Below are 53174 nucleotides of genomic sequence, written 5' to 3'. Positions count from 1 at the left end.
CCAAGTTCGATACCTACCTGCCCTATCTGCCCTACGAGATCGCCGATCCGACCGGGCAGGCACCGGGCACGATCTATATCGATACCAACGAAAAGTTCCTCTACCTCGTCCTGCCGAACAGGAAGGCGATCCGCTACGGCGTCGCCACCGGCGAGGAAGCCTATGGCTGGACCGGCGAGGCCGTGGTGCAGCGCAAGGCGGAATGGCCGCGCTGGACGCCGCCGGCCGAGATGGTCAAGCGCTGGCCGCATCTGAAGCCGGTTGCCGGCGGCATGAAAGGCGGCCCGGACAATCCGCTCGGGGCGCGTGCGCTCTATCTCTACCAGAACGGCCGGGACACGCTTTATCGCATCCACGGCACCAACGAGCCCGAGACGATCGGCCGCTCGGCGTCGTCGGGCTGCATCCGCATGCGCAATGTCGACGTGATCGACCTGTTCAACCGCGTGCCCGCGGGTGCGAAGGTCATCGTCGTCTGATCGGATCGAACGACGATGAGAATTCGGCGGGCGGCCTTCGGGCTGCCCGTTCTTGTTTGCGGGCTCAAGCTCCGGTGAAACCACCCTTGTCATTCCGGGGCTTCGCGTTAGCGAAGAACCCGGAACCCACGACTGGGTGAGCCCTTGCCCGATCAGTGAAGGCGAGCGCGGCACCCAGTCGTGGGTTCCGGGTTCATGCCTGCGGCATGCCCCGGAATGACAACGGGTCTCGTGAAAGTCGCATGATTTGGGCAGGTCAGCCGCACCGCCCAAGAAAAAGGCCGGTGGGAGCGAGCTCCGCACCGGCCAAGTCATGGGGTCTCGAAGGGGAGGTTTCAGTCGTTGAAACCGTGGCGGAGGACGCCGGGCAGATCGGCCCTGCGCGCTTCGCCGTGCTGCTTCAACGCAGGCGACATCTGTCGGGTTCCCGCGGCGACCGCCTGAATCGCGATCGGGCGGAAGAGGGTCGCATAGGTCGCCCGCGCCGTGGCGTCGTGGAAACCCTTGCGGACCGGTGTCGTGGGCTGGGCGTTGCGTTGAAGCATGGCTCCTGACTCTGCTGTGGACCTCGCGCCGGCGGCTCGCGCCAGCCGACCTCTCCATCTCTGGCGCCTGATCGGGACGGCGCCGGGGCGCCTCTGTGATCTGTTCGTGGCGTTTTCGGGCGGAATCTCCCGATTTCGCCTTATTGCTGAATCGAAAAATGGCCGGGCGTCGCCGCCCGGCCTTCTGTCTTCTTGCGCTATCGCAGCGCTCAGGCCAGCAGGCCTTCGGCCTTGGCCCAGTTCAGGGTCTTGTCGAGGGCGCGTTCGCAGCGGTTGAACATTTCCTCGATCTCGGCCTCGTTGATAACGAGCGGCGGGCAGAAGGCGAGGCGGTCGCCCATGGCGCGGGTGATGAAGCCCTCTTCCAGGGCATAGGCCACGGCCTTGGCGCCGACGCCCTTCTTGCCCTCGAAAGAGGCCTTGGTCTGCTTGTCCTTGACCAGCTCGGCGCCGCCGATCAGGCCGACGCCCTTGGCCTCGCCGACGAGCGGATGCTCGTTCAGCTTGCTCAGGCGGCGCAGGAAGGTCGGCGAGACCTTCTCGACGTGATCGACGATCTTGTCTCGCTGGTAGATCTCCAGCGTCTTCACCGCGACGGCGCAGCCGACCGGATGGCCGGCATAGGTGTTGCCATGGCCGAAGGTGCCGATCTTGCGGCTCTGGTCGACGAGAACGTCATAGATCTTGTCGTTCATCATCACGGCGCTGAGCGGGAAATAGGCCGAGGTGATCTGCTTGGCGAGCGAGATCGAGTCGGCGTTGAGCCCGTAGGTCTCGGTGCCGAACATCTTGCCGGTGCGGCCGAAGCCGGTGATGACCTCGTCCGAGATGAACAGCACGTCGTACTTGGCGAGCACGGCGTTGATCTTCTCGAAATAGCCCTCCGGCGGGATGATCGCGCCGCCGGCGCCCATCACTGGCTCGGCGATGAAGGCGGCGACCGTGTCCGGGCCCTCGCGCAGGATCATTTCTTCCAGCTCGGCAGCGAGGCGCGAGGAGAAGTCCTGCTCGCTCTCGCCGGGCTCGGCGAAGCGATAGTGATGCGGGCAGGAGGTATGCAGGATGCCCGGCAGCGGCAGGTCGAAATCGATATGGTTGTTCGGCAGGCCGGTCAGCGAGGCCGAGGCGACGGTGACGCCGTGATAGCCCTTCAGCCGCGAGATGATCTTCTTCTTCTGCGGCCGGCCGAGCGCGTTGTTGAGATACCAGACGATCTTGACCTGGGTGTCGTTGGCGTCGGAGCCGGAGGCGCCGTAGAACACTTTCGAGATCGGAACCGGAGCGATCTCCTTCAGCTTCTCGGCGAGTTCGATTGCCGGATCATGGCTGCGCCCGCCGAAGATATGGGTGAAGGGCAGCTTCTTCATCTGCTCATAGGCGGTCTCGACCAGCTCCTGGTTCGAGTAGCCGAGCGAGGTACACCAGAGCCCGGCCATGCCCTCGATATATTCCTTGCCGGCGGAATCGTAGACATAGATGCCCTTGCCGCTCTCCAGCACGAGCGGGCCCGTCTGCCGATGCGTGGCGAGGTTGGTATAGGGATGGACGAGGGTCTCGATATCCCTGACGGCGACATTCGACAGCATGATGGGCTCCCGGCTCTGTTTAATATTCTTTCCAGCATACGCCGATATGACCGCAAATGTTGAGCGATTTTGGCGCAGGGGACGGTAGACTCTGCCGCAGGGCGAGCGAAACGGAAAGGGTGCGCGCCAAACGGGCGAAAGCGCCTTCCGAAGGGCTCAGCGAGCGACAGGCGGCGGAGCGAAACGGCCGCCCAGTTCCTCCAGCATCGCACCGATGGCGATGGCGGTCCGATCTTCGCCGAAGGGGGCGATGATCTGGACGCCGAGCGGCAGGCCCTCGCGCGAGCGTGTCACCGGCGCAGACAGCGCCGGCAGGTCGGCACCGGTCGCGAGCGAAGCCCAGAGCAGGAAATCGAGATAGGGCCGCGGCTCGCCGTTCACCATCAGGCGCCGGGCATGGATATCCGCGCCATGGTCGTGCGGGATCGCGGCGACCGGCGCGGGCGGGCAGAGCACCACGTCGTAGCGCGAGAAGAAGCTGGCCCATTGCCGCTTCTGGGCGCGGCGGCGCTGGTCGATCTGCTGGTAGAAGCCGGGCGTCATCCGGGCGCCCCGCGCCTGCAGGGCCTGATGCGACAGGTCGTTCGGGCTGAAGCGCGCGGCTTGCGCTTGGATGCGGGCGCGCACCTTCGGCGGCAGGCCATAGGCGACGACGGCATGATTCAGCAGCGCATAGACCTCGAAGGCATCGGCGAAACGGATGGAGGGCCGCGCCGTCTCGTCGACGACCGCGCCGGCCTCGGCCAGACGGCGCGCGGATTCGCGCACGGCAGCAGACACCTCCCGGTCCACAGGTGCGAAGGGATCGTCGGCCCAGACAGCGACCCGCAGGGCTTTCGCGCTGGTCCGGCGCGGTTCCGGCAAGAGCGCGGCAGGCTGGGCGGTATCGCGCGGCCCTGCGATCACCGGCAGGATCAGCTCGAGATCCTCGGCTGCGCGGGTGATCGGCCCGGCGACCATCAGGTCGACATTGCGCAAGGTGCGCCGCTCGGGTGGCGGCGGGATCGCACCCCAGGTCGAGACCACTCCCCAGCTCGTCTTGAACCCGAACACGCCGCAGGCATGGGCCGGCCAGCGGATCGAGCTGCCGAGATCGGAGCCGAGCTCGAAGGCGCTCATGCCGGTCGCGACCGCGACCGCAGCCCCGCCAGAGGATCCGCCGGGCGAGCGCGTCTCGTCCCACGGGTTGTTGGTCACGCCATGGGCAGGGTTGTAGCTCTGGAAATCGCCGGAGAAGACCGGAACGTTCGTCTTGCCGATGATGACGGCACCGGCCGCACGCAGCCTTGCGACGGCGGCAGCATCCTCGACCGGCACGCGCTCGCGATAGGCCGGCAGGCCGCCGGAGGAGGGCAGGCCGGCGACGTCGAAAGCGTCCTTGATCGTGATCGGCAGACCTTCGAGGGGGCGGGCTGTGCCATCGGCAATCCGCGCGTCCGAAGCCTTCGCCATCGTACGGGCGGCGTCGCGATCCTGCGCCACGATGGCGTTGAGGCGCGGGTTCAGCGCATCGATGCGGGCGAAGGTCGCTTCGAGCAGGTCGGTGGCGCTGAAGCGGCGCGCGAGCATCGCCTCGCGCAAAGCAGTGGCGGAGGCGGTCAGGTCGATGCCGTCAGCCATCGCCGCTCACTCGGCATCGGCGGCGCGCGCGAGATCGCGCCAGAGCAGCACGAGCCGGTCGAGCTCGGCGAGGTCGTCCGGCTTGAGCTTGCCGAGCGTGCTGGCGACGAACTCGCGCTGGGCGGCGATGCCGGCCTCGGCGAGGCGGCGGCCTTCCGGCGTCAGGTGCATCGCATAGGAGCGCCGGTCGCCGGCGATGGCGCGGCGCTCGACGAGCCCGGCCTGCACCAGCCGGTCGACGAGGCCGGAGACATTGCCCTTGGTGACGTAGAGGCGCTCGGCGAGCTCGCTCTGGCTGATGCCCTCCTGCTCGGTCAGGGTCGAGAGCAGATCGAATTGCGGGATCGAGAGGCCGAGCGTGCGGATGCGCCCGGTCATCTGCATCAGCATGCGCTGGTGCAGCCGCATGAAGCGGAACCAGACCCGGTCCGGTTCCGTCGTTGCGTGCGGCACGATCTTCGGTGCGGACATGGCGCTTCCCCCCGCTCTTGAAGGATCAGGCCTAAACCATCTCGTGCGCGCAGGCGAGCCTTCGATGGGATGACTTCCCTTTCGCGGGAGCCCGTCGCTATCCTCACCAACACACGATCTCGGAGGACAAGCGCATGCTCGGCCTGATGCAAGATTGGCCCCTTCTGCTCCACCGCATCATCGACCACGCCGCCGTCCAGCACGGCAGTCGCGAGGTGGTGAGTCGCGCCGTCGAGGATGGGGCGCTCCGACGACGCAGCTATGTCGAGATTCGTAGCCGGGCCCTGAAGGTGGCGAAGCGCCTGCAGCGCGAGGGCATCGCGCTGGGGGACAGGATCGCGACGCTCGCCTGGAACACCGACCGCCATCTCGAGCTCTGGTACGGCATCAGCGGCATCGGTGCGATCACGCATACGGTCAATCCGCGCCTGTTCCCGGAGCAGATCGCCTGGATCGTCGGTCATGCGGAAGACCGCATGCTCTTCCTCGACCTGACCTTCGTGCCGATGATCGAGGCGATCCAGGACAAGCTGCCGACGATCGAGCGCTATGTCGTGCTCACCGACACCGCGCATATGCCGCAGACGAGCCTGAAGGGCGCCATAGCCTATGAGGACTGGCTGGCCGAAGTCGACGATGATTTCGCCTGGGGCCGCTTCGACGAGAACACCGCGGCCGGGCTCTGCTACACCTCGGGCACGACCGGCGGGCCGAAGGGCGTGCTCTATTCGCATCGCTCGAACGTGCTGCATGCGCTGGCCTGCGCCGCGCCGGATTTCATGGGCCTGTCGGCGCGCGACACGGTGCTGCCGGTCGTGCCGCTGTTCCACGCCAATAGCTGGTCGCTGGCCTATTCCGCCCCGATGACCGGCGCCAAGCTGGTCATGCCGGGCGCCAAGCTCGACGGTCCCTCGCTGCATCAATTGCTGGAGGAGGAGGGCGTGACCATGACGGCGGCCGTGCCGACGGTCTGGCTCGGCCTTCTGCAGCATCTGGAAGCGACGGACGGCAAGCTCTCGACCCTGAAGCGCGTCGTCATCGGCGGCTCGGCCTGCCCGCGCGCGATGACCGAGATCTTCGAGCGCAAATACGGCGTCGACGTCGCCCATGCCTGGGGCATGACCGAGATGAGCCCGCTCGGCTCCTTCTGCTCGCTGAAGCCCGTCTATCAGGGGCTGGAAGGCGACGCGCTTTACGATCTCAAGGTCAAGCAGGGTCACCCGCCCTTTACGGTCGAGTTCCGCTTGACCGACGATGCCGGCGCCGACCTGCCCTGGGACGGCAGGACCTTTGGCCGGCTCAAGGTGCGTGGGCCTGCCGTCGCGGGCGCCTATTACCGCAATGAGGACGGGATCCTCGACGACCACGGCTTCTTCGATACCGGCGATGTCGCGACCATCGATCCCGCCGGCTACATGCAGGTCACCGACCGCTCGAAGGACGTGATCAAGTCCGGCGGCGAATGGATTTCCTCGATCGATCTGGAGAACCTCGCGGTCGGTCATCCCGATGTCGCGGAAGCGGCGGTGATCGGCGTCACCCATCCGAAATGGGACGAGCGGCCGTTGCTGGTCATCGTGCCGAAGCCCGGTCGCACGCCGGGCAAGGACGAGATGCTCGCCTTCATGACCGGAAAGATCGCGAAATGGTGGCTGCCGGACGATGTCGTGCTGGTCGAGGCGATCCCGCATACGGCGACGGGCAAGATCCAGAAGACGAAGCTGCGCGAGATGTTCAGGGACTACCGGCTGCCGGGGTGAGGGGCTGAACAGCTCCAGTGGCTGGAAGCGCAAACGGCGCCCGAGAGGGCGCCGTTTCGATATTCAGGCCATGTCATTCCTGACGCAATTGCCTCAGAACTCTTCCCAGCCGGCGTCCTGCACGCGGCCATTGGCGACCTTGCGCGGGGCGGGTGCAGAGCGGGATTGGACGAAGGCCGCCTCGGCGAGGCGTCGCAGGCGTGCGGGTTCGTCGGATGCCGTAGCCGCCTGGCTTGCCGCCGCCCGCAGCGGCGCCTTGACCGCGCGGGGCGCCGTTGCCGGCTGGGCGTAAGCCGTCTGGCCGATGGCCTCGCGATGGAAGAGAAGCTGCGCTTCGCCATCCGCGAAGGCGGTCGCACCGTCGGCGCCGGCGTCGTCGCCTCGATCATCGCGTAACGCGTTTGCGTGAGGGGCAAGGGCCCTTCGGGGCCTTTGCCTTTTCTCACGTCACGGAGAACTAAGACCATGAACGGTCAGAACATTCGGATCCGCCTCAAGGCGTTCGACCACCGCATCCTCGACGCTTCGACGCGCGAGATCGTGTCGACCGCGAAGCGGACGGGCGCCCAGGTCCGCGGACCGATTCCGCTGCCCACGCTCATCGAGAAGTTCACCGTCAACCGCTCGCCCCACATCGACAAGAAGTCGCGCGAGCAGTTCGAGATGCGGACCCACAAGCGGGTTCTCGACATCGTCGACCCGACCCCCCAGACGGTCGACGCCCTCATGAAGCTCGATCTCGCCGCCGGCGTCGACGTCGAAATCAAGCTCTGATCCGATTAAACGGGTCCTCTGTTTCCGGCGAACCCGGATGGACATGACCCCAAAGGAAGGTATGCACCGATGCGTTCCGGTGTGATTGCACAGAAAGTCGGGATGACCCGCATCTTCACGGATGCCGGCGAGCACATCCCGGTCACCGTGCTGAAGCTCGACAACTGCCAGGTCGTCGCGCATCGCACGATCGAGAAGAACGGCTATGTGGCCGTGCAGCTCGGCTCTGGCCAGGCGAAGGTGAAGAATGTCTCGAAGGCTGAGCGCGGTCATTTCGCGGTCGCCAAGGTCGAGCCGAAGCGCAAGGTGGTCGAGTTCCGCGTCAGCAACGACGCGCTGATCCCCGTTGGCGCCGAGCTGACCGCGGACCACTTCGTCGTCGGCCAGTTCGTCGATGTCTCCGGCACCACCACCGGTAAGGGTTTCGCCGGCGGTATGAAGCGCTGGAACTTCGGCGGTCTGCGCGCCACGCACGGCGTGTCGGTCTCGCATCGCTCGATCGGTTCGACCGGTGGCCGTCAGGACCCGGGCAAGACCTTCAAGAACAAGAAGATGCCGGGCCATCTCGGCGCCGAGCGCGTCACCACGCAGAACCTGCGCGTCGTCCAGACGGATGCCGAGCGCGGCCTGATCCTCGTCGAGGGCGCCGTCCCCGGCGTCGCCGGCGGCTGGATCCACGTCCGTGACGCCGTCAAGCGCGCCCTGCCGAAGGATGCGCCGCTGCCGGGCAAGTTCAAGGTTTCCGGCGAGGGCAAGGCGGAAGAGGCTCCTGCGGCCCAGGCTGAGGAGAACGCGTGATGAAGTTTGATATCACCACTCTTGAAGGCAAGTCGGCCGGTTCGGTCGAGCTGTCGGACGAGGTGTTCGGCCTCGAGCCGCGCGCCGATCTACTCGCCCGCATGGTCCGCTATCAGCTCGCCAAGCGCCGCGCCGGGACCCACAAGTCCAAGGGCCGCTCGGAAGTCGATCGCACCCGCAAGAAGATCTACAAGCAGAAGGGCACCGGCGGCGCTCGCCACGGCGCGGCTTCGGCTCCGCAGTTCCGCGGCGGCGGCAAGGCCTTCGGCCCGGTCCTGCGCGACCACGGCCATGATCTTCCCAAGAAGGTCCGTGCGCTGGCTCTGCGCCACGCTCTCTCGGCCAAGGCGAAGGATGCCGGCATCATCGTGATCGACGATGCCAAGCTCTCCGAGCCGAAGACCAAGGTGCTGCTCGGCCATTTCGGCAAGCTCGACCTGTCGAGCGCGCTGATCATCGGCGGCGCCGAGATCGATACCAACTTCGGCCTGGCCGCTCGCTCGATCCCGAATGTCGACGTGCTGCCGGTCCAGGGCATCAACGTTTACGACATCCTGCGTCGCGACAAGCTCGTCCTGACGCGCGCGGCCGTCGATGCGCTGGAGGCGCGCTTCAAATGAGCCAGTCCGCCAAGAACCTCGACCCGCGCCACTACGATGTGATCGTGGCGCCGGTCATCACCGAGAAGGCGACGATGCTCTCCGAGCACAACAAGGTCGTCTTCAAGGTTGCCAAGACCGCAACGAAGCCGCAGATCAAGGCGGCGATCGAGAAGCTCTTCGACGTCAAGGTGAAGAGCGTCAACACGATCGTCACCGAGGGCAAGGTCAAGATGTTCCGTGGCCGTCCCGGCCAGCGTTCGGACGTCAAGAAGGCGGTCGTGACCCTCGAAGAGGGCCACTCCATCGACGTGACCACGGGCCTGTGAGGAAATCATCATGGCTTTGAAGAACTTCAAGCCGATCACGCCGAGCCTTCGCCAGCTCGTGATCGTCGACCGCAGCGAGCTCTACAAGGGCAAGCCGGTCAAGACCCTGACCGAGGGCAAGTCGTCATCGGGCGGTCGCAACAACCTCGGTCGCATCACCGTCCGCTTCCGCGGCGGTGGCCACAAGCGCACGCTGCGTCTCATCGACTTCAAGCGTCGCGGCAAGGCCGGCATCCCGGCGACCGTCGAGCGGATCGAGTACGATCCGAACCGCACGGCCTTCATCGCCCTGATCAAGTATCAGGACGGCGAGCTCTCCTACATCCTGGCGCCGCAGCGCCTGGCTGTCGGCGACACGGTCCTCGCGGGTGACTCGGTCGACGTGAAGCCCGGCAACGCGGCCCCGATGGGCGCGCTGCCGATCGGCACGATCGTCCACAATGTCGAGCTGAAGATCGGCAAGGGCGGCGCACTCGCCCGTTCGGCCGGCAACTACGCCCAGATCGTCGGTCGCGACCAGGGTTACGTCATCGTCCGCCTGAACTCGGGCGAGCAGCGCCTGATCTCGGGCCTGTGCTATGCCACCGTCGGCGCCGTCTCGAACCCGGATCACATGAACCGGAACGACGGCAAGGCTGGTCGTTCGCGCTGGCTCGGCCGCCGTCCGCATAACCGCGGCGTCTCGATGAACCCGGTCGACCATCCGCACGGCGGTGGTGAAGGCCGGACCTCGGGTGGCCGTCATCCGGTCACGCCCTGGGGTCTGCCGACCAAGGGTAAGAAGACCCGCTCGAACAAGCGGACCGATACGTTCATCGTGTCGAGCCGTCACGCCCGCAAGAAGAAGAACTGAGGTCCGTCATGGCGCGTTCGCTTTGGAAAGGTCCGTTCGTCGACGGATACCTCCTGAAGAAGGCCGAGGTCGCCAGGACCTCTGCCCGTAATGAAGTTATCAAGATCTGGAGCCGTCGCTCCACGATCCTGCCGCAGTTCGTCGGTCTGACGTTCGGCGTCTACAACGGCCATAAGCATGTGCCGGTGTCCGTGTCCGAAGAGATGGTGGGCCACAAGTTCGGCGAGTTCTCGCCGACGCGCACCTTCCACGGCCACGCTGCCGACAAGAAGGCGAAGAGGAAGTAAGCCATGGGTAAAGCATCCGCCCCCCGTGCGCTGCCCGAGAACGAAGCCACTGCGATCGCTCGCAACCTTCGCGTCTCGCCGCAGAAGCTGAACCTCGTCGCTCAGCTCATCCGTGGCAAGAAGGTCGCGACCGCGCTCGCCGATCTCGAGTTCTCGCGCAAGCGGATCTCGCTCGACGTGCGCAAGTGCCTGCAGAGCGCGATCGCCAACGCCGAGAACAATCATGATCTCGACGTCGACGATCTCGTCGTGGCACAGGCCTTCGTCGGCAAGGCGCTCGTCATGAAGCGCTTCCACGCCCGCGCCCGCGGCCGTGGCGCCCGTATCCTGAAGCCGTTCTCGAACATCACGATCGTGGTGCGCGAAGTGCAGGCTGCGAAGGCCTGAGGAGAGAACGATGGGTCAGAAAATCAATCCGATCGGCCTTCGCCTCGGCATCAACCGTACCTGGGACTCGCGTTGGTTCGCCAACAAGGGCGAGTACGGCAAGCTGCTGCATGAAGACATGGCCATCCGCGCCGCGCTCATGAAGCTGCTGAAGCAGGCCGCTGTCTCGAAGATCATCATCGAGCGTCCGCACAGGAAGTGCCGCGTCACCATCCACTCGGCTCGTCCGGGCGTGGTGATCGGCAAGAAGGGTGCCGACATCGAGAAGCTCCGCAAGGAAGTCTCGAAGCTCACCAAGGCCGATGTGACGATCAACATCGTCGAGGTGCGCAAGCCCGAGATCGACGCGACGCTGGTCGCCGACTCGATCGCCCAGCAGCTCGAGCGCCGCGTCGCCTTCCGTCGCGCCATGAAGCGCGCCGTGCAGTCGGCGATGCGCCTGGGCGCCGAGGGCATCCGCATCAACTGCTCGGGCCGTCTCGGCGGCGCCGAGATCGCCCGCCTCGAATGGTACCGTGAGGGCCGCGTGCCGCTGCATACGCTGCGCGCCGACGTCGATTACGGCGTCGCCACCGCTTTCACGACCTACGGGACGTGCGGCATCAAGGTCTGGATCTTCAAGGGCGAGATCCTGGAACACGACCCGATGGCCCAGGACAAGCGCCTCTCCGACGAGGGCGGCCGCTCCGGCGGTCGTGACCGTGATCACCGCGATCGCGATCGTCGCGAGCAGGCTGCGTAAGGCTGATCGAGAAGAGCCATGCTGCAACCAAAACGCACCAAGTTCCGCAAGCAGTTCAAGGGACGCATCTCCGGCGTCGCCAAGGGCGGCACGGACCTCAACTTCGGCCAGTTCGGCCTGAAGGCCCAGGAGCCCGAGCGCGTCACCGCCCGGCAGATCGAGGCGGCCCGCCGCGCGATCACCCGCGCCATGAAGCGCGTCGGCCGTGTCTGGATCCGCGTGTTCCCCGACGTGCCGGTTTCCAAGAAGCCGACCGAAGTCCGCATGGGTAAGGGCAAGGGTTCGCCCGAGTTCTGGGCGGCCAAGGTCAAGCCGGGCCGGATCATGTTCGAGCTCGACGGCGTGTCCGAGGAGATCGCCCGCGAGGCGCTCCGTCTCGGCGCCGCCAAGCTGCCGATCAAGACCCGCTTCATCCAGCGCATTGCCGAGTAAGGGAGGCCGACATGAAAATCACTCAGCGTCAGTCCGACCTGAAGTCCATGAGCACGGACCAGCTCCAGGACGAGCTCCTGAAGCTCAAGAAGGAGCAGTTCAACCTGCGCTTCCAGAAGGCCACCGGGCAGCTCGAGAACACCGCGCGCGTCACCGAAGTGCGCAAGGACATCGCCCGCATCAAGACGCTGCAGCGGTCGAAGACCGTCGCGGCGAGCGCGTGAGGAGAGAATAATGCCTAAGCGCGTACTGCAGGGCGTCGTCGTCAGCGACAAGCAGAACAAAACTGTTGTGGTCAAGGTCGAGCGGCGTTATACGCACCCGCTGCTCAAGAAGACGGTGCGCCGCACGAAGAACTATCACGCCCATGACGAGGCGGGTTCGTTCAAGGTCGGCGACACGGTTTGGATCGAGGAGTCCAAGCCGATTTCCAAGCTGAAAAGCTGGGTTGTGCTCGAAGACGCCCCCAAGGCGTGATTCGAGACGGCTTCGCCCGGCCCCGAATCAGGGGCAGGGCGGGGCAGGAAAGAAGCCGGACATGTTTCTCCGCAAAGGTGGAAACCACTTTTGCGGATCGTGTTTTGTTTGAGGCCAGGGGGCGATCGACCCCCGTCAGTCGTAGTCCCGGATGGCACTGATGCGGTCCGGGAAACCGCGCTGATACACAGATTGGAAGGATCAAGGCCATGATCCAGGTGCAGACGAATCTCGACGTCGCCGACAATTCCGGCGCGCGTCGCGTGATGTGCATCAAGGTTCTCGGCGGGTCGAAGCGCAAGTACGCCGGTGTCGGCGACATCATCGTCGTTTCGATCAAGGAAGCCATTCCGCGCGGTCGCGTGAAGAAGGGCGACGTCATGAAGGCGGTCGTCGTTCGCACCGCCAAGGACGTCAAGCGCCAGGACGGTTCGGTGATCCGCTTCGACCGCAATGCGGCCGTGCTGATCAACAACCAGAAGGAGCCGGTCGGCACGCGTATCTTCGGACCGGTTCCGCGCGAGCTGCGCGCCAAGAACCACATGAAGATCATCTCGCTGGCGCCGGAGGTGCTGTGATGGCTGCTAAGATCAAGAAGGGCGACAAGGTCGTCGTGCTTGCCGGCCGCGACAAGGGCAAGGCGGGTGAAGTGCTCCAGGTTCTGCCGAAGGATGGCCGTGCGGTCGTTCGTGGCGTCAACCTGGTGAAGCGCCACACCAAGCAGTCCGCGCAGTCCGAGGGCGGCATCATCAGCAAGGAAGCGACGATCGACCTGTCGAACATCGCCATTGCCGATCCGAAGGATGGCAAGGCCACCCGCGTCGGTTTCAAGGTGCTCGATGACGGCCGCAAGGTTCGTTTCGCCAAGCGTTCGGGGGATCTGATCGATGGCTGAGGCTCAGCAGGCGGCTCTCTCGCCGCGCATGAAGAAGCATTACGAGGACGTCGTTCGTCCCGCGATGATCGCCGAATTCGGCTACAAGAACGTCATGGAAGTGCCGACGATCGAGAAGATCGTCATCAACATGGGCGTTGGCGAAGCGACTGCCGACCGCAAGAAGGTCGACAACGCCGCCGGCGACCTCGCCATGATCGCCGGTCAGAAGCCGGTCATCACCAAGTCCCGCCTCGCCATCGCCGGCTTCAAGCTGCGCGAGAACATGGCGGTTGGCTGCAAGGTCACGCTGCGCAAGACCAAGATGTTCGAGTTCGTCGACCGGCTCGTCACCATCGCCTTGCCGCGTGTGCGCGACTTCCGGGGCCTCAACCCCAAGTCGTTCGACGGGCGCGGCAATTTCGCGCTCGGGATCAAGGAGCACATCGTGTTCCCCGAGATCAACTACGACAAGGTCGACCAGGTCTGGGGCATGGACGTGATCGTCTGCACGACTGCGAAGTCGGACGACGAGGCACGCGCTCTGCTCAAGCACTTCAACTTCCCGTTCCGGCAGTGAACCTCAGCGTTCATACGCGGAAACCAGGAGAGATCGATGGCTAAGAAAAGCTCCGTCGAGAACAACGAGCGTCGCAGGAAGCTGGTGAAGAAATTCGCCGGCCGCCGGGCTCGCCTTCTCGCGATCGCCAATGACGACAACCAGCCCATGGACGAGCGTTTCCTCGCCCGCCTGAAGCTGGCCGAACTGCCGCGCAACTCGGCGAAGATCCGCATTCGCAACCGCTGCGAAGTGACGGGCCGTCCGCGCGCGTTCTATCGCAAGCTCAAGATGTCGCGTGTCGCGCTGCGTGAGCTCGGTAACAAGGGGCTGGTTCCCGGCCTCGTGAAATCGAGCTGGTAAGGAGGACTGGAACAATGGCAATCATTGATCCGCTCGGCGATATGCTGACCCGCATCCGCAATGCGCAGATGCGTCGCAAGTCCCGCGTTTCCACCCCCGGCTCGAAGCTGCGCGCCCGCGTGCTCGACGTGCTGCAGTCCGAGGGCTACATCCGCGGCTACAGCCAGACCGAGTTCGGCAACGGCCGGACCGAGTTCGACATCGAGCTCAAGTATCACGAGGGCCAGCCGGTCATCCGGTCGATCTCGCGTGTTTCGAAGCCCGGCCGCCGCGTTTACTCGTCGGTCGAGACCATGCCGCGCGTGGCCGATGGCCTTGGCGTGACGATCGTCTCGACCCCGCGTGGCGTGATGGCCGATCATGTGGCCCGCGAGCAGAACGTGGGCGGCGAAGTGCTCTGCAAGGTCTTCTGACCTTACAGGCGCCCCGCTCATTTTCAGGAGAAATCCAAATGTCTCGTATCGGTAAGAAGCCGGTTTCGGTTCCTGCGGGCGTCACTGCCTCGGTCACCGGCCAGCTCGTCAAGATCAAGGGCTCCAAGGGCGAGCTCTCCTTCGAGGTTCCCGAGGACGTCTCGGTCGCCATGGAGGACGGTGCGATCGCGGTCCAGCCGCGTTCGCAGTCGAAGCGCGCCCGTGCGCTCTGGGGCACCTCGCGCGCCCGCATCAACAACCTCGTGATCGGCACCACCGCCGGCTTCGAGAAGCGCCTCGAGATCAACGGCGTCGGCTACAAGGCCGCCGTCGCTGGCAAGGTGCTGAAGCTGTCGCTCGGCTACAGCCACGACATCGACTACGAAATCCCGGCCGGTGTCGCGATCGTGACGCCGAAGCCGACGGAGATCGTCGTCAGCGGCATCGACAAGCAGGTCGTCGGCCAGACCGCCGCGGAGATCCGCGACTATCGTGGCCCCGAGCCCTACAAGGGCAAGGGCGTCAAGTACGCCGGCGAATTCATCTTCCGCAAGGAAGGCAAGAAGAAGTAAGGACGCCAGCCATGAGCAAGCAGAACGATGTGACTGCGCGCCGCAAGGCCCGCGTCCGCCGCGCGATCAAGGCGGTTGCCAATGGTCGCCCGCGTCTGTCGGTGCATCGCACCGGCAAGCAGATCTACGCCCAGGTCATCGACGACGTGAAGGGGGTCACCCTGGCCTCTGCCTCGTCGCTCGACAAGGACGTGCGCGAGCAGATCAAGTCCGGCGCCAATGTCGAGGCGGCCGGCCAGATCGGCAAGATCGTCGCCGAGCGCGCGGTCAAGGCCGGTGTGACGGAAGTGGTCTTCGACCGCGGCCCGTACATGTACCATGGCCGCGTCAAGGCGCTGGCCGATGCGGCCCGCGAAGCTGGTCTCAGCTTCTGAGGTTATCGGGTTTCGCCCGGCCAGCGTTTGCGCGCTGCCCGGGCGCGATCCGTTTCTCGATCATCGCGCGCCCGATTGGGCGCGGCCACGATGATCGATGCGTCAAGGCATCGGGTTCTTCCGAAAAGTGGTTCCCACTTTTCGGCCCGATGCACAGCTTCCCCGCGCAATGACGCGCGGGGTTGGGCTCGAGCGAGCGGCGGGGCTTCGATCCTCGTCCGCGCAAGTAAGAGGACAGACACATGGCTAGAGAGCCGCGTGAGCGTAAAGATCGGGAAACGGAAGTTTCCGAATTCGTGGACAAGCTCGTCCACATCAACCGCGTCGCCAAGGTGGTGAAGGGTGGTCGTCGCTTCGGCTTCGCCGCGCTCGTCGTCGTCGGCGACCAGAAGGGCCGCGTCGGCTTCGGCCACGGCAAGGCTCGTGAAGTTCCCGAGGCGATCCGCAAGGCGACTGAAGCCGCCAAGCGCGGTCTCGTTCGCATCCCGCTGCGCGAGGGCCGTACCCTCCACCACGACGTGCAGGGCCGCCATGGCGCCGGCAAGGTCGTGCTGCGCGCGGCTCCGGCCGGTACCGGCATCATCGCCGGCGGCCCGATGCGCGCCGTCTTCGAGGCGGTCGGCATGCAGGACGTCGTTTCGAAATCTCTCGGCTCCTCCAACCCGTACAACCTCGTGCGCGCCACCTTCGACGCGCTGAAGAACGAGGACAGCCCGCGCTCGGTTGCGGCCCGTCGCTCGCTCAAGGTTTCGGCTCTGCAGACCCGTCGCCGCGATGCCGGCACGGATGCGGCCGCGGAAGCGTGAGGGGGACATCATGGCAAAGGCTGAGAAGACCTTCACCATCGAGCAGATCGGTTCGCCGATCCGCCGCGAGGCCACCCAGCGCCAGACCCTCATCGGTCTCGGCCTGAACAAGATCCGCCGCCGCTCGACCCTCCAGGACACCCCCGCGGTGCGTGGCATGGTCGAGAAGGTCAAGCACCTCGTGCGCGTCGTCGACGCGAAGTGAGGAGGGCGTCACATGAAACTCAATGAAATCCGTGACAACGAAGGCGCTCTGAAGCAGCGCATCCGCGTCGGCCGTGGTATCGGCTCGGGCAAGGGCAAGACTGGTGGTCGCGGCGTGAAGGGTCAGACCTCGCGCGCCGGCGTCGCCATCAAGGGCTTCGAAGGCGGCCAAATGCCGCTGTATCGTCGCCTGCCGAAGCGCGGCTTCAACAACCTGTTCGCGAAGGACCTGAACGAGGTGAACCTCGGCCGGATTCAGCAGGCGGTGGAAGCCGGCAAGCTCGATGCCAAGGGCACCGTGACCATCGAGGCGCTCGTCGCTGCCGGTGTCATCACCCGCCAGGCCAAGGACGGCGTCAAGATCCTCGGCGTCGGCGAGCTCAAGACCAAGCTTGCTTTCGAAGTCGCGGGCGCGTCCAAGTCGGCCGTCGCTGCGATCGAGAAGGCTGGTGGCTCGGTCAAGATTCTGGCTGCCGCTTCACAGGCGTGATCCTAACGCCTACATGACGTTTGCGAACGGCGGCCGGGCCCAGCGCCTTGGCCGCCGTTTGACTGTTTGACGCAAGGCACGAATCCGCCGACAGCACGTCGCGTGCGTCGAGGGATGTGCTTCCAAAGCATCGGACCGAAAAGTGGAATCCGCTTTTCGGAACAATCCGATGCTCCGACTATGAGATAGATCATCGTTCCCGCGTCCGGCAGGACGCGCGATGATCTGGGACCAGTTTGAGACCCGGGGACCGGACGCATGGCATCGGCGGCTGAACAGCTTGCGGCAAACCTCAATTTCGGGGCTTTCGCCAAGGCGGATGAACTCAAGAAGCGAATCTGGTTCACGCTGGGCGCGCTCGTCATCTACCGGCTCGGCACCTATATCCCGCTGCCGGGCATGAACCCGGACGCGGTGGCCGACCTGTTCCGCCAGACCCAGTCCGGCATGCTCGGCATGTTCAACATGTTTTCGGGCGGTGCCGTCGGGCGCCTCGCGATCTTCGCGCTGGCGATCATGCCGTACATCTCGGCCTCGATCATCGTGCAGCTCCTGTCGAGCGTCGTGCCGAGCTTCGAGGCGCTGAAGAAGGAAGGCGAGCAGGGCCGCAAGACCCTGAACCAGTACACCCGCTACCTGACCCTCGTGCTGGCCGTGTTCCAGGCCTATGCGATCGGCGTGGGTCTGCAGGGCTCGGGCAACCTCGTGCTGGAGCCCGGGCCGTTCTTCCTGCTTTCGACCACGATCACGCTGGTCGGCGGCACGATGTTCCTGCTCTGGCTGGGCGAGCAGATCACCAGCCGCGGCATCGGCAACGGCACCTCGATGATCATCTTCGCGGGCATCATCGCCGAATTCCCCTCGCAGCTCGCCCAGACCTTCGAGCTCGGCCGCCAGGGCGCGATCTCGACCGGCCTGCTGCTCGGCGTGCTCGTCATGGCGATCTGCGTCATCGCCTTCTGCGTGTTCATGGAGCGCGCCCAGCGCCGCCTGCTGATCAACTATCCGAAGCGCCAGGTCGGCAACCGCATGTATGAGGGCCAGACCTCGTTCCTGCCGCTGAAGCTCAACACGGCCGGCGTCATTCCGCCGATCTTCGCCTCGTCGCTGCTGCTGCTGCCGACGACCGTCGCGAGCTTCCAGCAGGCCTCGGGCGGCACCGGCTTCCTGTCGACCATGGTGACCTACCTGACGCATGGCCGCCCGGCGTTCATGATCCTCTACGCGGCGCTGATCATCTTCTTCTGCTTCTTCTACACCGCGATCGTGTTCAATCCGGTCGAGACGGCCGACAATCTCAAGAAGCATGGCGGCTTCATGCCGGGCATCCGCCCGGGCGAGCGGACCGCCGAGCATATCGATCGCATCCTCACGCGCATCACCGTTCTCGGCGCAGGATATTTGACGATTGTCTGCCTTATCCCCGAGTTCATGATCTCCTATGCTCAGATTCCGATCATCCTGCTGGGCGGCACCTCGCTGCTCATCGTGGTGACGACGACGATGGACACCGTGGCGCAAGTTCACGGGCACCTGCTGGCCCATCAGTACGAAGGGCTGGTCAAGAAGGCCAAGTTGCGAGGAGCGCGGAGGTAAGATGCGACTGATTTTCCTGGGGCCGCCGGGGGCGGGTAAGGGCACTCAGGCGGCGCGCATCGTCGCGAAGCACGGCATTCCGCAACTCTCCACCGGCGACATGCTGCGTGCGGCCGTTGCCGCCGGCACGCCGGTCGGCCAGAAGGCCAAGGCGGTGATGGACGCGGGCGGGCTGGTCTCGGACGAGATCGTCATCGGCATTGTCGCCGACCGCATCGAAGAGGCGGATGCCAGGAAGGGCTTCATCCTCGACGGCTTCCCGCGGACGCTGGCTCAGGCCGAGGCGCTAGACCGGATGCTCGAAGGCAAGGGGCTGAAGCTCGATGCCGTACTCGAGCTCAAGGTCGACCAGACCAAGCTCGTCGACCGCATCGTCCGCCGCGCCGAGGAGGCGAGGGCGGCCGGGCAGCCGGTGCGCAAGGACGATGATCCGGAGGTCTTCAAGACCCGGCTCGAAGCCTATAACCGCGATACCGCTGTCGTCGCGCCCTATTACGGGAAGCGCGGCCAACTCACTGCCATCGACGGCATGCAGCCGATCGACAGCGTCTCGCAGGCGATCACCGACGCGCTTTCTGTCGCCGCTCAGGGCTGATCAGCGCTCCAGCGTGTCAAGTTCGAACCCGGTCGGGCCCGACGGTCCGGCCGGGTTTCTCGTTTTGGTGGTGCGCTTTTGCGGGATCGCCTTTGCCGTTTCTCGCCCTGCCTGTGCGTTGACAGGCTCATGTCCGGCGGATGTGCTGAGGCCTAATCCGCGCGAAGCGGTGGCAAGCATCCGTCGACCGGAAGGCGAAGCGATTTCCGGTCCGGATGCAGGACAGGGAGCAGGCGCATGACGAGGTTTGGAGCGTTGCTGGTCGCGAGCACGCTGGCGTTGATGCCGGCGGCGGCGCGGGCGCAGGATGCGGTGAAGATCGGCATCCTCAACGACCAGTCTGGCAACTATGCCGAATTCGGTGGGCTGGGGTCGGTCGAGGCGGCGAAGCTCGCGATCGAGGATTTCGGCGGCTCCGTGCTGGGCAAGCCGATCGAGATCGTCTCGGGCGACCATCAGAACAAGCCGGACATCGCCGTCGGGCTGGCCCGGCGCTGGTACGATGTGGATGGCGTCACCGCGATCGCGGATCTCACCAATTCCGCCGTTGCGCTGGGCGTGGCGGGGATCGCCAAGGAAAAACAGAAGATCGCGCTCTATAACGGCCCGGCGACGACGCGTCTCTTCAACGAGGATTGTTCGCCGACCGGCTTTATGTGGACCTTCGACACGGCGACCTCGGCCAAGGGCACGGCTCTGTCGGTCCTGCGCGAGGGCGGCGATAGCTGGTACATCATCGCCGCCGACTATGCCTTCGGCCATCAGCTCACCGCCGACATCGAATCGATCGTGAAGACCAGTGGCGGCAAGACGCTGGGTACGGTGCGCGCGCCGCTGGGCACGCCGGATTTCTCGTCCTTCCTGCTGCAGGCGCAGGCCTCCAAGGCCAAGATCGTCGCCTTCGCCAATGCGGGCACCGACACGATCAACTCGATCAAGCAGGCGGGCGAGTTCGGACTGGTCGATGGCGGCCAGAAGCTCGCGGCGATGGTCGTGGTGCTGAGCGATGTCCACGGGCTCGGCCTCGACAAGGCCAAGGGGCTGATCACCACCACCGCCTATTACCACGATGCCGACAAGCCGAGCCGGGACTTCGCCGATCGCTACATGGCGCGGACCAAGAAGATGCCCGGCATGATCCAGGCCAGCGTCTATTCCTCGGTGCTGCATTATCTCAAGGCGGTGAAGGCTGCCGGCACGGCGGCCGGCCCTGCGGTCGCGGCGAAGATGAAGGAGATGCCGGTCGAGGATTTCTACGCGCCGGGCGCGAAGATTCGCGAGGATGGCCGGTTGATGAACGACATGCTGCTGGTCGAGGTGAAGAAGCCGGCCGATTCGAAGGCGCCGTGGGATTACTTCAAGGTCGTCCGCAAGATCCCGGCGGCCGAGATCATCGCGCCGCTCGCCGAGAGCAAGTGCAGCCTGGTGAAGAAATAGGGCAGGGTGCCTGCGCCGGCAGACCGTCATTCCGGGTCGATGCGGCTTCGCCGCTTGTCTGGAGTGACGGACTCCCTATATGGCAGTCGCGGCTACCGCCTTGACCTCGCAGCGCTTCGGCCGGCTTATCGGCCTTGGCATGTTTCTTGGTTGCGGCGGGGTTGACTCGTTGCGCCCAACCCGTTAACGAGCCGCCATCCGGTTTCATGGGAGCGATGCCGTTGCCTTCGCGAGAAGGGACGACGTCGCATTACCGCGTGGAGCCGTTCAACGTCCTGCATGAGCCGGCCTCCACCGGACGCAGGATTTTTCCCACCGCCGGGGTGCCATCGGGTGCTTCGGCCGACATGGAGATGAGACCATGGCTCGTATCGCGGGCGTCAACATTCCCACCGGCAAGCGCGTCGTCATCGGCCTGCAGTACATCCACGGCATTGGCGCGGCCAAGGCCCAGGAGATCATCGAGAAGGTCGGCATCGCGCCGGAGCGCCGCGTCAACCAGCTGACCGACGCCGAAGTCCTGCAGATCCGCGAGACGATCGACCGCGACTATCTCGTCGAGGGCGATCTGCGCCGCGAAGTCTCGATGAACATCAAGCGTCTGATGGACCTCGGCTGCTATCGCGGTCTGCGTCATCGCCGCTCGCTGCCGGTCCGCGGCCAGCGCACGCACACCAACGCCCGTACCCGCAAGGGCAAGGCGAAGCCGATCGCCGGCAAGAAGAAGTAATTTCGGCGGGCCGTTAGTCGGCCCGCTGTCTATACGCCGGCCGGTCCGCTTACGGGCCGCCGGCATCCCCAGCGCCTGGCATGACGGGCGCGCCTGAAGGATGGAAGAAGAGATATGGCCAAGGAAGCCCAGCGCGTCCGTCGTCGCGAACGCAAGAACATCGTCTCCGGCGTCGCGCATGTGAACGCCTCGTTCAACAACACCATGATCACCATCACCGACGCGCAGGGCAACACGATCTCGTGGTCGTCGGCCGGCACGATGGGCTTCAAGGGCTCGCGCAAGTCGACCCCCTACGCCGCCCAGGTCGCGGCCGAGGACGCCGCCCGCAAGGCTGCCGAGCACGGCATGCGCACCCTCGAGGTCGAGGTGACCGGTCCGGGTTCGGGCCGCGAGTCGGCTCTTCGCGCTCTCCAGGCCGCGGGCTTCACCGTGACCTCGATCCGCGACGTGACGCCGATCCCGCACAATGGCTGCCGTCCGCGCAAGCGCCGTCGCGTCTGACGCCTGACGTGGTTAGCCCAAGGCGCCCGCAGGGGCGGGCGCCTGTCCGGGGCGGCGGTGGCCGCCAGAAGAATTCAGCACCAGGAGTGCGGTCGTGATCAGCAAGAACTGGCAGGATCTTTCCAAGCCGAACAAGCTCGAAGTGAAGGTCGGAGACGACCCGAAGCGTCAGGCGACCGTGGTTGCGCGTCCGCTCGAGCGCGGCTTCGGCATGACGCTCGGCAATGCGCTCCGTCGCGTGCTGCTGTCGTCGCTCCAGGGCGCGGCCGTGACCGCCGTCCAGATCGACGGCGTTCTCCACGAGTTCTCCTCGATCCCGGGCGTCCGTGAGGACGTCACCGACATCGTCCTCAACATCAAGGCCATCGCGGTCAAGATGCAGGGAGACGGTCCGAAGCGCATGACGCTGCGCAAGTCCGGCCCGGGCACCGTCACCGCCGGCGACATCAACACCATCGGCGACGTGTCGATCCTGAACCCCGACCTCGTGCTCTGCACGTTGGACGACGGGGCCGAGATCCGCATGGAGTTCACGGTCAACACCGGCAAGGGCTATGTCCCGGCCGAGCAGAACCGTCCCGAGGACGCGCCGATCGGCCTGATCCCGGTCGACAGCCTGTACTCGCCGGTCAAGAAGGTCTCCTACCGCGTCGAGAACACCCGCGAGGGCCAGAACCTCGACAAGGACTCGCTGACGCTGGCGATCGAGACCAACGGCTCGGTCACCCCCGAGGACGCGCTGGCGCTCGCCGCCCGCATCCTGCAGGACCAGCTCGCGGTGTTCATCACCTTCGAGGAGCCGCGCAAGGAAGAGGCCGTCTCGACCGCGCCGCAGCTGCCCTTCAACCCGGCGCTGCTCAAGAAGGTCGACGAACTCGAGCTTTCGGTGCGTTCGGCGAACTGCCTCAAGAACGACAACATCGTCTATATCGGCGACCTCATCCAGAAGTCCGAGGGCGAGATGCTGCGCACCCCGAACTTCGGCCGCAAGTCGCTGAACGAGATCAAGGAAGTGCTCGCCACCATGGGTCTGCACCTGGGCATGGACGTCCAGGGCTGGCCGCCGGAGAACATCGAAGAGCTCGCGAAGCGCTTCGAAGAGCACTACTGAGTTCGGTTCAGTAGTTCATGGGCGCGGGAGGCATCCCGCGCCGACCCCGCCCGGCTCACAAGAGCCGGAGCATAACGAACGGCCGTACCGTGGCACGGCGGCCGTAAGCAACGAAGGAGCCAAACAATGCGTCACGGTTTCCGCGGTCGTCGTTTCAACCGCTCGGCCGAGCATCGCCAGGCGATGTTCGCCAACATGGCCCAGGCCCTGATCAAGCACGAGCAGATCACCACCACGCTGCCGAAGGCCAAGGACCTGCGTCCGGTCGTCGAGAAGCTCATCACGCTCGGCAAGCGCGGCGACCTGCACGCCCGCCGTCAGGCGATCGCGCAGATCAAGGATGTCGAGCTCGTCGGCAAGCTCTTCGCGGTCCTCGGCCCGCGCTACAAGGAGCGCAACGGCGGCTATCTCCGCATCATGAAGGCGGGCTTCCGCTTCGGCGACAACGCCCCGATGGCGATCATCGAGTTCGTCGACCGCGACGTCGAGGCCAAGGGCAAGGATTCCGGCCCGGTCTTCACGGCGGAAGACGAAGCCGCCTGATCGGCTTCGCTCAAGCGAATCGCAAAGGGGCGGCCTTCGGGCCGCCCCTTTTTTATTGTCTGCGTTCGCGGGCAGGCGTTTTGCCGCAACCGCGCCCCGATCTTGTCTCCTTCATGTCGAAGGCAGGTTGGCCCTTGCCGCCGGCGCACGATTGCACGACATGTCGGTACGGAACCGGAGCGTCGTCGTGCGGTATAGCTTCGGAAGATTGCAGCGCGGATGCCCCGCGGATGCGGGCCGTCAGGACGAGGATGAGCATGACCCATCGCTTTGCAGGTAGGCGGACGGTATTGGCCGCGGCGGCTCTCGCCGGCGCCTTGATGAGCGGTGCGGCATCGCTGCCGGCCATCGCGCAGCAGCGGCAGGTGCCCGAGACGCGCGAGCAGGTGACGCTTTCCTTCGCGCCGCTGGTCAAGCAGGCGCAGGCCGCGGTCGTGAATGTCTATGGCGCGCGCGTCGAGAAGCGCCCGCAGAACCCCTTCATGGACGATCCGTTCTTCCGCCGCTTCTTCGGCGATCGCGGCTTCGGCGTGCCGCGCGAGCGGGTGCAGCGCTCGCTGGGCTCCGGCGTGGTCGTCGATGCCGGCGCCGGCCTCGTGGTGACCAACAACCACGTCATCGAGAACATGAGCGAGGTGAAGGTCGCTTTCGCCGACAAGCGCGAGGTCGAGGCCACGATCCTGCTGCGCGATCCACGCACCGATCTCGCCGTGCTCAAGCTTGCCGACGCGAAGAACCTGACCGCGATCGAGCTCGCCGATACCGACGAGCTCCAGGTCGGCGACATCGTGCTCGCCATGGGCAACCCCTTCGGCGTCGGCCAGACGGTGACGCAAGGCATCGTCTCGGCGCTGGCGCGCACGCAGATCGGCGTCGGCGACGCGCAGTCCTTCATCCAGACCGACGCCGCGATCAATCCCGGCAATTCCGGCGGCGCGCTGATCGACATGAAGGGCCGGGTCGTCGGCATCAACACCGCGATCTATTCGCGCTCGGGCGGCAGCGTCGGCATCGGCTTCGCCATTCCCTCGGCGATGGTGCGCCTCGTCGTCGACAGCGCCAAGGCCGGCGTCAAGACGGTCAAGCGCCCCTGGTTCGGCGCGCGCCTGCAGAGCCTGACGGCCGAGGTCGCGGACGGGCTCGGGCTCGATCGCCCGGCCGGCTCGGTCGTCGCCAGCGTCGTCGAGAAGGGCCCGGCCGACCAGGCGGGCCTGAAGCGCTCGGACGTCATTCTCTCGGTCGACGGCGTCAATGTCGACGATCCCGAATCCTTCGGCTACCGCTTCGCGACGCGGCCGATCGGCGGGACGACGATGCTCAGCGTGCTGCGTGGCGGCAAGCGCATCTCGATTCCCGTGAAGCTCGTCGCAGCGCCGGAGACGCGGCCGCGCGACATGGTGAAGCTCACCAGCCGCTCGCCGCTCGCAGGGCTGACCGTCGGGAACATGTCGCCGGCGCTGGCCGAGGAGCTCTCGGTCGAGACCGGCAATGACGGTGTCGTCGTCAGCGAGGTCGAGGAGGGCAGCACCGCCGCCAATGTCGGTTTCCAGAAGGGCGACATGATCATGGCGCTGAACGGCGAGCGCATGACCAGTTCGCGCGAGGTCGAGACGGCCCTCAAGGACCGCAAGCGCGCCTGGGAGGTGACGATCTCCCGCGGCGGCCAGACGATCACCTCGGTCTTCCCGGGGTGAGCGACCTGTTTGCAGCCTCCGGGCTGGACAAGTCCGGCCCGCGGCCGCTCGCCGACCGGCTGCGGCCGACGACGCTCGCCGAGGTCGCCGGCCAGGAGCACCTGACCGGGCCGGACGGGGCGCTGACGCGGCTGGTCGCCTCCGGCACGATCGGCAGCCTGATCTTCTGGGGTCCGCCCGGCACCGGCAAGACCACGGTGGCGCGGCTGCTGGCGGGGCTGGTCGATCTCGGCTTCGAACAGATCAGCGCGATCTTCTCCGGCGTCGCCGATCTCAAGAAGGTGTTCGAGGCGGCGCGGGGACGCAGGCTCGGCGGCCGGGGCACGCTGCTTTTCGTCGACGAGATCCATCGCTTCAACCGCGCCCAGCTCGACGCGTTCCTGCCGGTCATGGAAGACGGCACGATCACGCTGATCGGGGCGACGACCGAGAACCCGTCCTTCGCGCTGAATGCCGCTCTGCTGTCGCGGGCGCGGGTTCTGACCTTCAAGTCGCTGGACGAGGGCTCGCTGCTCTTCCTGCTCGGCCGGGCCGAGGTTCTGGAGGGGCGGGAATTGCCGTTGACGCCGGAGGCGCGGCTGGCTCTGGCGCGTTTCGCCGATGGTGATGGGCGCGCGGTGCTGACGCTGGCCGAGGAGATCTGGCGGGCGGCGAAGCCCAGCGAGGTGCTCGACGAGCACGGCCTGTCCGAGGTTATCCAGCGCCGCGCGCCAATCTACGACAAGGCGCAGGACGGCCACTACAACCTGATCTCCGCCCTGCACAAGACGATCCGCGGTTCCGATCCGGATGCTGCGCTCTATTACTTCGCGCGCATGCTCGATGCCGGCGAGGACCCGCGTTTCCTGGCGCGGCGGTTGGTCCGCATGGCGGTCGAGGACATCGGGCTCGCCGACCCGCAGGCGTTGATGCATGCCCGCGCCGCGGCGCAGACCTACGAGCAGCTCGGCACGCCCGAGGGCGAGCTCGCGCTCGCCAATTGCGTGATCTATCTGGCGACCGCGCCGAAATCGAACGCCGCCTATACCGCCTACAAGGCGGCGGTGCGGGTGGCGAAGGAGCGGGGCTCGCTGACGCCGCCCAAGACCATCCTCAACGCGCCGACCAAATTGATGCGCGAGGAGGGCTACGGCGCCGACTATGCCTATGACCATGACCAGCCCGATGCCTTCTCCGGGCAGAACTACTGGCCGGATGCGCTCGGCCGACAGCGCTTCTACGATCCGCCCGAGCGCGGCTTCGAGCGCGAGATCCGCAAGCGGCTGGAATACTGGGAACGGCTGCGGCAGGAGCGGGGGGAGTAGGGATGTTCCTGCTGGCGCGCCTGTTCATGATCGTGCCCTCGGTGATCGCGGGCTGGTTCGTCGCGAAGGACGATGTCTCCTATTGGGTCGTGGCCTTCGCCATCGCGCTGGTCTTCATCGTGCTGACCATCGCCTTCGAGCTCTATGTGCATCCGCGGTTGCGGCGCCGGCGCGAGCCCTGAGGCCCTCTCAGCTTCGGCAAGTGAACGGCAGGAAGGTGCCGGACATGCCGCTGTTCATCGCCATCAGCACGAGCCGGTTGGCGAGTTCCAGCTCTTCCTTGCTGCGGGCGCAGACCTCGGCGCGGGCCTGGCAGTTCGCGGCGAGAAAGGCGTCGTGGCTGGCGAGGAATTCGGCTCCCAGGCCCTTCTTGCCGAGCCGCGCGATCGACTGGTCATAGGCCTTCTTGTAGCGGTTGCATTTCTCCGTCGGCCAATCCGTGCCGCCGCTCTGCTGCGCAGCCGCCATCGTGCTGACGAATGCCAGCATGACGGCCAGCAATCCCATGCGCCCGAACCCAGCCTGAAGAGCCATCGCGTTCATTCCCGTCGCTGCGACCGGTCGATTCCCGAGACCGATCTTCCTGCCCGGCCGCACGGAGCCGTGCAATTGCGGCGGATTTCGTTTGTGCAAGGCGGCAGTGCGCTCTATTCCACAGCGATGATCTCCACCGTTTTCGTTTTTCTAGGCGCCGGCATCGGCGGCGCCCTGCGCCACGGCATCAATGTGGTGTCGCCGCGCTGGTTCGGCCTCGGCTTTCCCTATGGGACCATGGCCATCAACATCATCGGCTCGGCCCTGATGGGGCTGGTCGCCGGCTGGTTCGCCTTCCGCGCCGGCGAGGGCGTGCCGCAGGACCTGCGCCTCTTCCTGGCGACGGGCATCCTCGGTGGGTTCACCACTTTTTCGGCCTTCTCGCTCGATGCCGTCCTGCTTTGGGAGCGGGGCGAGGCGATGCTGGCGGCCACCTATGTGATCGGCTCGGTCGTGCTGTCGCTGGCGGCGCTGGTCGGTGGCCTTGCTGTGATGCGGAGCATGTCATGAAGACGGGCGGCAAAGGCCCCGGCGGCAAGAGCCCCGGAAACAAGGGCGCTGGCGGCCCCTCGCGCGGCGGCAAGCTGCCATCCGCTGGCGCCCCGCGCGGCAAGCGGCCGAGCCACGATGCCCGGCGCCGCGCCGCGGCGCGCCCGGCCGGCGGCGAGGAGCGCGTGCAGCGCCCCGTGCGCCCGCGGCCGGTGGAGGAAGCTCCCAAGCCGACGCGCGCCCAAGTCAAGGCCGAGACCGCACAGGTGCTCTCGACCGGCGTGCAGCAGCTCGTGGTGACGCAGGACGAGAACGAGATGCGGATCGACCGCTTCCTCGAAGCGCGTTTTCCGCAGCTCTCCTTCAGCCATATCCAGCGCATCGTCCGGAAGGGCGAGTTGCGCGTCGACGGCAAGCGCGCCGACAGCAAGGACCGGTTGAGCGAAGGCCAGACCGTGCGCATCCCGCCGCTCCGGCTGGAGGAACAGGCCGAGCGGCCGCGCTCGGTCAAGGCCGATGCCGATACGATCGGCTTCCTGCGCTCGATCACGCTCTATGAGGACGACGACGTCATGGTCCTCAACAAGCCGGCGGGGCTCGCCGTGCAGGGTGGCTCGGGAACGACGCGCCATGTCGACCAGATGCTGGAGGCCCTCACGGCCAAGGACGGGCAGAAGCCGCGCCTCGTCCACCGTCTCGACAAGGATACGGCCGGCTGTCTCGTCATCGCCAAGTCGCGTTTCGCGGCGGCGACGCTGGCCAAGACCTTCCGCTCGCGCTCGGCCCGCAAGGTCTACTGGGCGCTGGTCGTCGGCGTGCCGCGCGTGCGCCAGGGCCGGATCTCGACCTATCTCGCCCGCGAGGAGGCCTATGACGGCGACCAGCGCATGGCCGTCGCCCAGCATGGCGAGGACGGCGCGATGCATGCCGTGACCTATTACGCGGTGGTCGAGACGGCGGCGCAGAAGCTCGCCTGGCTGTCGCTGAAGCCGGTGACGGGGCGCACGCATCAATTGCGCGCCCACACCACCCATATCGGCCACCCGATCATCGGCGACCCCAAATACTTCAACATCCAGAACTGGGAGCTGCCCGGCGGCATCCAGAACAAGCTGCACCTGCTGGCGCGGCGGATCGTGCTGCCGCATCCGCGCGGCAAGGGCACGATCGACGTCAGCGCGCCGCTGCCGCCGCATATGCGCCAGAGCTGGAACCTGCTCGGCTTCGACGACGCGCCCTATGACCCGATCGTCGAGGCGCCCGACGAGTGAGGCCTCTGCTTGCGCGATGACGAAACGTAAGAGAACAGTTGCGGAACAAAGCGCTTTCTGTTCTAGTGATGTTCTCGTCATCGGAGGGGCTGACCATGCGTTCGTTTGTGATCGTTTCCGCCTTCGTTCTCGGCCTTGGCGGCGCCGCCAAGGCACAGAATGTCGCGCCGGCCAAAGTGCCGGCTCCGACACCTGTCACGACATCGGCAGATGAACCGATTCCGCGCACTGAGCGGGCGAAGGCGCGGCAGGATTGCGTCTCCGAGAATATCGCGCTCACTGGCGACGATCTGCGCGCTGCCATGCGCATCTGCATGCAGGGCAAGTTCCCCGGTGTGCAGCTCTATGCCCGCGACGGCGTCACGCGCGACGGCAAGCCGACTGCAGTGGCGGCGCGCGCAGCCTGCAAGGACGAGGTCGACGGGCGCAAGCTGGAGGGCGCCGAACGCATCGCGGCATTGACCGCCTGCTTCAACGGCAAGCGACCGGACCTGGCCCAGCGCTCCGAGTGCCGCAAGGAGGCGCGGGCCAAGGGACTGGACGGCGCCGATCTGCGCAAGGCGGTCGATACCTGCGCCCGCGAGGCCAAGGGTTGAGACGTTCGCAGGCGCGATGATGCCATGTCGGGTTTGCAATGGATCGCCCGCTCGATCCGGGTTAAAGCGCCGGCATGGATCTCATCATCTTCGATCTCGACGGCACGCTGATCAACTCCGAGGCGATCATCCTCGAAGCGCAGTACGAGACCTTCAGGCGCTGCAGGAGGGCTCATCCGGGGCGCGAGGCCGGCTTGGGCATCGTCGGGCTGACGCTGGACATCGCGATGGCGCAGCTCGCCGGGCTCGACGCACCCGATGATGTACTGACCGAGACCTATCGCCAGGTCTTCAGCGCGATGCGGGTGCAGGCCGAGACCGATCCGTCGCTGGATGAGCCGTTGTTCGCGGGCGTTGCCGAGACGCTGGCCGGGCTGAAGCGCCATGGCGGACTGAAGCTCGGCATCGCCACCGGCAAGTCGCGTAAAGGCGCCGAGTTCATCGTCGCCCGGCATGGCTGGCAGGGGCTGTTCGACACCGTGCAGTCGGCCGACGATGCGCCGTCGAAGCCGCATCCCGGCATGATCCAGCGGGCGATGGCGGAAACCGGGGCCGCGCCGGAGCGGACGGCGATGGTCGGCGACAGCTCGTTCGACATCGAGATGGCGGTCGCCGCCGGCGTGGTGCCGGTCGCGGTGTCCTGGGGCTTCCAGCCCGTCGAGAAGCTCGTTTCGCTCGGTGCCCGACATGTGCTGCGGGAATTTCCGGAATTGCCGGCGGCGCTGGGATTGCCGAAGGCTATTGCGGCGTAGGAGCGTCCATAGGCATCGCGTGGTTTCGAGGCACAGCCCTTGTCATTCCGGGGCGCCAGCGGCGCGAGCCCGGAACCCACGGTTGGGTGAGGCCTCGGGTACTTGGTTGCAGGCGGCATGCCCAGTCGTGGGTTCCGGGTTCTTCGCGATGCGAAGCCCCGAAGTGACAAAGGTAGTTTCGGCCGGGAGCCGGTCGATAGCCCCGTTGGACGGATACCGGCGAGCGTCCGGCGTGACCTGTCTGAGAGCCGCCATCCTGCGATGCCTGTCTGGACCTCAGTAACACCCTCGCAACCAAACCGACTCAGTTCCGTTTAACCTGAATAACCGTTCAGATTTTCGCGTTAACCACCTGATGCCGTGGCGGGGTGCATGGTGTTCCCACAACAGGGACGTACCGGCACAAAACAACGCCGGACAGGGGTTCGAACATGATGGATCATGAGCTTCGTGAATTCGTCGATCGCGTGATGGATCGTCGCGCGATCGACGAAGAAGACGTCAAGATGCTTCAGCGCAACATCTTGAGCGACATCGTTATCACGCGGGACATCGTCGATGTTCTCATTGCGCTCGACCGGGCCGTGCCGCTCAACTGCAAGGCTTATGCGGATTATCTGGTCGCGCTGGTCGTCGACTTCGCCGTCTGGGAGAACCGCCCGACCGGCGTGATCGATCGCGACAAGGCGCATTGGCTGGTCACGACGCTTTCGGCCGGCGAGGGGCCGACCACGACCGCCCTGCGCATCGCCAACGAGATCGCTCGCGAAGCCGAGCATTGCGACGAGACCCTGCTGGCCTTCGCCTTCGCCAAGGGCGCGGCGAAGGATGTGCTCCGGGCCGGCGTCGGCGCCGCTCCCCGCGTCGTTCTGCTCGCGAGCTGAGCCGGGCGTCATTCTCGGGCTTGACCTGAGAAGCGCACCCAGCCTGGGCCTGACGAGCGGTTGGGCAAGGGAGACGCTCCCTGCGAGAGATGCCCGGGTCAGTCCCGGGCATGACGGCGTTGGACCGGTGCTCCCACTGACAAAGGGCATAACCTCGATCTGTGCATCCTTGCACAACGGCTAGCCCGATAGCCGACTTTCGCATCGGTGGACGGCGGTTGCGGCATCCCATAGACCCCGGCTATTGCAGTCTGGTCTGAAGCCGGGAGTGGCCGCGCATGTTCTCGAAGATCCTGATCGCGAACCGCGGCGAGATCGCCTGCCGGGTCATCAAGACGGCGCGGCGGATGGGCATCAAGACGGTCGCCGTCTATTCGGACGCGGATCGCGATGCGCTGCATGTCGAGATGGCCGACGAGGCCGTGCATATCGGCGCGGCTCCCGCCGCCCAATCCTATCTGCTGATCGACAAGATCATCGATGCCTGCAAGCAAACGGGCGCGCAGGCCGTGCATCCCGGCTACGGCTTCCTCTCCGAGCGCGAGGCCTTCGCTCAGGCGCTCAAGGATAACGGCATCGTCTTCATCGGCCCCAATCCGGGTGCCATCGCCGCGATGGGCGACAAGATCGAATCGAAGAAGGCTGCGGCGGCCGCCAGGGTCTCCACCGTTCCGGGCTTCCTCGGCATCATCGAGAGCCCCGAGCATGCCGTGACGATCGCCGACGAGATCGGCTATCCCGTGATGATCAAGGCCTCGGCCGGTGGCGGCGGCAAGGGCATGCGCATCGCCCATTCGGCCGGCGAGGTCGCGGAAGGTTTTGCTCGCGCCAAGTCGGAAGCGGCCTCGTCCTTCGGCGACGATCGCGTCTTCGTCGAGAAGTTCATCGTCGATCCCCGCCATATCGAAATCCAGGTTCTCGGCGACAAGCACGGCAACGTCATCTATCTCGGCGAGCGCGAATGCTCGATCCAGCGCCGCAACCAGAAGGTGCTGGAGGAGGCGCCGTCGCCGCTGCTCGACGAGGCGACCCGCAGGAAGATGGGCGAGCAGGCGGTCGCGCTGGCCAAGGCGGTGAACTATGACTCGGCCGGCACGGTCGAGTTCGTCGCCGGGCAGGACAAGTCCTTTTACTTCCTCGAGATGAATACCCGCCTCCAGGTCGAGCATCCGGTGACCGAGATGATCACCGGCATCGACCTCGTCGAGCAGATGATCCGCGTGGCCTATGGCGAGAAGCTCGCGATCGCGCAGGCCGATGTGAAGCTCGAAGGCTGGGCGGTCGAATCCAGAGTCTATGCCGAGGACCCGACCCGCAACTTCCTGCCCTCGACCGGCCGGCTCGTGACCTATCGGCCGCCGAGCGAGGGGCCGGATGGCGAGGCCATGGTGCGCAACGATACCGGCGTGTTCGAGGGCGGCGAGATCTCGATCTATTACGACCCGATGATCGCCAAGCTCGTGACGCACGCGCCGACGCGCGAGGCCGCTATCAAGGCGCAGGCGCGCGCGCTCGATGCCTTCGCCATCGACGGCATCCGCCACAACATCCCCTTCGTCGCGGCGGTGATGCAGCATCCGCGCTGGATCGCCGGCAATCTCTCGACCGGCTTCATCGCCGAGGAGTTCCCGGAGGGGTTCTCGCTGCCGGCGCCGCAAGGTGAGACGGCGCGGCGCATGGCGGCGATCGCGATCGCCTGCGACCACCGCATGAACCAGCGCAAGCGCAATGTCTCGGCGCAGATGGAGGGCTGGCGCAAGGTTTCCTTCGACCGCCTGCGCATTGTCCAGCTCGGCGGTAAACGCTTCGAGGGCGAGGTGACGGAGCAGGGCGGGGCGGTCGTCATCGCCTTCCCGGGCCACAGCGTCAGCATCGTCAGCGGTTGGGTGCCGGGAGAGCCGGTCTGGCATGGCACGCTCGACGGGGTGAAGGTTGCGGCGCAGGTCCGGCCGATCCTGAACGGCGTCGCGCTCGGCCATGCCGGCGCCTATGCCAACGCCCATGTCTATACGCAGCGTGAGGCCGAATTGGCCGCGCTGATGCCCGAGAAGGTCGCGGCCGATACCGGCAAGTTCCTGCTCTGCCCGATGCCGGGCCTGGTCAAGGCGATCTCGGTTGCCGTGGGCCAAGAGGTCAAGGCCGGCGAGCCGCTCGCCATGGTCGAGGCGATGAAGATGGAGAACGTGCTGCGCGCCGAGAAGGATGTCACCATCGCCAAGATCCTGGCGAAGGAAGGTGACTCGCTCGCCGTCGACGCGGTCATCATGGAATTCGCCTGAGGATACCGTCCGGCCATCGGGCGGGGCGGAGCGATTGAGGAACATGTCATGTTGACGATCTGGGGCCGGTTGAGCTCGATCAACGTCCAGAAAGTGGTCTGGGCCGCCGGCGAGGCCGGGCAGGCCTTCGAGCGCATCGATGTCGGCGGGCCTTTCGGCGGGCTCGATACGCCCGAATTCGTGGCGATGAACCCGAACCGGCAGATTCCGGTGTTGCGCGACGGGGAACTCGTCCTCTGGGAGTCGAGCAGCATCCTGCGCTATCTCGCCGCTCGCTATGCCTCGGGCGGGCTCTGGGAGGAGGACCCGGTCCGGCGCGCTCCGGCCGATCGCTGGATCGACTGGATGCAGTCGGAGTTGCAGCCGGCACTGGCGCCGGTGCTCTGGGGCGTGGTGCGCAAGGTGCCGGCCTTCACCGATCCCAAGGTGATCGCCGACGGGATCGGTCGGGCCGAGGCGCTGATGACGATTCTCGAGGCCCAACTGGCGGATCGGCCCTTCCTGGCCGGAGAGCGCTTCGGCATGGCCGACATCGCGGTCGGCTGCGGCGTGCATCGCTGGCTCAACATGCCGGTCGAGCGGATCGCGCGGCCGCGCGTCCAGCGCTGGTACGAGACGCTCTTCGCGCGGCCGGCGGCGCAGGCGGCGCTGCCGTTGCCGATCGCGTGAGGTCGCGACGCGGCGCTTGATCGAAGCGCTGTCGCTGGCATGATGGCGGCATGAGCGCTTTTCGGACGATCCTGCTTCTGTGCAGCCTTGCTGCGGCCGCGCCGGCGGTTGCACAGACTTCACCCACGCTGCGGACCGATCTTGCGTCGCTCTCCGGTTGCTTGCGAGATGCCGGCTCTTCACCATCCGCCTGCATCGGCACGGTGGCGGTCGCCTGCGTGCGCGCCGCCAGCAACGATCCGCGCGGGGCGGAAGCCGCCTGCGCCCGGCGCGAGGAGGCGGCTTGGCGCGAGCGCCTGACGCTTGCGCTGCAGGTTACGGGGCGTGCGCTCGACTCCGGCCAGCGCAGCCGGCTTGCGGCGCTGCAGCTCGCCTGGGAAGCTTACGTCACCCAGAAATGTGCCTTCTACGGGGCGACCCAGCGTGAGGCATTGCAGGCCGGACGGCAGGCAGGCTGCGAGTTGCGCGAGGTCGCCGGCCGCGCGATCGAGCTTGCGAAAGCCCTGCCGCAGGCGGCCGGACGGCGCCCGCAGTCGCCCCCGCAGATCATTCGCTGAGCACGCTCGCCGCTCCCTGTGCGCGCTTTCCGCATGCTCCGGTTCAGAAAGCTGTCAGCATTTGCCGGTAGGTCTTGAGCGACACTTCTTCCGTTCGGGATTCCGATGTTCTTCGTTCTGTCCAAGGTCGTCTGGTTCGTCCTGTCGCCGGTGAACTTCGCGATCCTGCTCGCGGGGCTTTCGGGGTTGCTGGCTTTCACGCGCTTCGCCCGGCCAGCGCGCTGGATCGGACTGGTCTCGCTCGTCGCGCTTGGCCTGATGGCTTTCAGCCCGCTGCCGCGCATCGTGCTGCGACCGCTGGAGGATCGGTTTCCGCAGCAGGATGCCAGCAAGGGACCGGTGACCGGCATCGTCGTGCTCGGCGGCGCCATCGGCATGGCGCGCGGCGATGTCGCGATGAATTCCTCGGCGACGCGGATGACCAAGGCGGTGGAACTGGCACGATTGCATCCGCAGGCGAAGGTCGTCTTCACCGGTGGCGCGGCCAACCTGATCTCGGAAACGACCGTCACGGAAGCGGACGGCGCCAAGCTGCTGCTCGAAGGACTGGGGCTCGACCCCGCCCGGCTCATTCTGGAAGACAAGTCGCGCAATACCCGCGAAAACGCCGCCTTCACGCGCAAGCTTGTCGATCCCAAGCCCGGCGAGCGCTGGCTTCTGGTGACCTCGGCCTGGCACATGCCGCGCTCGATCGGCGTCTTCCGCAAGGCCGGGTTCGCGGTCGAGGCTTTCCCGGTCGATTTCTGGTCGAGCGGCGACCCGAGCGACTTCATCCGGCCCTATAGCCGGGCGCCACGCGCGCTCGAAATCGCCGATAACGGTTTCAAGGAATGGGTCGGGCTCGTGGCCTACCGGCTCGCCGGCTATACGGACGAGCTCTTCCCGGCGCCGTAATCAGGCCGCTGCCGGCAGGACGAGCCGATAGACGCCGCGAAAGTCGTCGGGATCGACCGGCCGGCCCTTGCGGGTGATGACGAGCCGGCCCTCCTTCATCAGCTTCACGGCGGCGCGGCGAACCGGCTGCATCAATGGACCCCAGCCATCCGGATGATCGCCGCCGAGGCGGCGGGCGACATCCATCGGCGAGATCGTCAGGCCCGCCTCGCGCTGGGCCAGCAGGTCTAGGATCGCGGTCTCGATCGCCTCGGGTTCGATGCTCATGATTGGCCCGGATGGTTGAAGACGCGCGTCGCGTCGGAGGCGAACTGGCGCCGGTACATCGCGACCAGCACGGCACCGGTGAAGCCGATGAAGCTGACCGGGCCGAGGAACCAGCCGAGATAGGCGAGCGCGAAGAAGAAGGCACGCTGGCCGCGGTTGAAATGCCGGCCGGCGGCGATGTTCATCTCGATCGTCTCATGCACGGCATGGGCCATCGCGCGCTCGTCCTTGCTGTCGAACGGGGGGAGGGCGCCGAGCAGGATGACGCAGTAGTTGAACAGCCGGTAGCTCCAGGCGAATTTGAAGAAGGCGTAGCCGAAGATGGCGACGAGCCCGATGATCTTCAGCTCCCAGACGGAGCGCAGGGTCACCGGCACGAAGGGCAGGTCGCCGAAGATCGCGACGGCGCGGTCCGTGGCGTTGAGCAGAGCGAGCGTGCCGCCGATCGCCAGCAGCGAGGTCGAGGCGAAGAAGGCGGTGCCGTTCTGCAGGCCGCCCATGACCTGGGTATCGACGATCCGGACCTCGCGTGCCGCCGATTCGCGGATCCAGCGCGCACGACGCAGGTTCATCCGCATGTTCAGGGTGCGCACGGCATAGGGACCCATCTCGACCACATAATGGTAGCCGAGCCAGGACAGGGTGAAGAACGCCAGGGCGATCAGATCGAGATTGCTGAAGCCGAACATGCCGCCGCTCTGCCATTTCGCCCGTGGCTCAGGCAAGCAGCTTCTGCGCCATCCGCCGTCGCGGCAAGGCGGCAGCATTGACGCTGCGCTGGCGAGCCGCCACGGTGCGGCCGGAATCGGGGAGGGCATGATCGTGCCGCAGACCATCACCAAGGGCTACAAGGCGCTGGTCGCGGAGGCCGAGAGCCGGATCGAGACCTTGTCGATCGAACAGGCGCAGGCGCTCCATGGCAGCGACGAGGTGGTCTTCGTCGATCTGCGCGACCCGCGCGAGCTGGAGCGGGAAGGGCAGATGCCCGGCGCCTTCCACTGCCCGCGCGGCATGCTCGAATTCTGGATCGATCCGGAAAGTCCCTATGCCAAGCCGGTCTTCCAGCAGGACAAGCGCTTCGTCTTCTTCTGCGGCGGCGGCTGGCGCTCGGCCTTGGCCGCGCAGGCGGCGCAGGAGATGGGCCTGAAGCCGGTCGCGCATGTGGCCGGCGGCTTCGGCGCCTGGAAGAAGGCGGGTGCGCCGGTCGATACTCCCCCCGCCGACAAGAAGGCTTAAGGCCCGACCTTGTCCCATTACGTCATCGTTCTGCTGGTCGCGGCTTTCGTCTTCCGCAAGCCGCTGGGCCGGCTGCTGGCACGGCGCTGGCCCAATCACGCCAAGCGCCAGCAGGTGCTAGGCACGATCATCGCGGCCTTCCTGCTGGTGATCGCAGCGCGGCTCGTGGCGCTGTTCTGGTAAGCCGGCGCACAACTCTGCCTTGAATTGGGCGAAGATGCTCCGTGCAGCCATTGCATGAGAGGCAGGCTTGCGCGCTGCTTAAACATCAGGCATCTTCCTTTGCCTTGGCTCCAACTCAAGAAAGGGAGGGCTGAATGAAATTCATCAACATCGCAGCCACTCCCATGCGACCAACCCGGCACTAGGTCGGTCTCGCACGAGGCCCACCTCCGGGTAGCCTCCTGAGCCTTTTTCCAACTTCTATCTTTCATTGCCGAAGCCGGCGCGCGTCGTCGTCTTCGCCTGATTTCGGAGTCGGCGGCCGTCTCGGCGCCGAATGACGCTATGTCTCACGATACTCAAACCGGGCGGCGGGAGCCGTTCCGGGCCGTTCTCGGCTTCACTTTCAAGCATTGGGCGCGCCAGCCCAAGCAGGTCGCCTGGGTTGCCGGCGTCACCATAGCCGCGACACTCGCCGAGCTGTTCACGCCGGTCTATGCCGGCCGCCTCGTCGATGCGGTGTCGAGTGGTATCAGCGCCGGCGGCGCGGAAGCGGCGCTCTGGGCGCTCGGTGCAATGATGGTGCTCGCCGCCATCATGGTGATCGGGCGGCATTTCGCCTTCGCCGGCCTGACCACGATGACGCTGCGCACGATGAGCGACGTCTCGCAGGAGGCTTTCGCACGCCTGCAGCGCTTCTCGACCGATTGGCACGCGAATAATTTCGCGGGCTCGACGGTGCGTAAGATCACGCGCGGCATGTGGGCGCTCGACCTGCTGACCGACACGATCCTGATCGCGCTGCTACCGTCGCTGGTCATTCTGCTCGGCATGACGGCGGTGCTGGCCTGGCACTGGCCGGCGATGGGGCTCGTCGTGGCCTTGGGCGCGGTGGCCTATATCGGGCTGACGCTGGCGCTCTCGCTGCGCTTCGTCGCGCCGGCGGCGCGGCTGGGCAATGCCTGGGACACGCGGCTCGGCGGCGCGTTGGCCGATGCCATCACCTGCAACCCGGTGGTGAAGGCCTATGGCGGCGAGGCGCGCGAGGACCTGCGGCTCGCGATCGTCGTGTCGAAGTGGAGCCTCAGGACGAGCCGTGCCTGGATTCGCGGCACCTGGTCGGGCACCGGCCAGAACATCGTGCTGCTCTTCCTGCGCGCGGCGGTGATCGGCCTGGTGATCTGGCTCTGGGCGAACGGGCAGGCCTCGCCCGGCGATGTCGCCTTCGTGCTGACGGCCTATGCGGTGGTGCATGGCTATCTGCGCGATGTCGGCCAGCACGTCCACAACCTGCAGCGCTCGGTCAACGACATGGAGGAACTCGTCTGGATGCACGACCTTCCCTATGGCGTGCCGGACCGGAAGGGCGCGGTGGACATGGGCGTGACGGCGGGCGAGATCGCCTTCGAGGACGTGACCTTCCACTATGGAGGCCATGCCGACCCGCTCTATCGCGATTTCTCGTTGGCCATCCGTGGCGGCGAGAAGGTCGGCCTCGTCGGCCGCTCGGGCTCCGGCAAGACGACCTTCGTCAAGCTGGTGCAGCGGCTCTACGACGTCACTTCGGGCCGCATCGCGATCGACGGGCAGGATATCGCCGATGTCACGCAGGCGTCCTTGCGCCAGCAGATCGCGATCGTGCAGCAGGAGCCGGTGCTGTTCCACCGCTCGCTGGCGGAGAACATCGCCTATGGCCGGCCGGGCGCGAGCCTGGCGCAGGTCGAGCAGGCGGCGAAGCTCGCCAACGCGCATGAGTTCATCATGCGCCTGCCCAAGGGCTACGCCACGCTCGTGGGCGAGCGCGGCATCAAGCTCTCGGGCGGCGAGCGCCAGCGCGTCGCGCTGGCCCGCGCCTTCCTGGCCGATGCGCCGATCCTGATCCTGGACGAGGCGACTTCCAGCCTCGATTCGGAATCGGAAGCGCTGATCCAGCAAGCGATCGAGCGCCTGATGGAAGGCCGCACCACGATCGTGATCGCGCATCGTCTCTCGACGGTGCGGGCCATGGACCGCATCCTGGTCTTCGATCGCGGCCGGGTGATCGAGGAAGGCCCGCACGAGGCCCTGCTCACCCGCAAGGACGGCGCCTATCGCGCGCTGTTCGAGAAGCAGGTCAGCGAGCTGGCCAAGGGGCTGGCGGCATAATCGCCGCTGGCTTCCGCGAACAAGGAAAGGGCCGCGCGAGCGGCCCTTTTTCGTTGCCGGGCTATTTGGGCGCTAATGCTCTTGGCCTCACACCCTTTACCGGGCCGGGCGGCAATGGGCCGCTCTCATCCTGATTCAAGCTCTTCAAGTCGAGGGAAGGCTTGGTCAGAAACCGATTCAGGCCGGCGATGTAAGCCTCTGGCAGGCCGAAATGTTTCGCTCCGGCGATGACGGTTTCCATGTAGCCCGGCCTTGCTCGCCCGGGATCGCCGGAGCGGCCGATATAGATCAGCGCGCGTTTGGCGCCGCCCGGTACGATCACCGGCTGATTGATCTTCACGTAGAGCCCGCTCGCCAGTTCCTCGAATTTGTCGAGGACGCGCATGTCGCTGAGCGAGCAGTCCCAGAGCACGCCATGGACCTCCTCGCGCGGATCGCGGATCACCGAAGCGTAGCCGTCGCGCGTGACGATGAAGCGGTGCCGGGGCAGGCGCGCCGGACCGAGCGGCTGCGCCTTCGGGCAGCGCTGCGCCATCCCGACCGGGTCCATGTTGAGGCCGTAAGCGAAGTAGAGAGGCATGACGCCCTCTAGCCTCACTTCGTCTTGTTGAACAGCTCCCGGCCGATCAGCATCCGCCGGATTTCGCTGGTGCCGGCGCCGATCTCGTAGAGCTTGGCGTCGCGCAGCAGGCGACCGGTGGGGTAGTCGTTGATATAGCCGTTGCCGCCCAAAAGCTGGATCGCGTCGAGCGCGACCTGCGTCGCCTTCTCCGCCGCGATCAGGATGGCGCCGGCGGCGTCCTCGCGCGTGGTCTCGCCGCGGTCGCAGGCCTTGGCGACGGCATAGACATAGGCGCGGCAGGAATTCATCGCGACATACATGTCGGCGACCTTGCCCTGGACGAGTTGGAATTCGCCGATCGACTGGCCGAACTGCTTTCGCTCATGGACATAGGGCATGACCACGTCGAGCGCCGCCTGCATGATGCCGAGCGGGCCGGCCGCCAGCACGACGCGCTCATAGTCGAGGCCGGACATCAGCACGTTGACGCCGCGCCCGACCGTGCCGAGCACGTTCTCCTCCGGCACTTCGCAATCCTGGAAGACGAGCTCGCAGGTATCGGAGCCGCGCATGCCGAGCTTGTCGAGCTTCTGGTGGGTCGAGAAACCCTTCATGCCCTTCTCGATCAGGAAGGCGGTGATGCCACGCGGGCCGGCTTCCGGATCGGTCTTGGCGTAGACCACCAATGTCTCGGCGATCGGGCCGTTGGTGATCCACATCTTGTTGCCGTTGAGGACGTAGCGGTCGCCCTTCTTGTCGGCGCGGGTGCGCATCGAGACGACGTCGGAGCCCGAGCCCGGCTCGGACATGGCGAGCGCGCCGACATGCTCGCCGGAGATCAGCTTCGGCAGGTATTTCCGCTTCTGCGCCTCGTTGCCGTTGCGGCTGATCTGGTTGACGCAGAGATTCGAATGGGCGCCGTAGGAGAGGCCGACCGAGGCCGAGGCGCGCGAGACCTCCTCGACCGCGATGCAATGCTCGAGATAGCCGAGGCCGGTGCCGCCATATTCCTCCTCGACCGTCATGCCGTGCAGGCCGAGCGCGCCCATTTCCGGCCAAAGATCGCGCGGGAACTGATTGGTCTTGTCGATCTCCTCGGCGCGCGGCGCGATCTTCTCCTGCGCGAAAGCATGGACGGTGTCACGGATCGCGTCGGCGGTCTCGCCGAGGTCGAAATTGAACGGGCGCGGCGCGTTGGCGAGCATGGTGTCCTCCCGGCAGATCGTTCGGAGCGGAGCTCCCTTGCCTCCGTTATAGCCGGACATGGCAGGAGCGTCAGCGCGCAGCCGCGCCCGGCGCGTCTTGGCGTCGGCGCCGCGCCTTCAGCTTCCGATCACGCCCCGGCGCCGGAGCAGGACAAGAGTCAGCAGGGCGGCGGCGATGCAGGTCAGAGCCACGAAGACGGCGCCGGCCTCCGATTCCACCCAGGGCAGGCCCTTCACATTGATTCCGAACAGGCCGGTGATGAAGGTCGCGGGCAGGAACAGCGCCGTCAGCAGCGAGAGCACATAGAGCTGCCGATTGGTGCGACTGGCCGAGCGGGCGGCGATTTCGTCCTGCAGGAGCCGCGCCCGGTCCTGCACCGACTGGACGTCGTGATGCAGGCCGTCGACGCGCTGAAGCAATCGCGTCGCCGCCGCCTTGACGTCATCGGGTGCGCTGCGGCCCGATTGCGTCTCGGCGAAGCGGCGGAACAGGACATGCAGGCCGCTGAGCTGGCGATGCAGCCGCACCGCCGTGCGCCGGACCACGCCGACGCGCTGCGGCCCGTCATGCAGGCGGTCGAGCAGGATATGGTCCTCGACGCTGTCGGTCTCGTCGACGAGGCGCACCACGGCATCGGTGACGTCGTCGATGATGTATTCGATGATCTGCTCGAAAAGCCCGGCCGGGCTCGCGGCAGGCTCGCCGCGATCGAGCGCCTCGGCGGTCATGCGGATCGAATGCAGGGCCTCGCGCCGCCCGGTCAGCAGGAAGCTCTCGCCGATGACCCAGCGGAGCGCGCCGACATCCTCGGATTTGTCGGCGATATCGCGGATCAGGTCGTGCGAGACGCCCCAGGCGAGATTGGCGGAATGGTCGAGCCGCTGGTGGGGCTCATGCGACAGGAAAGCTTCCTGCGTCGCATCCGGCAGGTCCTGCTCGGCGATCCAGCTCTGCGCCCGGGTGTGGACGAGATCGAGATGCAGCCAGACGAAACCCTCGGTGGGAACGAGGTCCGGCATCTCATCGCGCGGAATGCGCGCGGGCTCTCCGTCAGCGTCGAAGCGATAGGCCCAGATGATGCCGGATTGGGACTGGAGATCGCTGAACATGCCGGGCTTCCGCTGTCGCCACGGACCTCTCCGGCGGCGCGGCGCCTAAGGGCGCCGCCGATGTGACGGCGGCATGACAGCCGGCAAAAGGTGGCTCAGTCCCGCCCGATCGAGCCGGTTACATCGGTGCGGCGGTTATCGGCCGTGCGGGCGTTGGGAATCCGGCCGGGCGGGGCGAATTTCAGCCTGGTGCCGCCGGCATCCTTGGGCGCGCGCAGGCCTGCTGGAGTGGGCGGCGGCGTCCGGACCGCGACCTTCGGCTCGCCACCATGCCATTTGCGCGTGCCGATATCGAAACGGCCCTGGCGCCAGGCGTCGAACTCGCGCTCGCTGCCGAAGAAGGCGTTGCGGTCGACATCACCGGTGATGCCCGGCACGCGGCCGGTCGTGGTGAACTGCCAGAACTCCCAGCGGTCGCGCTCGTAGCGCTTGGCCAGCGGCGCGGCGGTGGAGCGCAGCCAGAAGGGGTGATCCTTGAGCTCGCCCTCCAGCACGTCCTCATGGAAATTGATGTCGGTATAGATGATCGGCTTCTTGCCGGTATGCTCGCGCAGGCCCTTCAGCATCTCGTCGATCTTGGCCAGCGCCAGCTCTTTCGAGATCTTGCGGGTGCATTGCGAGCCGTTCTGCCATTCGACATCGAGCACTGGCGGCAAGGCGTCGGGATCGCGCGGAATATTCTTCTTGAACCAGCGCACTTGCTCCTTGGCGGAACGGCACCACCAGACGAAATGATAAGCGCCGCGCGGGATGCCGTTCTTCTTGGCTTCGGCCCAGTTGCGGCGGAAATTCGGATCGAGATAGTCGCCGCCCTCGGTCGCCTTGATGAAGGCGAAGCGCGTGCCGGCATCCTTGACCCGAGCCCAATCGATCTCGCCCTGCCAGCGGGAGACGTCGATGCCCTGGATCGCCTTGCGCCGCGCGTCGCGGACGCCGTCATGGGGGGCACTGTCGCCCTTCTTCGGATAGAGTGCCTGCGCGGGCTCGACGAAACACGTCAAAAGCGCCGCAATGGCGAAGGCTCCGAAACCTGTCCGTCGAGTGGTCAGCTTGCGCGCTGGCATGTGTCTCTCCCGCATCAGAGGTCCAGATGCGGGCAGCGTGGTTAAGCGCCGGTTAGAATTGCGGCGCAGTCGAACAATGAATTTCAGCCTTGGTTAACCGGCGCGATTTCGCCTGCAAGCTCAGTCGAGGACCACGGGTTCGACCTGGTTGTCCATGGCCCGCATGGTCGAGGCGGCGGCGGGCACGCTGCCGGGGATGCGCGCGACGGGTACGTCGCTCGGCTCCTGCGGGGCCTGTGGCATGGGCGCCGACGGGGCAGGCAGCGGTGCCTGCTGGACCGGTGCGGGCGAGTTGCGGCTTTCCCAGCGCCTTGTGCCGATATCGTACTCGCCGCGCAGCCAGCCCGCGAACTGGCTTTCGCTGCCGAAGAAGGCGTTGCGGTCGACATCGCCCTTGATGCCGGGCACGCGGCCGGTGGTGGTGAACTGCCAGAAGGCCCAGGGACGGTTGCTGTAGCGGGTTTCCGGAAGGGCCGCGGTCGAGCGGATCCAGTAGGGGTAGTCGTTGAACTGCCCCTCGAGCACCTCGCGGTGGAAGGTGATGTCGGTATAGATCACCGGCTTCTTGCCGGTGAGCTGTTCGAGCTCGGTCAGCATGAGCTTGATCTTCTCGCGGGCGAGCTCGCGGTTGATCTTCTGCGGGCATTTCCGCGATTCGCCGTTCCACTCGACGTCCAGCACCGGGGGCAGCGCGTCGGGATCGTTCGGAATCTGCTGCTTGAACCAGACCGCTTGCTCAAGGGCCGGGCGGCACCAGAAGACGAAGTGGTAGGCGCCGCGTGGCACACCGGCGCGGCGCGCGCCTTCCCAGTTGCGCTGGAAATTCGGGTCGACATGGTCGCCGCCCTCGGTCGCCTTCATGTAGACGAAGCGGGTGCCGGCGGCCTTGACGGCGTTCCAGTCGATCTCGCCCTGCCAGCGGGAGATGTCGATGCCCTGGATCGGGTAGTTGCGGGCCGCCGCGACGCCGGGATGCGGCCGGGCATCGCCCTTCGACGGGTAGTTGTCGAGCGCGACGCAGCCGCCAAGGGCCACGAATGCGGCGGCAGCCAGGAGCGGCAGGGCGCGGAAGCGAGGGATGCGGCGGGCGTTCATGTCAGGGAGAATTGCTGGGAATGCTTGACGGCCGGTTTACGTTACCGAAGTTCTGCCATCTGTCAGCCAGATCGGTGACGGGAGCGTTCCAGAGCTTAGCCGGGATGCCGAAACGCGGTTGCGGCAAGATGTGAGGATTCGGGTGCAAGCGTCTGGCATCGCCCGGAAACACGAAAGGCGACCCGATGGGTCGCCTTTCGCTGGATTTTCATCCGAATTTGGTGCGGTCGAGAGGACTCGAACCTCCACGGGTCTCCCCGCTACCACCTCAAGGTAGTGCGTCTACCAATTCCGCCACGACCGCAGCTCGTTTCCGGTTGCGGGCGGTGCAACCAGGGAGCGGCGCCGATCTAGCAAATCGAATCCGCTGCCACAAGAGCGTCACGAAGGAAAAACGCAGAAGCGCGATTTTTCCCCAGATCGGCCGGTTCAGGCGGCCTCGGCGACGGCCTGCAGGGTGTAGATCGTCGGCCGCTTGAGCATCTGGGTGATCTCGACCGAGATTCGCGCGCCGCTGACGACGACGATTCCCTTGGCGAAGGGGTGGTTGTTGGCGAGAATCTGGACCTCGTCGGTCTCGCTGGTGTTCAGCTCGATGATGGCGCCGCGGCCCAAGCGCAGCAGCTTGTAGATCGGCATTTCGGTCTGGCCGAGCACCACCGTGAGTTCCACCGGGACGAGATCGAGATCGGCCTTCAAGTTCTGTCTCCGGGACCCTACTTCAGAATTCGTCCAGCGAAACTTGCCTGCCTGCCGGTTTTGGGCGCAAGAGGCATTCCGCGGGGCGGGCCGGTCACGTCACCAGCCCGGAAACTTTGAACGGAACATGGTTAAGCCATGGTGAAGATGCGCGAGGAACTGGCCGTCTCCTTCCTGCCGGAAGGGCTGGCGGAGCCGGTCGAATGGGTCGTGAGAGAGGGGCTCGTCGGCTATGACGAAGCCGTCGCCGAGATGGAGGCCCGTGCCGGGCTGATTGCGGACGGGCTGGCGCGCGAGCGCGTCTGGCTGGTCGAGCATCCGCCGCTCTACACCGCCGGCACCTCGGCCCGCGACGAGGACCTGATCGCGCCCGAGCGCTTCCCGGTATTCCGCTCGGGGCGGGGCGGGCAGTTCACCTATCACGGCCCGGGTCAGCGCGTGGCCTATGTCATGCTCGACCTGAAGCGCCGTCAGCCGGACCTGCGCCGCTTCGTTGCCGCGCTCGAAGGCTGGCTGATCGGTGCGCTCGACGACTTCAATGTCCGCGGCGAGCGGCGCGAGGACCGCGTCGGCGTCTGGGTGCGTCGGCCAACCAAGGGCGTGGATACCGAGGACAAGATCGCCGCGATCGGCATCCGGGTGCGGCGCTGGGTCTCGTTCCACGGCATCTCGCTGAATGTCGAGCCGGACCTGTCGCATTTCGACGGCATCGTGCCCTGCGGCGTCAGCCAGTACGGTGTCACCTCGCTGGTCGATCTCGGGTTGCCGGTGACGATGCCAGAGGTCGATTCGGTGCTGCGCGAGGCGTTCGAGCGCGTGTTCGGCCCGACCGTTCAGGCCTGATTTACCATCCGTTAGCCATGGCGCCGCCATCTTCGACCAGGGTTGGGTTGAAGATGGGGATGACCATGCGAAGCGTTTTTCTGGCAGGGAGCCTCGCCATGCTGCTCGCGGCCTGCAACACCACCGACCAGCGCATCGCCGGTGCGGCGGCCGGCGCGGGCGCCGGCGCCCTCGTCGGCGGACCGATCGGGGCGATCGCCGGTGGCGCGATCGGCGCCGTGGCGGCGCCTTCCGTGACCGGCTCGATCAACAAGATGCAGGAGTGAGCCGATCCAGCGGCGCGGATTTGCACGGTCGCGTCCGTGCGTCCGCGCCGGTTGGCGTTTTCGACGCGGCGCGCCATAAACTCGGCTGAGATTGTCGTCGAGGAGCGCGCCCGTGCCTGTCATCGAGAGCAAGGTCGATCTGAATTCGGCCGAGACGCGCGCCAATGCCGATGCCTGGGCCGGATTGCGCGATGAACTTCAGCAGCATCGCGCCACCGCCGCGCTCGGCGGCAATGCCAAGTCCCGCGAGCGCCATACGGCGCGTGGCAAGCTTCTGCCGCGCGAGCGCGTGTTGCGCCTGACCGATCCGGGCTCGGCCTTCCTCGAGATCGGCTCGCTCGCCGCCTTCGGCATGTATGAGGGCGATGTCCATGCCGCGGGCATGATCGCCGGCATCGGCCGCGTCGCCGGCCGCGAGTGCATGATCGTCTGCAACGATGCGACGATCAAAGGCGGCACCTATTATCCGATGACGGTGAAGAAGCATCTGCGGGCGCAGGAGATCGCGCGCGAGAACCGCTTGCCCTGCATTTACCTCGTCGATTCCGGCGGTGCGAACCTGCCGCACCAAACCGAGGTCTTCCCCGACCGCGAGCATTTCGGCCGGATCTTCTACAACCAGGCGACGCTTTCGGCCGAGGGCATCCCGCAGGTCGCGGTGGTGATGGGCTCCTGCACGGCCGGCGGCGCCTATGTCCCGGCAATGTCAGACGAGACGGTGATCGTCAGGAAGCAGGGCACGATCTTCCTCGGTGGTCCGCCGCTGGTGAAGGCCGCGACCGGCGAAGTCGTTTCGGCCGAGGATTTGGGCGGCGCCGATGTACATGCGCGGCTCTCAGGCGTCGCCGACCATTATGCCGGTGACGATACCCATGCGCTCGCCATCGCCCGGCGGATCGCCGGCAATCTCAACAGCGTGAAGCGCCCCGATATCGACATCGCCGAGCCGGTTGAGCCGCTCTACGATCCCGCAGAGCTTGAAGCCGTCGTGCCGACCGACCTCAAGAAGCAGTACGACATCCGCGAGGTGATCGCACGGCTCGTCGACGGCTCGGAGTTCGACGAGTTCAAGAAGCTCTACGGCACGACGCTGGTGACGGGCTTTGCCCGCATCCACGGCATCCCGGTCGGGATCATCGCCAATAACGGCATCCTGTTCTCGGAAAGCGCGGTCAAGGGCGCGCATTTCATCGAGCTCTGCTGCCAGCGGCGCATTCCGCTGCTCTTTCTGCAGAATATCACCGGCTTCATGGTCGGGCGCGATGTCGAGACGCGCGGCATCGCCAAGGACGGCGCCAAGCTGGTCACGGCGGTGGCCTCGGCACGAGTACCGAAGATCACTGTGCTGGTCGGCGGCTCCTTCGGCGCCGGCAATTACGGCATGTGCGGGCGGGCCTATTCGCCGCGCTTCCTGTTCACCTGGCCGAATTCGCGGATTTCGGTGATGGGCGGCGAGCAGGCGGCGAGCGTGCTCGCGACCGTGCGCCGCGACAATATCGAGGCCGAGGGCAAGAGCTGGGCGGCAGCCGACGAGGAGGCCTTCAAGGCGCCGATCCGCAACCGTTATGAAGAAGAAGGTTCGCCCTATTTTGCGACGGCGCGGCTCTGGGATGACGGCATCATCCTGCCCTCGGAGACACGCCGCGTGCTGGCGCTGGCCTTCTCCGCGACGCTCAATGCCGAGGTGCCGGAGACGAAATTCGGCGTGTTCCGAATGTGAGGGGGCGGGCCGAGGCGTGGGACGAGCCACGCCTCGTTTCCCGGGCGGCCTCAGTTCTTCAGCGTTGAAACGATGCGGACTTCGCCCGGCGCGGTCAGCGAGGCGGGGCGTTCGACCTGCAAGGCCGTGGCCGGCCCGGCCTTGAATGCCCTGACCGCACCGTTCAAATAGTCGGTGAACGCCCGGATGCGGCTGCGTTCCTTCAGCGAGACGAGCTGGGTTCTCAGGAGGTCTTCGAAGTCGGATCGGCGTCGCTCGCCCCTGTTGCCGTTGAAGACGACGACCTTGCCCGGCAGCACCACGACATCCCCTTTGCGGAGGGTCGGGTCGCTCAAGAACCAGTTGGGGTCCTTGACCGGGTCCATCGGCGTGACCAGGACAGGCGGCCGCTCGACCGGCGCCTTCTTCGGCGCCTTGGAGGCTGGCCGCCCGGGACGGATGGTCATCTCCAGCGGCGTCGAAACATAGGGCGTCTCGGTGCGTGGGGGAGGGCCGAGCAGAAAGTCAAGAAAGCCGGCATGGGCAGGTCGCAGAGCAAAAATCTCCAGAACGACCACGCTCGCAGCGACGACGACGGCGCTTTTCATGGAATGCACCAATCCCTAGGCATACGCATACTCGGCGGTGGGGATAACACCTGTCCTTTTCCATTCAAAGTGACCGCCGCGCCAAGTCCACAGTGGCGTTAATCGCCGCTGCGTGCGGGTAACACCTTGTTCAGTACGATCTGAAAAAGGGACGCGATCCGATAGCGGATCGCCGTGACAGAGACATTACAGACGCGCCGCGCGCCCGCTCTCAGCGCAATTCGATCTTCACGACCTCGTAGACCGCCCGCGCTCCACGCTTGTCGCCGGGCGCGACGAGGCGCCAGCCGCCGTCGAGCGCCTTGCCGTCCACCGCAGAGACGAGGATCAGGGGCAGGTTGCCGAAATCGGGATGGATCTCGCCGATCGAGAACGCGACCTGGTAGCCGTCCTTCGCGCTGACGAGGAAGGTCTTCTTCAATTGCTCGACGGGTTTCAGGCCGTCGAGCGCCTTGTTCGCCTGCAGGACATCCCAGAGCTGCACGCCCTTGTAGCGCCGCGTCGCCGGCCCCTTCGAGGTCTCGAAGGTCACGTCGCGCTCCGTGACAGGCAGGGCCGCGAGGGATTGCGTGGAGAGACGGATCGGCGCCGGGCCGATGCCGGCGAGCTCGACGGCCGGCTCTTGGGCGCGCAGGGCCGGGGTTATCGTCAGCAGGGCGAACGCGAGCAGCAGGGAGCGAAGCAAGGCGAAATCTCCGTTGGCGGCCCGACGATAACACGGGGCTGCGGTGCGAGCTTGCGACAAGCCGCCGGCGCCTATCCACTCATCCCAGCGAGAACGCCTCGTGCACGGCGCTCTGTACGCCGCCGCCCATGACCGGGCCACCACCTGCGACATGGACGGCGTCGCCGACCAGTGCTGCGCCCAGCCCGTGGCGGGGCGTCAGCATCGGGGCATATTGCTCCCAGCCGTCGGTTGCCGGGTCATAGGCCTCCATCTGGCCGAAGACGCGATTGGTGCCTTCGCCGCCCATCACGAAGACCTTGCCACGATAGAGCACGGCGCCATGGCCGGAGCGGCCTGTCGGCGCCGGTGTCCGCATCATCCATTTGTCGGCGGCCGGATCGTAGGAATGGTGCAGGTTCGAGTTGGTGTGGAAGGAATCGACCCGCCCGCCGATGACATGGATCAGGTTGCCGATGGCGAGCGTGCCGGTGTGGTCACGGGCGGTCGGCAGGGGCGTGCGTTCGCTCCAGCGATCGGCCTTGGGATCGTAGACCAGATGCCAGTCGATCGAACGCTTGGTCTCGGTCGTCTCGCCGATGGCGCCGCCGATGACGTGGAGCAAGCCGCCGAGGCCGACCACGGCGGTCGAGCCGGCGGGGCGGGGCAGGGACGCGATCTCGGCCCAGCGATCGGCTTTGGGATCATAGGTGAAGCAGCGCGGATGCGGCTTGCGGTTCTGCTCGAGAAAGCCGCCGATGGCGAAAAGCTTGCCGTCAAGGAAGGCGACGCCGACATGGTTGGCGCCCTGCGGCAGGGGCGCGCCGTCATGCCATTTGTCCGCCTTGCCTTCGTAGACATGGTGATACGGGCGGTCGGTGCGCTGCTCGCCATAGCCGCCGACGACATGCATCCGGTCCTCGAAGGCCGTCGCCCAGGCCATTTCCGAGCGCGGCAGCGGCAACGGCGCCTTGGCGCTCCAGCGGCCGGGCGTGGCGGCTTTCGGGGCCGGCGAATCGAAGACGTTCTGCGTCGCCGCGAGCGGCGGCTTCTCGATCCGGCCGGGCTGGCTCAAGCGCTCGTATTGCGGGCCGTGATGCTCGTGGCCCTGCTGCTGGGCGAGCGCCGGGCCGGCGAGCGTGGCAGCGCCGGCCGCAAGCAGGTGGCGGCGGTTCAGGCTGGTCATCGCGTCATCCTCCCGACTACAACGATACGGCAGAGCGGGCGGGCGGCAAGCGCATGGAACGCCGGCTCGCTCATGGTTCCCCTGGGCGGTTTCGCCCGTTATGGTCGGGCGCCATCTCAAACGATTTAGGTCTAGGGAAATACGGGGAAACGCATGGCGGGACATAACAAGGTCGCGATCATCACCGGCGCCGGCTCGGGCGTTGGGCGCTCGGTCGCCATCGCTTTCCTGAAGGACGGCTATCGCACCGTGCTAGCCGGCCGCCGTGCGGATGCGCTGGAGGAGACGATCGAGCTCTCCGGCGTCGACAAGGGGCGTGCGCTCGCGGTGCCGACCGACGTCACCGACAAGGCCTCGGTCGAGAACCTCTTCGCCAGGACGAAGGAAGCCTTCGGGCGGGTCGACGTGCTCTTCAACAATGCCGGCGTCAACGCGCCGGGCGGCGTGCTGCTGGAGGACCTCTCGCTGGAGGACTGGCAGAAGGTGGTCGATACCAACCTGACCGGGCCGTTTCTCTGCACGCAGGCCGCCTTCAAGGTGATGAAGGACCAGCAACCGCAGGGCGGGCGCATCATCAATAACGGCTCGATCTCGGCCCATGCGCCGCGGCCGAACTCCGTCGCCTATACCGCGACCAAGCATGCGATCTCGGGCCTGACCAAGACCGCCGCTCTCGACGGGCGCAAATACGACATCGCCGTCGGCCAGGTCGATATCGGCAATGCGCTGACCGAGATGGCGCGCAAGATGACGACCGGCGTGCCGCAGGCGGACGGCTCGATCAAGGTCGAGGCGGTGATGGATGTCGAGCATGTCGCGACGACCGTGCTGCACATGGCCGGACTGCCGCCCGAGGCGAACGTGCTGTTCGTCACGGTAATGGCGACCAAGGCCCCGCTCGTCGGGCGAGGGTAAGGAGCTTCCTTCCGTTCGCCTTCCCCTTTCCGTCATCCCGGGCGGAGCCCTCGGGTTCGACCTTTGGTCGACCCAAGGATAAACTCCGCGTAGACCCGGGCTCCATTCCGGAACGGCNTCGCCTTCCCCTTTCCGTCATCCCGGGCGGAGCCCTCGGGTTCGACCTTTGGTCGACCCAAGGATAAACTCCGCGTAGACCCGGGCTCCATTCCGGAACGGCTCAGGCATGGATCCCGGATCGGCGCCGCTGACGCGGCTTGTCCGGGATGACAGAGGTGAGAGTGGCCGCAGCGGCGCAAGACGGAGATGGTCGGGACAAGCCCGACCAAGACGACGGCGAGGGGAGCTCGACCCCCAATCCCGCCGTCGCTCGCGCCTATACGCTCACCATCTGGGGCATCGCGCTCGGCATCCTGATCCAGGCGGTGGCGACGGTCGTCTGGGCGCTCGCAATCGGCAATGCCCAGCTCTTCAAGGATGGCGTCGATTGGGTCTATGACGTCGCGCTCTATGGTATCGCGGCGATCGTCTTCGGCCGCGACGCGCGGATCGAGCGGCTCGCCGCCGTCGCGATCGGTGTCGTCATGGCGATGGCCGGGCTGCACACGCTCTACGATCTCTGGGACAAGATCGTCCGGCCGCGGCCGATCGAGATCTGGACGCTCGGCTTCGCGGCAGCGAGTGCCATCGTCATCGCCTTCCTCGTCGTCGCCGCGCTCTGGCGCTTCCGGCGCGAGCAGAACCCGGTCATCAAGGCGACCTGGCTGTCGAGCCGCAACGACACGATCTCGACGACGGGCTTCGCGCTGGTCGGGCTCGCCGCCCGCGTCGCGCCGGTGCGCTGGCCGGAATACCTGTTCGACGTCGTCGTCGCCGGCATCTGCTTCCAGGCGACCTGGGCGATCTGGCGCTCTTTGCGGAGGAGCGCGGAATCGGAAGCGTCCCAATCCGGTTTGCGCAACAAGGCGCAGACAGACGCCACGAGCGGGCTATAAAGGCGGCACGTCTCCTGAGGATGCCGCCGCCATGACGATCGCCGCCAAGCTGCCCTCCATCCTGATCGCCAATCGCGGCGAGATCGCCTGCCGGGTGATCCGCACCGCGCAGCGGCTCGGCCTGCGCACCATCGCCGTCTATTCGGATGCCGATGCCGAGGCGCTGTTCGTGCAGATGGCTGACGAAGCCTATCACATTGGCCCGGCCCCGGCCCGCGAGAGCTATCTCGACGCCAACAAGATCCTCACTGTTGCCAAGGAGGCGGGCGCTGCCTGCATCCACCCGGGCTACGGCTTCCTCTCGGAGAATGCCGAATTCGCCGATGCCTGCGCGGCCGCCGGCATCGTCTTCGTCGGCCCGCCGGCTTCGGCCATCCGGGCCATGGGTCTCAAGGATGCCGCCAAGGCGCTGGTCGAGAAGGCGAGCGTGCCGGTGGTGCCGGGCTATCACGGCGCCGAGCAGGGCGCCGATTTCCTCCGCTCGGAAGCGCGGCGCATCGGTTACCCCGTTCTGATCAAGGCGGTCGCCGGCGGCGGCGGCAAGGGCATGAAGAAGGTCGACCGACCCGAGGATTTCGACGATGCGCTGACCAGCGCCCAGCGCGAGGGGCAGAACGCCTTTGGTGACGCCCGTGTGTTGGTCGAGAAATACGTGCTCTCGCCGCGCCATGTCGAAATCCAGGTCTTTGGCGACAGCCATGGCAATGTCGTCCATCTCTACGAGCGCGACTGCTCGCTCCAGCGCCGCCACCAGAAGGTGATCGAGGAGGCTCCCGCGCCGGGCATGAGCGACGAGGTCCGTGCCGCCATGGGCAAGGCCGCGACCGAGGCCGCGAAGGCCGTCGGCTATGTCGGGGCCGGTACGGTCGAGTTCATCGCCGATGGGCGCGACGGGCTGAAGGCCGATGGCTTCTGGTTCATGGAAATGAACACCCGCCTCCAGGTCGAGCATCCCGTAACCGAGGCGATCACCGGGCTCGATCTCGTCGAATTGCAATTGAAGGTCGCGGCCGGCGAGCCGCTGGGCTTCACGCAGGCCGATGTGACGGCCACGGGCCATGCCGTCGAGGCGCGGCTTTATGCCGAAGACCCCGAAAAGGGCTTCCTGCCTTCGACGGGGAAGCTCTGGGCGCTGCAATTCCCGGAGGGCGAGGGAATCCGCATCGATACCGGCGTCGAGGCCGGCGATACGGTGACGCCGTTCTACGACCCGATGATCG

66 protein-coding genes, 1 tRNA gene and 2 pseudogenes (2 of these 69 running past the window's edge) are annotated in these 53174 nt (G+C 66.2%); 52 read left to right on the top strand and 17 right to left on the bottom strand.

Annotation, left to right across the window (positions count from 1 at the left end; genetic code table 11):
- Nucleotides 1–479, top strand: partial view of a L,D-transpeptidase gene (locus Q9235_RS22575; RefSeq protein WP_306224008.1) — the 3' portion only. Its footprint begins 118 nt before the window's first position; 479 of the gene's 597 nt are visible here — the last part of the coding sequence; the start codon falls outside the window, past its left edge; its stop codon occupies nt 477–479.
- Nucleotides 480–814: 335 nt separating this feature from the next.
- On the opposite strand, the gene Q9235_RS22570 is transcribed toward Q9235_RS22575, so the two are convergent.
- The 4 genes from Q9235_RS22570 to Q9235_RS22555 form a co-directional block, all read right to left on the bottom strand.
- Nucleotides 815–1024, bottom strand: coding sequence for a hypothetical protein (locus Q9235_RS22570; RefSeq protein WP_306224007.1), 210 nt, complete (start codon nt 1022–1024; stop codon nt 815–817).
- 209 nt (nt 1025–1233) lie between these two features.
- Nucleotides 1234–2610, bottom strand: a complete 1377-nt coding sequence (locus Q9235_RS22565; RefSeq protein ID WP_306224006.1) for an aspartate aminotransferase family protein — start codon at nt 2608–2610, stop codon at nt 1234–1236.
- 156 nt (nt 2611–2766) lie between these two features.
- Complete coding sequence (locus Q9235_RS22560; RefSeq protein ID WP_306224004.1) at nt 2767–4230, bottom strand: amidase; 1464 nt, start codon at nt 4228–4230, stop codon at nt 2767–2769.
- Nucleotides 4231–4236: 6 nt separating this feature from the next.
- Complete coding sequence (locus Q9235_RS22555; protein ID WP_306224003.1) at nt 4237–4701, bottom strand: MarR family winged helix-turn-helix transcriptional regulator; 465 nt, start codon at nt 4699–4701, stop codon at nt 4237–4239.
- A gap of 134 nt (nt 4702–4835) precedes the next feature.
- Here Q9235_RS22555 and Q9235_RS22550 point away from each other — a divergent pair, with 134 nt between their 5' ends.
- The 33 genes and pseudogenes from Q9235_RS22550 (at nt 4836) to Q9235_RS22390 (ending at nt 26490) form a co-directional block, all read left to right on the top strand.
- Entirely contained in the window at nt 4836–6461 is a 1626-nt protein-coding gene (locus Q9235_RS22550; RefSeq protein ID WP_306224001.1) for a long-chain-fatty-acid--CoA ligase, read from the top strand.
- A gap of 309 nt (nt 6462–6770) precedes the next feature.
- Nucleotides 6771–6857: pseudogene (locus Q9235_RS22545) on the top strand (EF-Tu C-terminal domain-related protein); the annotation flags it as partial.
- A 69-nt stretch (nt 6858–6926) separates the two neighbouring features.
- Complete coding sequence (gene rpsJ / locus Q9235_RS22540; protein WP_043237115.1) at nt 6927–7235, top strand: 30S ribosomal protein S10; 309 nt, start codon at nt 6927–6929, stop codon at nt 7233–7235.
- Nucleotides 7236–7304: 69 nt separating this feature from the next.
- Entirely contained in the window at nt 7305–8033 is a 729-nt protein-coding gene (gene rplC / locus Q9235_RS22535) for a 50S ribosomal protein L3 (RefSeq protein WP_306224000.1), read from the top strand.
- The gene (rplD, locus tag Q9235_RS22530; protein WP_257732006.1) at nt 8033–8653 is read left to right on the top strand and encodes a 50S ribosomal protein L4; all 621 of its coding nucleotides are present in this window, start codon (nt 8033–8035) and stop codon (nt 8651–8653) included. The genes rplC and rplD overlap by 1 nt, the downstream gene beginning before the upstream one ends.
- Nucleotides 8650–8961: a 50S ribosomal protein L23 gene (locus Q9235_RS22525; protein WP_047582026.1), complete on the top strand. Its 312-nt coding sequence runs from the start codon at nt 8650–8652 to the stop codon at nt 8959–8961. The genes rplD and Q9235_RS22525 overlap by 4 nt, the downstream gene beginning before the upstream one ends.
- Before the next feature lie 10 nt (nt 8962–8971).
- A complete protein-coding gene (gene rplB, locus Q9235_RS22520; RefSeq protein ID WP_265059848.1) occupies nt 8972–9814 on the top strand; it encodes a 50S ribosomal protein L2 in 843 nt (280 codons plus the stop codon).
- Nucleotides 9815–9822: 8 nt separating this feature from the next.
- Nucleotides 9823–10101: a 30S ribosomal protein S19 gene (rpsS, locus tag Q9235_RS22515; protein ID WP_047582029.1), complete on the top strand. Its 279-nt coding sequence runs from the start codon at nt 9823–9825 to the stop codon at nt 10099–10101.
- 3 nt (nt 10102–10104) lie between these two features.
- Nucleotides 10105–10488 (top strand): 50S ribosomal protein L22, encoded by a 384-nt coding sequence (rplV, locus tag Q9235_RS22510; RefSeq protein WP_047582031.1) that lies wholly within the window; start codon nt 10105–10107, stop codon nt 10486–10488.
- 10 nt (nt 10489–10498) lie between these two features.
- On the top strand, nt 10499–11230 hold the full coding sequence (gene rpsC, locus Q9235_RS22505; protein ID WP_199085552.1) for a 30S ribosomal protein S3: 732 nt from the start codon (nt 10499–10501) through the stop codon (nt 11228–11230).
- Nucleotides 11231–11248: 18 nt separating this feature from the next.
- Nucleotides 11249–11662: a 50S ribosomal protein L16 gene (rplP, locus tag Q9235_RS22500; protein ID WP_112581124.1), complete on the top strand. Its 414-nt coding sequence runs from the start codon at nt 11249–11251 to the stop codon at nt 11660–11662.
- 11 nt (nt 11663–11673) lie between these two features.
- On the top strand, nt 11674–11886 hold the full coding sequence (rpmC, locus tag Q9235_RS22495) for a 50S ribosomal protein L29 (RefSeq protein ID WP_306223999.1): 213 nt from the start codon (nt 11674–11676) through the stop codon (nt 11884–11886).
- Nucleotides 11887–11896: 10 nt separating this feature from the next.
- Nucleotides 11897–12139, top strand: coding sequence for a 30S ribosomal protein S17 (gene rpsQ / locus Q9235_RS22490; RefSeq protein WP_199085553.1), 243 nt, complete (start codon nt 11897–11899; stop codon nt 12137–12139).
- A 209-nt stretch (nt 12140–12348) separates the two neighbouring features.
- Nucleotides 12349–12717, top strand: a complete 369-nt coding sequence (gene rplN / locus Q9235_RS22485) for a 50S ribosomal protein L14 (protein ID WP_047582041.1) — start codon at nt 12349–12351, stop codon at nt 12715–12717.
- Complete coding sequence (gene rplX / locus Q9235_RS22480) at nt 12717–13034, top strand: 50S ribosomal protein L24 (RefSeq protein ID WP_306223997.1); 318 nt, start codon at nt 12717–12719, stop codon at nt 13032–13034. Before rplN ends, rplX begins: the two co-directional genes overlap by 1 nt.
- Complete coding sequence (gene rplE / locus Q9235_RS22475; protein WP_199085555.1) at nt 13027–13593, top strand: 50S ribosomal protein L5; 567 nt, start codon at nt 13027–13029, stop codon at nt 13591–13593. Before rplX ends, rplE begins: the two co-directional genes overlap by 8 nt.
- A 36-nt stretch (nt 13594–13629) precedes the next feature.
- Nucleotides 13630–13935, top strand: a complete 306-nt coding sequence (rpsN, locus tag Q9235_RS22470; RefSeq protein ID WP_199085556.1) for a 30S ribosomal protein S14 — start codon at nt 13630–13632, stop codon at nt 13933–13935.
- A 14-nt stretch (nt 13936–13949) separates the two neighbouring features.
- On the top strand, nt 13950–14348 hold the full coding sequence (gene rpsH, locus Q9235_RS22465) for a 30S ribosomal protein S8 (RefSeq protein WP_047582049.1): 399 nt from the start codon (nt 13950–13952) through the stop codon (nt 14346–14348).
- 38 nt (nt 14349–14386) lie between these two features.
- Entirely contained in the window at nt 14387–14920 is a 534-nt protein-coding gene (gene rplF / locus Q9235_RS22460) for a 50S ribosomal protein L6 (RefSeq protein WP_306223996.1), read from the top strand.
- Nucleotides 14921–14931: 11 nt separating this feature from the next.
- Nucleotides 14932–15294 carry a 50S ribosomal protein L18 gene (gene rplR / locus Q9235_RS22455; protein ID WP_199085558.1) on the top strand — a complete coding sequence of 121 codons (363 nt, stop codon included), beginning with the start codon at nt 14932–14934 and terminating at the stop codon, nt 15292–15294.
- 242 nt (nt 15295–15536) lie between these two features.
- Nucleotides 15537–16100 (top strand): 30S ribosomal protein S5, encoded by a 564-nt coding sequence (gene rpsE, locus Q9235_RS22450; RefSeq protein WP_047582054.1) that lies wholly within the window; start codon nt 15537–15539, stop codon nt 16098–16100.
- 10 nt (nt 16101–16110) lie between these two features.
- The gene (gene rpmD / locus Q9235_RS22445; RefSeq protein WP_061967372.1) at nt 16111–16305 is read left to right on the top strand and encodes a 50S ribosomal protein L30; all 195 of its coding nucleotides are present in this window, start codon (nt 16111–16113) and stop codon (nt 16303–16305) included.
- A gap of 12 nt (nt 16306–16317) precedes the next feature.
- Nucleotides 16318–16794 carry a 50S ribosomal protein L15 gene (gene rplO, locus Q9235_RS22440; RefSeq protein WP_047582058.1) on the top strand — a complete coding sequence of 159 codons (477 nt, stop codon included), beginning with the start codon at nt 16318–16320 and terminating at the stop codon, nt 16792–16794.
- 258 nt (nt 16795–17052) lie between these two features.
- A complete protein-coding gene (secY, locus tag Q9235_RS22435) occupies nt 17053–18390 on the top strand; it encodes a preprotein translocase subunit SecY (protein ID WP_306223994.1) in 1338 nt (445 codons plus the stop codon).
- A gap of 1 nt (nt 18391) precedes the next feature.
- On the top strand, nt 18392–18985 hold the full coding sequence (locus Q9235_RS22430) for an adenylate kinase (RefSeq protein ID WP_306223992.1): 594 nt from the start codon (nt 18392–18394) through the stop codon (nt 18983–18985).
- A gap of 237 nt (nt 18986–19222) precedes the next feature.
- Nucleotides 19223–20422, top strand: coding sequence for an ABC transporter substrate-binding protein (locus Q9235_RS22425; RefSeq protein ID WP_306223990.1), 1200 nt, complete (start codon nt 19223–19225; stop codon nt 20420–20422).
- A gap of 361 nt (nt 20423–20783) precedes the next feature.
- Nucleotides 20784–21152 (top strand): 30S ribosomal protein S13, encoded by a 369-nt coding sequence (gene rpsM / locus Q9235_RS22420; RefSeq protein ID WP_257731997.1) that lies wholly within the window; start codon nt 20784–20786, stop codon nt 21150–21152.
- 114 nt (nt 21153–21266) lie between these two features.
- Nucleotides 21267–21656: a 30S ribosomal protein S11 gene (rpsK, locus tag Q9235_RS22415; protein WP_043237079.1), complete on the top strand. Its 390-nt coding sequence runs from the start codon at nt 21267–21269 to the stop codon at nt 21654–21656.
- Nucleotides 21657–21750: 94 nt separating this feature from the next.
- Nucleotides 21751–22767 (top strand): DNA-directed RNA polymerase subunit alpha, encoded by a 1017-nt coding sequence (locus Q9235_RS22410; protein ID WP_306223989.1) that lies wholly within the window; start codon nt 21751–21753, stop codon nt 22765–22767.
- A gap of 126 nt (nt 22768–22893) precedes the next feature.
- Nucleotides 22894–23310, top strand: a complete 417-nt coding sequence (rplQ, locus tag Q9235_RS22405; RefSeq protein ID WP_291667610.1) for a 50S ribosomal protein L17 — start codon at nt 22894–22896, stop codon at nt 23308–23310.
- A 257-nt stretch (nt 23311–23567) separates the two neighbouring features.
- On the top strand, nt 23568–25004 hold the full coding sequence (locus tag Q9235_RS22400) for a DegQ family serine endoprotease (RefSeq protein WP_422678227.1): 1437 nt from the start codon (nt 23568–23570) through the stop codon (nt 25002–25004).
- Complete coding sequence (locus Q9235_RS22395; protein ID WP_306223988.1) at nt 25001–26308, top strand: replication-associated recombination protein A; 1308 nt, start codon at nt 25001–25003, stop codon at nt 26306–26308. The genes Q9235_RS22400 and Q9235_RS22395 overlap by 4 nt, the downstream gene beginning before the upstream one ends.
- 2 nt (nt 26309–26310) lie before the next feature.
- Complete coding sequence (locus Q9235_RS22390; protein ID WP_306223987.1) at nt 26311–26490, top strand: hypothetical protein; 180 nt, start codon at nt 26311–26313, stop codon at nt 26488–26490.
- Between the two features lie 7 nt (nt 26491–26497).
- Here the strand turns inward: Q9235_RS22390 and Q9235_RS22385 are convergent, their stop codons facing one another.
- Entirely contained in the window at nt 26498–26842 is a 345-nt protein-coding gene (locus Q9235_RS22385; protein ID WP_306223986.1) for a hypothetical protein, read from the bottom strand.
- A gap of 126 nt (nt 26843–26968) precedes the next feature.
- Between Q9235_RS22385 and crcB the strand changes: the two genes are divergently transcribed.
- From crcB to Q9235_RS22340, 9 genes are all read left to right on the top strand, one after another.
- Complete coding sequence (crcB, locus tag Q9235_RS22380; RefSeq protein ID WP_306228406.1) at nt 26969–27352, top strand: fluoride efflux transporter CrcB; 384 nt, start codon at nt 26969–26971, stop codon at nt 27350–27352.
- Nucleotides 27349–28602, top strand: a complete 1254-nt coding sequence (locus Q9235_RS22375; RefSeq protein ID WP_306223985.1) for an RluA family pseudouridine synthase — start codon at nt 27349–27351, stop codon at nt 28600–28602. The genes crcB and Q9235_RS22375 overlap by 4 nt, the downstream gene beginning before the upstream one ends.
- A gap of 95 nt (nt 28603–28697) precedes the next feature.
- Nucleotides 28698–29198 carry a hypothetical protein gene (locus tag Q9235_RS22370; protein WP_306223984.1) on the top strand — a complete coding sequence of 167 codons (501 nt, stop codon included), beginning with the start codon at nt 28698–28700 and terminating at the stop codon, nt 29196–29198.
- 74 nt (nt 29199–29272) lie between these two features.
- Nucleotides 29273–29950, top strand: a complete 678-nt coding sequence (locus Q9235_RS22365) for an HAD-IA family hydrolase (protein ID WP_306223983.1) — start codon at nt 29273–29275, stop codon at nt 29948–29950.
- Nucleotides 29951–30381: 431 nt separating this feature from the next.
- Nucleotides 30382–30834 carry a hypothetical protein gene (locus Q9235_RS22360; RefSeq protein WP_306223982.1) on the top strand — a complete coding sequence of 151 codons (453 nt, stop codon included), beginning with the start codon at nt 30382–30384 and terminating at the stop codon, nt 30832–30834.
- A 278-nt stretch (nt 30835–31112) separates the two neighbouring features.
- Nucleotides 31113–33113 (top strand): acetyl-CoA carboxylase biotin carboxylase subunit, encoded by a 2001-nt coding sequence (locus Q9235_RS22355; RefSeq protein ID WP_306223981.1) that lies wholly within the window; start codon nt 31113–31115, stop codon nt 33111–33113.
- 48 nt (nt 33114–33161) lie between these two features.
- On the top strand, nt 33162–33782 hold the full coding sequence (locus Q9235_RS22350) for a glutathione S-transferase family protein (RefSeq protein ID WP_306223980.1): 621 nt from the start codon (nt 33162–33164) through the stop codon (nt 33780–33782).
- Between the two features lie 50 nt (nt 33783–33832).
- Nucleotides 33833–34339, top strand: coding sequence for a lysozyme inhibitor LprI family protein (locus tag Q9235_RS22345; RefSeq protein ID WP_306223979.1), 507 nt, complete (start codon nt 33833–33835; stop codon nt 34337–34339).
- Nucleotides 34340–34444: 105 nt separating this feature from the next.
- Entirely contained in the window at nt 34445–35233 is a 789-nt protein-coding gene (locus Q9235_RS22340; protein WP_306223978.1) for a YdcF family protein, read from the top strand.
- On the opposite strand, the gene Q9235_RS22335 is transcribed toward Q9235_RS22340, so the two are convergent.
- A complete protein-coding gene (locus Q9235_RS22335; protein WP_306223977.1) occupies nt 35234–35500 on the bottom strand; it encodes a DUF3253 domain-containing protein in 267 nt (88 codons plus the stop codon). It abuts the gene before it with no gap.
- Complete coding sequence (locus Q9235_RS22330; protein ID WP_306223976.1) at nt 35497–36189, bottom strand: DUF599 domain-containing protein; 693 nt, start codon at nt 36187–36189, stop codon at nt 35497–35499. The genes Q9235_RS22335 and Q9235_RS22330 overlap by 4 nt, the downstream gene beginning before the upstream one ends.
- 133 nt (nt 36190–36322) lie before the next feature.
- On the opposite strand from Q9235_RS22330, the gene Q9235_RS22325 reads away from it, so the two are divergent.
- The 3 genes from Q9235_RS22325 to Q9235_RS22315 all read left to right on the top strand — a co-directional run bounded on the left by Q9235_RS22325 (nt 36323) and on the right by Q9235_RS22315 (nt 39043).
- Nucleotides 36323–36736: a rhodanese-like domain-containing protein gene (locus tag Q9235_RS22325; RefSeq protein WP_306228405.1), complete on the top strand. Its 414-nt coding sequence runs from the start codon at nt 36323–36325 to the stop codon at nt 36734–36736.
- Nucleotides 36737–36745: 9 nt separating this feature from the next.
- Nucleotides 36746–36919 (top strand): hypothetical protein, encoded by a 174-nt coding sequence (locus Q9235_RS22320; RefSeq protein ID WP_291657084.1) that lies wholly within the window; start codon nt 36746–36748, stop codon nt 36917–36919.
- Between the two features lie 324 nt (nt 36920–37243).
- Nucleotides 37244–39043, top strand: a complete 1800-nt coding sequence (locus Q9235_RS22315; RefSeq protein WP_306223975.1) for an ABC transporter ATP-binding protein — start codon at nt 37244–37246, stop codon at nt 39041–39043.
- A gap of 61 nt (nt 39044–39104) precedes the next feature.
- Here the strand turns inward: Q9235_RS22315 and Q9235_RS22310 are convergent, their stop codons facing one another.
- From Q9235_RS22310 to Q9235_RS22280, 7 genes and pseudogenes are all read right to left on the bottom strand, one after another.
- On the bottom strand, nt 39105–39623 hold the full coding sequence (locus tag Q9235_RS22310; RefSeq protein ID WP_306223974.1) for a gamma-glutamylcyclotransferase family protein: 519 nt from the start codon (nt 39621–39623) through the stop codon (nt 39105–39107).
- Nucleotides 39624–39637: 14 nt separating this feature from the next.
- Nucleotides 39638–40810 (bottom strand): isovaleryl-CoA dehydrogenase, encoded by a 1173-nt coding sequence (locus Q9235_RS22305; RefSeq protein ID WP_306223973.1) that lies wholly within the window; start codon nt 40808–40810, stop codon nt 39638–39640.
- A gap of 117 nt (nt 40811–40927) precedes the next feature.
- Nucleotides 40928–41920 (bottom strand): CorA family divalent cation transporter, encoded by a 993-nt coding sequence (locus tag Q9235_RS22300; protein ID WP_306223972.1) that lies wholly within the window; start codon nt 41918–41920, stop codon nt 40928–40930.
- A 95-nt stretch (nt 41921–42015) separates the two neighbouring features.
- Nucleotides 42016–42984, bottom strand: a complete 969-nt coding sequence (locus Q9235_RS22295) for a glycoside hydrolase family 25 protein (RefSeq protein ID WP_306223971.1) — start codon at nt 42982–42984, stop codon at nt 42016–42018.
- Nucleotides 42985–43305: 321 nt separating this feature from the next.
- Nucleotides 43306–44079: pseudogene (locus tag Q9235_RS22290) on the bottom strand (glycoside hydrolase family 25 protein); the annotation flags it as partial.
- A gap of 219 nt (nt 44080–44298) precedes the next feature.
- Nucleotides 44299–44383 (bottom strand) — tRNA-Leu (locus tag Q9235_RS22285).
- A gap of 125 nt (nt 44384–44508) precedes the next feature.
- The gene (locus Q9235_RS22280) at nt 44509–44778 is read right to left on the bottom strand and encodes a FliM/FliN family flagellar motor switch protein (protein WP_082617404.1); all 270 of its coding nucleotides are present in this window, start codon (nt 44776–44778) and stop codon (nt 44509–44511) included.
- A 138-nt stretch (nt 44779–44916) separates the two neighbouring features.
- On the opposite strand from Q9235_RS22280, the gene lipB reads away from it, so the two are divergent.
- The 3 genes from lipB (at nt 44917) to Q9235_RS22265 (ending at nt 47607) form a co-directional block, all read left to right on the top strand.
- Nucleotides 44917–45621 (top strand): lipoyl(octanoyl) transferase LipB, encoded by a 705-nt coding sequence (lipB, locus tag Q9235_RS22275; protein WP_306223968.1) that lies wholly within the window; start codon nt 44917–44919, stop codon nt 45619–45621.
- Between the two features lie 59 nt (nt 45622–45680).
- Nucleotides 45681–45887 (top strand): hypothetical protein, encoded by a 207-nt coding sequence (locus Q9235_RS22270; RefSeq protein WP_306223967.1) that lies wholly within the window; start codon nt 45681–45683, stop codon nt 45885–45887.
- A 112-nt stretch (nt 45888–45999) separates the two neighbouring features.
- Nucleotides 46000–47607 carry a carboxyl transferase domain-containing protein gene (locus Q9235_RS22265; protein WP_306223966.1) on the top strand — a complete coding sequence of 536 codons (1608 nt, stop codon included), beginning with the start codon at nt 46000–46002 and terminating at the stop codon, nt 47605–47607.
- A 50-nt stretch (nt 47608–47657) separates the two neighbouring features.
- On the opposite strand, the gene Q9235_RS22260 is transcribed toward Q9235_RS22265, so the two are convergent.
- The 3 genes from Q9235_RS22260 to Q9235_RS22250 all read right to left on the bottom strand — a co-directional run bounded on the left by Q9235_RS22260 (nt 47658) and on the right by Q9235_RS22250 (nt 50044).
- Complete coding sequence (locus Q9235_RS22260) at nt 47658–48164, bottom strand: hypothetical protein (RefSeq protein WP_306223965.1); 507 nt, start codon at nt 48162–48164, stop codon at nt 47658–47660.
- Between the two features lie 241 nt (nt 48165–48405).
- The gene (locus Q9235_RS22255) at nt 48406–48879 is read right to left on the bottom strand and encodes a hypothetical protein (RefSeq protein ID WP_306223964.1); all 474 of its coding nucleotides are present in this window, start codon (nt 48877–48879) and stop codon (nt 48406–48408) included.
- A gap of 79 nt (nt 48880–48958) precedes the next feature.
- On the bottom strand, nt 48959–50044 hold the full coding sequence (locus Q9235_RS22250; protein WP_306223963.1) for a Kelch repeat-containing protein: 1086 nt from the start codon (nt 50042–50044) through the stop codon (nt 48959–48961).
- Between the two features lie 153 nt (nt 50045–50197).
- On the opposite strand from Q9235_RS22250, the gene Q9235_RS22245 reads away from it, so the two are divergent.
- The 3 genes from Q9235_RS22245 to Q9235_RS22235 form a co-directional block, all read left to right on the top strand.
- A complete protein-coding gene (locus tag Q9235_RS22245; protein ID WP_306223962.1) occupies nt 50198–50959 on the top strand; it encodes an SDR family oxidoreductase in 762 nt (253 codons plus the stop codon).
- A 275-nt stretch (nt 50960–51234) separates the two neighbouring features.
- A complete protein-coding gene (locus Q9235_RS22240; RefSeq protein WP_306223961.1) occupies nt 51235–51954 on the top strand; it encodes a cation efflux transmembrane domain-containing protein in 720 nt (239 codons plus the stop codon).
- Nucleotides 51955–51985: 31 nt separating this feature from the next.
- On the top strand, nt 51986–53174 hold the 5' portion of the coding sequence (locus Q9235_RS22235) for an ATP-binding protein (protein WP_306223960.1). Its footprint extends 797 nt past the window's final position; the window shows 1189 of its 1986 coding nt (coding positions 1–1189); its start codon is at nt 51986–51988; the stop codon falls past the right edge of the window.

It is taken from the genome of Bosea beijingensis, assembly GCF_030758975.1.
In the GTDB taxonomy this organism is placed as follows: Bacteria; Pseudomonadota; Alphaproteobacteria; order Rhizobiales; family Beijerinckiaceae; genus Allobosea; species Allobosea beijingensis.
The sequence above is the reverse complement of the archived record's forward strand: the minus strand, read 5'-3'. Positions and strand labels throughout refer to the sequence as shown.

Excerpts from the sequence above, each read along its gene's own strand:
- Q9235_RS22370 (WP_306223984.1), top strand. The coding sequence starts at position 28,698 with ATGCGTTCGTTTGTGATCGTTTCCGCCTTCGTTCTCGGCCTTGGCGGC.
- Q9235_RS22565 (WP_306224006.1), bottom strand. The coding sequence starts at position 2,610 with ATGCTGTCGAATGTCGCCGTCAGGGATATCGAGACCCTCGTCCATCCC.
- rplQ (WP_291667610.1), top strand. The coding sequence starts at position 22,894 with ATGCGTCACGGTTTCCGCGGTCGTCGTTTCAACCGCTCGGCCGAGCAT.
- crcB (WP_306228406.1), top strand. The coding sequence starts at position 26,969 with ATGATCTCCACCGTTTTCGTTTTTCTAGGCGCCGGCATCGGCGGCGCC.
- Q9235_RS22425 (WP_306223990.1), top strand. The coding sequence starts at position 19,223 with ATGACGAGGTTTGGAGCGTTGCTGGTCGCGAGCACGCTGGCGTTGATG.
- Q9235_RS22550 (WP_306224001.1), top strand. The coding sequence starts at position 4,836 with ATGCTCGGCCTGATGCAAGATTGGCCCCTTCTGCTCCACCGCATCATC.
- Q9235_RS22360 (WP_306223982.1), top strand. The coding sequence starts at position 30,382 with ATGATGGATCATGAGCTTCGTGAATTCGTCGATCGCGTGATGGATCGT.
- Q9235_RS22295 (WP_306223971.1), bottom strand. The coding sequence starts at position 42,984 with ATGCCAGCGCGCAAGCTGACCACTCGACGGACAGGTTTCGGAGCCTTC.
- Q9235_RS22330 (WP_306223976.1), bottom strand. The coding sequence starts at position 36,189 with ATGTTCGGCTTCAGCAATCTCGATCTGATCGCCCTGGCGTTCTTCACC.
- Q9235_RS22300 (WP_306223972.1), bottom strand. The coding sequence starts at position 41,920 with ATGTTCAGCGATCTCCAGTCCCAATCCGGCATCATCTGGGCCTATCGC.
- rpsN (WP_199085556.1), top strand. The coding sequence starts at position 13,630 with ATGGCTAAGAAAAGCTCCGTCGAGAACAACGAGCGTCGCAGGAAGCTG.
- rplO (WP_047582058.1), top strand. The coding sequence starts at position 16,318 with ATGAAACTCAATGAAATCCGTGACAACGAAGGCGCTCTGAAGCAGCGC.
- rpsH (WP_047582049.1), top strand. The coding sequence starts at position 13,950 with ATGGCAATCATTGATCCGCTCGGCGATATGCTGACCCGCATCCGCAAT.
- rpsJ (WP_043237115.1), top strand. The coding sequence starts at position 6,927 with ATGAACGGTCAGAACATTCGGATCCGCCTCAAGGCGTTCGACCACCGC.
- Q9235_RS22555 (WP_306224003.1), bottom strand. The coding sequence starts at position 4,701 with ATGTCCGCACCGAAGATCGTGCCGCACGCAACGACGGAACCGGACCGG.
- Q9235_RS22390 (WP_306223987.1), top strand. The coding sequence starts at position 26,311 with ATGTTCCTGCTGGCGCGCCTGTTCATGATCGTGCCCTCGGTGATCGCG.
- Q9235_RS22270 (WP_306223967.1), top strand. The coding sequence starts at position 45,681 with ATGACCATGCGAAGCGTTTTTCTGGCAGGGAGCCTCGCCATGCTGCTC.
- rplD (WP_257732006.1), top strand. The coding sequence starts at position 8,033 with ATGAAGTTTGATATCACCACTCTTGAAGGCAAGTCGGCCGGTTCGGTC.
- rpsK (WP_043237079.1), top strand. The coding sequence starts at position 21,267 with ATGGCCAAGGAAGCCCAGCGCGTCCGTCGTCGCGAACGCAAGAACATC.
- Q9235_RS22525 (WP_047582026.1), top strand. The coding sequence starts at position 8,650 with ATGAGCCAGTCCGCCAAGAACCTCGACCCGCGCCACTACGATGTGATC.
- Q9235_RS22345 (WP_306223979.1), top strand. The coding sequence starts at position 33,833 with ATGAGCGCTTTTCGGACGATCCTGCTTCTGTGCAGCCTTGCTGCGGCC.
- Q9235_RS22570 (WP_306224007.1), bottom strand. The coding sequence starts at position 1,024 with ATGCTTCAACGCAACGCCCAGCCCACGACACCGGTCCGCAAGGGTTTC.
- rplV (WP_047582031.1), top strand. The coding sequence starts at position 10,105 with ATGGGTAAAGCATCCGCCCCCCGTGCGCTGCCCGAGAACGAAGCCACT.
- rplX (WP_306223997.1), top strand. The coding sequence starts at position 12,717 with ATGGCTGCTAAGATCAAGAAGGGCGACAAGGTCGTCGTGCTTGCCGGC.
- rplP (WP_112581124.1), top strand. The coding sequence starts at position 11,249 with ATGCTGCAACCAAAACGCACCAAGTTCCGCAAGCAGTTCAAGGGACGC.
- rpsC (WP_199085552.1), top strand. The coding sequence starts at position 10,499 with ATGGGTCAGAAAATCAATCCGATCGGCCTTCGCCTCGGCATCAACCGT.
- Q9235_RS22335 (WP_306223977.1), bottom strand. The coding sequence starts at position 35,500 with ATGAGCATCGAACCCGAGGCGATCGAGACCGCGATCCTAGACCTGCTG.
- rplC (WP_306224000.1), top strand. The coding sequence starts at position 7,305 with ATGCGTTCCGGTGTGATTGCACAGAAAGTCGGGATGACCCGCATCTTC.
- Q9235_RS22350 (WP_306223980.1), top strand. The coding sequence starts at position 33,162 with ATGTTGACGATCTGGGGCCGGTTGAGCTCGATCAACGTCCAGAAAGTG.
- Q9235_RS22245 (WP_306223962.1), top strand. The coding sequence starts at position 50,198 with ATGGCGGGACATAACAAGGTCGCGATCATCACCGGCGCCGGCTCGGGC.
- rpmD (WP_061967372.1), top strand. The coding sequence starts at position 16,111 with ATGGCAAAGGCTGAGAAGACCTTCACCATCGAGCAGATCGGTTCGCCG.
- Q9235_RS22315 (WP_306223975.1), top strand. The coding sequence starts at position 37,244 with ATGTCTCACGATACTCAAACCGGGCGGCGGGAGCCGTTCCGGGCCGTT.
- Q9235_RS22310 (WP_306223974.1), bottom strand. The coding sequence starts at position 39,623 with ATGCCTCTCTACTTCGCTTACGGCCTCAACATGGACCCGGTCGGGATG.
- Q9235_RS22385 (WP_306223986.1), bottom strand. The coding sequence starts at position 26,842 with ATGGCTCTTCAGGCTGGGTTCGGGCGCATGGGATTGCTGGCCGTCATG.
- rplN (WP_047582041.1), top strand. The coding sequence starts at position 12,349 with ATGATCCAGGTGCAGACGAATCTCGACGTCGCCGACAATTCCGGCGCG.
- rpsQ (WP_199085553.1), top strand. The coding sequence starts at position 11,897 with ATGCCTAAGCGCGTACTGCAGGGCGTCGTCGTCAGCGACAAGCAGAAC.
- Q9235_RS22560 (WP_306224004.1), bottom strand. The coding sequence starts at position 4,230 with ATGGCTGACGGCATCGACCTGACCGCCTCCGCCACTGCTTTGCGCGAG.
- Q9235_RS22355 (WP_306223981.1), top strand. The coding sequence starts at position 31,113 with ATGTTCTCGAAGATCCTGATCGCGAACCGCGGCGAGATCGCCTGCCGG.
- secY (WP_306223994.1), top strand. The coding sequence starts at position 17,053 with ATGGCATCGGCGGCTGAACAGCTTGCGGCAAACCTCAATTTCGGGGCT.
- Q9235_RS22365 (WP_306223983.1), top strand. The coding sequence starts at position 29,273 with ATGGATCTCATCATCTTCGATCTCGACGGCACGCTGATCAACTCCGAG.
- Q9235_RS22375 (WP_306223985.1), top strand. The coding sequence starts at position 27,349 with ATGAAGACGGGCGGCAAAGGCCCCGGCGGCAAGAGCCCCGGAAACAAG.
- rpmC (WP_306223999.1), top strand. The coding sequence starts at position 11,674 with ATGAAAATCACTCAGCGTCAGTCCGACCTGAAGTCCATGAGCACGGAC.
- Q9235_RS22430 (WP_306223992.1), top strand. The coding sequence starts at position 18,392 with ATGCGACTGATTTTCCTGGGGCCGCCGGGGGCGGGTAAGGGCACTCAG.
- rpsE (WP_047582054.1), top strand. The coding sequence starts at position 15,537 with ATGGCTAGAGAGCCGCGTGAGCGTAAAGATCGGGAAACGGAAGTTTCC.
- rplR (WP_199085558.1), top strand. The coding sequence starts at position 14,932 with ATGAGCAAGCAGAACGATGTGACTGCGCGCCGCAAGGCCCGCGTCCGC.
- rplB (WP_265059848.1), top strand. The coding sequence starts at position 8,972 with ATGGCTTTGAAGAACTTCAAGCCGATCACGCCGAGCCTTCGCCAGCTC.
- rplF (WP_306223996.1), top strand. The coding sequence starts at position 14,387 with ATGTCTCGTATCGGTAAGAAGCCGGTTTCGGTTCCTGCGGGCGTCACT.
- Q9235_RS22400 (WP_422678227.1), top strand. The coding sequence starts at position 23,568 with ATGACCCATCGCTTTGCAGGTAGGCGGACGGTATTGGCCGCGGCGGCT.
- lipB (WP_306223968.1), top strand. The coding sequence starts at position 44,917 with ATGGTGAAGATGCGCGAGGAACTGGCCGTCTCCTTCCTGCCGGAAGGG.
- Q9235_RS22340 (WP_306223978.1), top strand. The coding sequence starts at position 34,445 with ATGTTCTTCGTTCTGTCCAAGGTCGTCTGGTTCGTCCTGTCGCCGGTG.
- rplE (WP_199085555.1), top strand. The coding sequence starts at position 13,027 with ATGGCTGAGGCTCAGCAGGCGGCTCTCTCGCCGCGCATGAAGAAGCAT.
- Q9235_RS22250 (WP_306223963.1), bottom strand. The coding sequence starts at position 50,044 with ATGACCAGCCTGAACCGCCGCCACCTGCTTGCGGCCGGCGCTGCCACG.
- rpsM (WP_257731997.1), top strand. The coding sequence starts at position 20,784 with ATGGCTCGTATCGCGGGCGTCAACATTCCCACCGGCAAGCGCGTCGTC.
- rpsS (WP_047582029.1), top strand. The coding sequence starts at position 9,823 with ATGGCGCGTTCGCTTTGGAAAGGTCCGTTCGTCGACGGATACCTCCTG.
- Q9235_RS22305 (WP_306223973.1), bottom strand. The coding sequence starts at position 40,810 with ATGCTCGCCAACGCGCCGCGCCCGTTCAATTTCGACCTCGGCGAGACC.